General features: G+C 73.1%; 54 protein-coding genes (2 of these 54 running past the window's edge). 27 read left to right on the forward strand and 27 right to left on the reverse strand.

The features are described 5' to 3' along the window. Window positions 1–35, forward strand: partial view of a CU044_5270 family protein gene (locus C8E97_RS01395; protein WP_121000886.1) — the final stretch only. 1,126 nt of this gene lie to the left of the window's left edge; the window shows 35 of its 1,161 coding nt (coding positions 1,127–1,161); its start codon lies beyond the left edge, outside the window; its stop codon occupies window positions 33–35. A gap of 115 nt (window positions 36–150) precedes the next feature. Continuing rightward, window positions 151–1,020, forward strand: coding sequence for a LysR family transcriptional regulator (locus C8E97_RS01400; RefSeq protein ID WP_121000888.1), 870 nt, complete (start codon window positions 151–153; stop codon window positions 1,018–1,020). 134 nt (window positions 1,021–1,154) lie between these two features. Here the strand turns inward: C8E97_RS01400 and ptsP are convergent, their stop codons facing one another. The 8 genes from ptsP to C8E97_RS01440 all read right to left on the reverse strand — a co-directional run bounded on the left by ptsP (window position 1,155) and on the right by C8E97_RS01440 (window position 9,556). Continuing rightward, window positions 1,155–2,786: a phosphoenolpyruvate--protein phosphotransferase gene (ptsP, locus tag C8E97_RS01405; protein WP_121000890.1), complete on the reverse strand. Its 1,632-nt coding sequence runs from the start codon at window positions 2,784–2,786 to the stop codon at window positions 1,155–1,157. 305 nt (window positions 2,787–3,091) lie between these two features. Then, a complete protein-coding gene (locus C8E97_RS01410) occupies window positions 3,092–3,775 on the reverse strand; it encodes a cysteine hydrolase family protein (RefSeq protein ID WP_211346892.1) in 684 nt (227 codons plus the stop codon). Between the two features lie 219 nt (window positions 3,776–3,994). After that, entirely contained in the window at window positions 3,995–4,384 is a 390-nt protein-coding gene (gene rbsD, locus C8E97_RS01415) for a D-ribose pyranase (RefSeq protein ID WP_121000892.1), read from the reverse strand. Further along, on the reverse strand, window positions 4,381–5,238 hold the full coding sequence (locus tag C8E97_RS01420; RefSeq protein ID WP_170211570.1) for a ribokinase: 858 nt from the start codon (window positions 5,236–5,238) through the stop codon (window positions 4,381–4,383). Before C8E97_RS01420 ends, rbsD begins: the two co-directional genes overlap by 4 nt. Beyond that, window positions 5,235–6,155 (reverse strand): substrate-binding domain-containing protein, encoded by a 921-nt coding sequence (locus C8E97_RS01425; RefSeq protein ID WP_121000894.1) that lies wholly within the window; start codon window positions 6,153–6,155, stop codon window positions 5,235–5,237. Before C8E97_RS01425 ends, C8E97_RS01420 begins: the two co-directional genes overlap by 4 nt. 14 nt (window positions 6,156–6,169) lie before the next feature. Beyond that, entirely contained in the window at window positions 6,170–7,144 is a 975-nt protein-coding gene (locus tag C8E97_RS01430; RefSeq protein WP_121000896.1) for an ABC transporter permease, read from the reverse strand. Further along, complete coding sequence (locus tag C8E97_RS01435) at window positions 7,141–8,583, reverse strand: sugar ABC transporter ATP-binding protein (RefSeq protein ID WP_121000898.1); 1,443 nt, start codon at window positions 8,581–8,583, stop codon at window positions 7,141–7,143. Before C8E97_RS01435 ends, C8E97_RS01430 begins: the two co-directional genes overlap by 4 nt. Continuing rightward, window positions 8,573–9,556: a LacI family DNA-binding transcriptional regulator gene (locus C8E97_RS01440; RefSeq protein ID WP_121010549.1), complete on the reverse strand. Its 984-nt coding sequence runs from the start codon at window positions 9,554–9,556 to the stop codon at window positions 8,573–8,575. Before C8E97_RS01440 ends, C8E97_RS01435 begins: the two co-directional genes overlap by 11 nt. A gap of 165 nt (window positions 9,557–9,721) precedes the next feature. Here C8E97_RS01440 and C8E97_RS01445 point away from each other — a divergent pair, with 165 nt between their 5' ends. Then, window positions 9,722–11,791: a DUF2339 domain-containing protein gene (locus C8E97_RS01445; RefSeq protein ID WP_121000900.1), complete on the forward strand. Its 2,070-nt coding sequence runs from the start codon at window positions 9,722–9,724 to the stop codon at window positions 11,789–11,791. Window positions 11,792–12,104: 313 nt separating this feature from the next. Further along, window positions 12,105–13,106: a YncE family protein gene (locus C8E97_RS01450; protein ID WP_121000902.1), complete on the forward strand. Its 1,002-nt coding sequence runs from the start codon at window positions 12,105–12,107 to the stop codon at window positions 13,104–13,106. Here C8E97_RS01450 and C8E97_RS01455 read toward each other — a convergent pair whose 3' ends face one another. Then, window positions 13,107–15,215, reverse strand: coding sequence for an MMPL family transporter (locus C8E97_RS01455; protein ID WP_121000904.1), 2,109 nt, complete (start codon window positions 15,213–15,215; stop codon window positions 13,107–13,109). Window positions 15,216–15,338: 123 nt separating this feature from the next. On the opposite strand from C8E97_RS01455, the gene C8E97_RS01460 reads away from it, so the two are divergent. After that, entirely contained in the window at window positions 15,339–16,085 is a 747-nt protein-coding gene (locus C8E97_RS01460) for a TetR/AcrR family transcriptional regulator (protein ID WP_121000906.1), read from the forward strand. A 60-nt stretch (window positions 16,086–16,145) separates the two neighbouring features. Here C8E97_RS01460 and leuS read toward each other — a convergent pair whose 3' ends face one another. Then, window positions 16,146–18,938 (reverse strand): leucine--tRNA ligase, encoded by a 2,793-nt coding sequence (gene leuS, locus C8E97_RS01465; protein WP_121000908.1) that lies wholly within the window; start codon window positions 18,936–18,938, stop codon window positions 16,146–16,148. A gap of 105 nt (window positions 18,939–19,043) precedes the next feature. Then, the gene (locus tag C8E97_RS01470) at window positions 19,044–19,847 is read right to left on the reverse strand and encodes an esterase-like activity of phytase family protein (RefSeq protein WP_246018599.1); all 804 of its coding nucleotides are present in this window, start codon (window positions 19,845–19,847) and stop codon (window positions 19,044–19,046) included. A 177-nt stretch (window positions 19,848–20,024) separates the two neighbouring features. Here C8E97_RS01470 and C8E97_RS01475 point away from each other — a divergent pair, with 177 nt between their 5' ends. After that, the gene (locus C8E97_RS01475; RefSeq protein WP_246018600.1) at window positions 20,025–20,423 is read left to right on the forward strand and encodes an SdpI family protein; all 399 of its coding nucleotides are present in this window, start codon (window positions 20,025–20,027) and stop codon (window positions 20,421–20,423) included. 33 nt (window positions 20,424–20,456) lie between these two features. Here C8E97_RS01475 and C8E97_RS01480 read toward each other — a convergent pair whose 3' ends face one another. Then, a complete protein-coding gene (locus C8E97_RS01480; protein WP_121000910.1) occupies window positions 20,457–21,038 on the reverse strand; it encodes a YqgE/AlgH family protein in 582 nt (193 codons plus the stop codon). Window positions 21,039–21,317: 279 nt separating this feature from the next. Between C8E97_RS01480 and C8E97_RS01485 the strand changes: the two genes are divergently transcribed. Further along, a complete protein-coding gene (locus C8E97_RS01485; protein WP_121000912.1) occupies window positions 21,318–22,610 on the forward strand; it encodes an MFS transporter in 1,293 nt (430 codons plus the stop codon). Window positions 22,611–22,956: 346 nt separating this feature from the next. On the opposite strand, the gene C8E97_RS01490 is transcribed toward C8E97_RS01485, so the two are convergent. Together C8E97_RS01490 and C8E97_RS01495 are read right to left on the reverse strand one after the other, a co-directional pair. Next, window positions 22,957–23,259: a response regulator transcription factor gene (locus C8E97_RS01490; RefSeq protein ID WP_121000914.1), complete on the reverse strand. Its 303-nt coding sequence runs from the start codon at window positions 23,257–23,259 to the stop codon at window positions 22,957–22,959. 91 nt (window positions 23,260–23,350) lie between these two features. Beyond that, a complete protein-coding gene (locus tag C8E97_RS01495; protein WP_121000916.1) occupies window positions 23,351–24,781 on the reverse strand; it encodes a CCA tRNA nucleotidyltransferase in 1,431 nt (476 codons plus the stop codon). Window positions 24,782–24,922: 141 nt separating this feature from the next. Between C8E97_RS01495 and C8E97_RS01500 the strand changes: the two genes are divergently transcribed. The 9 genes from C8E97_RS01500 (at window position 24,923) to C8E97_RS01545 (ending at window position 35,631) form a co-directional block, all read left to right on the forward strand. Next, window positions 24,923–25,525, forward strand: coding sequence for an NUDIX hydrolase (locus C8E97_RS01500; RefSeq protein WP_246018601.1), 603 nt, complete (start codon window positions 24,923–24,925; stop codon window positions 25,523–25,525). Window positions 25,526–25,527: 2 nt separating this feature from the next. Then, on the forward strand, window positions 25,528–27,807 hold the full coding sequence (locus tag C8E97_RS01505; protein WP_121000917.1) for a DUF6049 family protein: 2,280 nt from the start codon (window positions 25,528–25,530) through the stop codon (window positions 27,805–27,807). 12 nt (window positions 27,808–27,819) lie between these two features. Continuing rightward, the gene (gene murJ / locus C8E97_RS01510) at window positions 27,820–29,433 is read left to right on the forward strand and encodes a murein biosynthesis integral membrane protein MurJ (RefSeq protein WP_246018602.1); all 1,614 of its coding nucleotides are present in this window, start codon (window positions 27,820–27,822) and stop codon (window positions 29,431–29,433) included. A 248-nt stretch (window positions 29,434–29,681) separates the two neighbouring features. Beyond that, on the forward strand, window positions 29,682–31,205 hold the full coding sequence (locus tag C8E97_RS01515; protein WP_121000919.1) for a protein kinase family protein: 1,524 nt from the start codon (window positions 29,682–29,684) through the stop codon (window positions 31,203–31,205). A gap of 263 nt (window positions 31,206–31,468) precedes the next feature. Further along, the gene (gene sigM, locus C8E97_RS01525) at window positions 31,469–32,086 is read left to right on the forward strand and encodes an RNA polymerase sigma factor SigM (RefSeq protein ID WP_121010561.1); all 618 of its coding nucleotides are present in this window, start codon (window positions 31,469–31,471) and stop codon (window positions 32,084–32,086) included. After that, on the forward strand, window positions 32,083–32,877 hold the full coding sequence (locus C8E97_RS01530) for an anti-sigma factor (protein ID WP_121000921.1): 795 nt from the start codon (window positions 32,083–32,085) through the stop codon (window positions 32,875–32,877). Before sigM ends, C8E97_RS01530 begins: the two co-directional genes overlap by 4 nt. Window positions 32,878–32,970: 93 nt before the next feature. Then, the gene (trxB, locus tag C8E97_RS01535) at window positions 32,971–33,963 is read left to right on the forward strand and encodes a thioredoxin-disulfide reductase (protein WP_121000923.1); all 993 of its coding nucleotides are present in this window, start codon (window positions 32,971–32,973) and stop codon (window positions 33,961–33,963) included. 26 nt (window positions 33,964–33,989) lie between these two features. Beyond that, complete coding sequence (trxA, locus tag C8E97_RS01540) at window positions 33,990–34,319, forward strand: thioredoxin (RefSeq protein WP_121000925.1); 330 nt, start codon at window positions 33,990–33,992, stop codon at window positions 34,317–34,319. A gap of 169 nt (window positions 34,320–34,488) precedes the next feature. Next, window positions 34,489–35,631 carry an N-acetylmuramoyl-L-alanine amidase gene (locus C8E97_RS01545; protein ID WP_121000928.1) on the forward strand — a complete coding sequence of 381 codons (1,143 nt, stop codon included), beginning with the start codon at window positions 34,489–34,491 and terminating at the stop codon, window positions 35,629–35,631. Window positions 35,632–35,822: 191 nt separating this feature from the next. On the opposite strand, the gene C8E97_RS35130 is transcribed toward C8E97_RS01545, so the two are convergent. Next, complete coding sequence (locus C8E97_RS35130; protein WP_121000930.1) at window positions 35,823–36,551, reverse strand: hypothetical protein; 729 nt, start codon at window positions 36,549–36,551, stop codon at window positions 35,823–35,825. Window positions 36,552–36,683: 132 nt separating this feature from the next. Between C8E97_RS35130 and C8E97_RS01555 the strand changes: the two genes are divergently transcribed. From C8E97_RS01555 to C8E97_RS01570, 4 genes are all read left to right on the forward strand, one after another. After that, entirely contained in the window at window positions 36,684–37,634 is a 951-nt protein-coding gene (locus C8E97_RS01555) for a helix-turn-helix domain-containing protein (protein ID WP_170211572.1), read from the forward strand. Next, complete coding sequence (locus C8E97_RS01560; RefSeq protein ID WP_121010564.1) at window positions 37,609–37,788, forward strand: DUF397 domain-containing protein; 180 nt, start codon at window positions 37,609–37,611, stop codon at window positions 37,786–37,788. The genes C8E97_RS01555 and C8E97_RS01560 overlap by 26 nt, the downstream gene beginning before the upstream one ends. 92 nt (window positions 37,789–37,880) lie before the next feature. Next, window positions 37,881–39,119, forward strand: coding sequence for an AAA family ATPase (locus C8E97_RS01565; protein WP_170211575.1), 1,239 nt, complete (start codon window positions 37,881–37,883; stop codon window positions 39,117–39,119). Further along, window positions 39,119–39,745 (forward strand): RloB family protein, encoded by a 627-nt coding sequence (locus C8E97_RS01570; protein WP_121000935.1) that lies wholly within the window; start codon window positions 39,119–39,121, stop codon window positions 39,743–39,745. Before C8E97_RS01565 ends, C8E97_RS01570 begins: the two co-directional genes overlap by 1 nt. On the opposite strand, the gene C8E97_RS01575 is transcribed toward C8E97_RS01570, so the two are convergent. The 3 genes from C8E97_RS01575 to C8E97_RS01585 all read right to left on the reverse strand — a co-directional run bounded on the left by C8E97_RS01575 (window position 39,738) and on the right by C8E97_RS01585 (window position 42,240). After that, entirely contained in the window at window positions 39,738–40,739 is a 1,002-nt protein-coding gene (locus C8E97_RS01575; RefSeq protein WP_121000937.1) for a YdcF family protein, read from the reverse strand. The two genes, C8E97_RS01570 and C8E97_RS01575, sit on opposite strands and share 8 nt — an antisense overlap. 36 nt (window positions 40,740–40,775) lie before the next feature. Further along, the gene (locus C8E97_RS01580; RefSeq protein WP_121010570.1) at window positions 40,776–41,525 is read right to left on the reverse strand and encodes an ArsR/SmtB family transcription factor; all 750 of its coding nucleotides are present in this window, start codon (window positions 41,523–41,525) and stop codon (window positions 40,776–40,778) included. Window positions 41,526–41,607: 82 nt separating this feature from the next. Next, window positions 41,608–42,240, reverse strand: a complete 633-nt coding sequence (locus tag C8E97_RS01585; protein WP_121000939.1) for a GNAT family N-acetyltransferase — start codon at window positions 42,238–42,240, stop codon at window positions 41,608–41,610. Window positions 42,241–42,388: 148 nt separating this feature from the next. Between C8E97_RS01585 and C8E97_RS01590 the strand changes: the two genes are divergently transcribed. Then, window positions 42,389–43,705, forward strand: a complete 1,317-nt coding sequence (locus C8E97_RS01590) for an aminotransferase-like domain-containing protein (protein ID WP_121000941.1) — start codon at window positions 42,389–42,391, stop codon at window positions 43,703–43,705. Window positions 43,706–43,720: 15 nt separating this feature from the next. Beyond that, window positions 43,721–44,665, forward strand: a complete 945-nt coding sequence (locus C8E97_RS01595) for a D-alanine--D-alanine ligase family protein (protein ID WP_121000943.1) — start codon at window positions 43,721–43,723, stop codon at window positions 44,663–44,665. A gap of 271 nt (window positions 44,666–44,936) precedes the next feature. Here C8E97_RS01595 and C8E97_RS01600 read toward each other — a convergent pair whose 3' ends face one another. The 9 genes from C8E97_RS01600 to rpmH form a co-directional block, all read right to left on the reverse strand. Further along, on the reverse strand, window positions 44,937–45,914 hold the full coding sequence (locus C8E97_RS01600; RefSeq protein WP_121000945.1) for a ParB/RepB/Spo0J family partition protein: 978 nt from the start codon (window positions 45,912–45,914) through the stop codon (window positions 44,937–44,939). Continuing rightward, window positions 45,911–46,783, reverse strand: coding sequence for a ParA family protein (locus C8E97_RS01605; protein WP_121010573.1), 873 nt, complete (start codon window positions 46,781–46,783; stop codon window positions 45,911–45,913). The genes C8E97_RS01600 and C8E97_RS01605 overlap by 4 nt, the downstream gene beginning before the upstream one ends. Window positions 46,784–47,004: 221 nt before the next feature. Continuing rightward, complete coding sequence (rsmG, locus tag C8E97_RS01610) at window positions 47,005–47,682, reverse strand: 16S rRNA (guanine(527)-N(7))-methyltransferase RsmG (RefSeq protein WP_121000947.1); 678 nt, start codon at window positions 47,680–47,682, stop codon at window positions 47,005–47,007. 159 nt (window positions 47,683–47,841) lie between these two features. Then, complete coding sequence (locus tag C8E97_RS01615) at window positions 47,842–48,300, reverse strand: NUDIX hydrolase (RefSeq protein ID WP_121000949.1); 459 nt, start codon at window positions 48,298–48,300, stop codon at window positions 47,842–47,844. 237 nt (window positions 48,301–48,537) lie between these two features. Continuing rightward, complete coding sequence (locus C8E97_RS01620) at window positions 48,538–49,080, reverse strand: Jag family protein (protein ID WP_121000951.1); 543 nt, start codon at window positions 49,078–49,080, stop codon at window positions 48,538–48,540. 18 nt (window positions 49,081–49,098) lie between these two features. After that, window positions 49,099–50,166: a membrane protein insertase YidC gene (gene yidC / locus C8E97_RS01625; protein WP_121000953.1), complete on the reverse strand. Its 1,068-nt coding sequence runs from the start codon at window positions 50,164–50,166 to the stop codon at window positions 49,099–49,101. 3 nt (window positions 50,167–50,169) lie between these two features. Continuing rightward, complete coding sequence (gene yidD, locus C8E97_RS01630; protein ID WP_121000955.1) at window positions 50,170–50,439, reverse strand: membrane protein insertion efficiency factor YidD; 270 nt, start codon at window positions 50,437–50,439, stop codon at window positions 50,170–50,172. Beyond that, a complete protein-coding gene (gene rnpA / locus C8E97_RS01635; protein ID WP_121000957.1) occupies window positions 50,436–50,822 on the reverse strand; it encodes a ribonuclease P protein component in 387 nt (128 codons plus the stop codon). Before rnpA ends, yidD begins: the two co-directional genes overlap by 4 nt. A 13-nt stretch (window positions 50,823–50,835) precedes the next feature. Further along, window positions 50,836–50,979, reverse strand: a complete 144-nt coding sequence (rpmH, locus tag C8E97_RS01640) for a 50S ribosomal protein L34 (RefSeq protein WP_033428178.1) — start codon at window positions 50,977–50,979, stop codon at window positions 50,836–50,838. Between the two features lie 443 nt (window positions 50,980–51,422). Here rpmH and dnaA point away from each other — a divergent pair, with 443 nt between their 5' ends. The 5 genes from dnaA to C8E97_RS01665 form a co-directional block, all read left to right on the forward strand. After that, the gene (gene dnaA / locus C8E97_RS01645) at window positions 51,423–52,976 is read left to right on the forward strand and encodes a chromosomal replication initiator protein DnaA (protein WP_121000959.1); all 1,554 of its coding nucleotides are present in this window, start codon (window positions 51,423–51,425) and stop codon (window positions 52,974–52,976) included. Between the two features lie 1,117 nt (window positions 52,977–54,093). Continuing rightward, window positions 54,094–55,230 (forward strand): DNA polymerase III subunit beta, encoded by a 1,137-nt coding sequence (gene dnaN, locus C8E97_RS01650; RefSeq protein ID WP_121000961.1) that lies wholly within the window; start codon window positions 54,094–54,096, stop codon window positions 55,228–55,230. A gap of 29 nt (window positions 55,231–55,259) precedes the next feature. Next, window positions 55,260–56,174, forward strand: a complete 915-nt coding sequence (gnd, locus tag C8E97_RS01655; protein ID WP_121000963.1) for a phosphogluconate dehydrogenase (NAD(+)-dependent, decarboxylating) — start codon at window positions 55,260–55,262, stop codon at window positions 56,172–56,174. A 6-nt stretch (window positions 56,175–56,180) separates the two neighbouring features. Next, window positions 56,181–57,296: a DNA replication/repair protein RecF gene (recF, locus tag C8E97_RS01660; protein ID WP_121000965.1), complete on the forward strand. Its 1,116-nt coding sequence runs from the start codon at window positions 56,181–56,183 to the stop codon at window positions 57,294–57,296. 118 nt (window positions 57,297–57,414) lie between these two features. Next, window positions 57,415–57,671, forward strand: partial view of a DciA family protein gene (locus C8E97_RS01665; RefSeq protein ID WP_342776168.1) — the 5' portion only. 244 nt of this gene lie beyond the right edge of the window; only the first 257 of its 501 coding nucleotides appear in the window; its start codon is at window positions 57,415–57,417; its stop codon lies off the right edge, out of view.

A 57,671-nucleotide genomic window follows, 5' to 3' on the forward strand; every position in this document is an offset into this window, starting at 1 on the left:
TCGCGGACGCGATCGGGCAGCAGCCCACCGCCTGACCGGGTGAACCCGGAGGGCCCGTGCGCCGTCGGGGGCGCACGGGCCCTCCGCTCGTCCGGGGTGCTCGCGCGCCGCCCCGCCGGCGGCGGGTGCGGGCGACCGGACAATGGGCGCGTGATCGATCCTCGACGGCTGCGCGTGCTGCGGGCCCTGGCCGACCACGGCACCGTGACGGCGGCGGCCCAGGCGCTGCACCTGACGCCGTCGGCGGTGTCGCAGCAGCTCGCGGCGCTGGAGTCCGAGGTCGGGCAGGAGCTGCTGCGCCGCCGGGGTCGGCGGGTCTCGCTGTCGTCCGCGGGCGAACTCCTAGTGCGGCACGCGAACGCGGTGGCCGCCGAGCTGGAGCGGGCGCAGGCCACGCTGACCGGGTTGGCGGCGGGCACCGCCGGTCGGGTCGAGGTGGGCAGCTTCGCGTCGGCGATCACGCAGGTCGTCGCGCCCGCGATCGCCGCGCTCCGGGCGTCCGCGCCGGACGTGATCGTGCGCGTGCGGGACGCGGAGGGGCACGCGAGCGTGCCGCTGCTGCTCGACGGCGAGATCGACCTGGCGATCACCGAGGAGTACCGGCCGCGCCGCGACGACGGCAGGCTCACCCGCTTCCCGCTCTACACCGAGCCGTTCGACGCGGTGCTGCCGCCGGGGCACCCGCAGGCCGGGTCGTCGGTGGACCTGCGGGCGCTGGCCGAGGACGACTGGGTGGCCACGCCGCCGGGCAACCCGGTCCGGGACGTGGTGGAGCTGGCGTGCGGCCAGGCCGGGTTCGCGCCGCGCATCACGCACACGTCCAACGACTTCCGGACGCTCGGCGCGCTGGTCGGCGCGGGCGCGGGCGTGGCGCTGGTGCCGCGCCACGCCCTGCCGGGCATCCCGGTCCGCGGCACCGCGCCGCTGCGCCGGGTGTTCGCGGCCGTGCGGAAGGGCAGCGAGGAGCACCCGCTGATCCGCCTGGTGCGCGAGGCGCTGGCGGTGGCCGCCCGACCCTGACCACCGAGCCCTGTTCCACCGAGCCCCGACCACCGGAGCCCCGAACGCCCGGCCCGATCGCCGAGCCCCGACCACCGCCGGCCGTGCCGGCGACCGCCGAGGTGCCGGCGACCGGCCGGAGAGCCGTGCCGGTGCTAGTGCGGGGCGCGGGCGGCGAGCTTCGCCGCCGCCGGGTCGGCCGCCGACAGCGCGCCGCGCGCCGCCAGCTGGCACAGGTCGAAGCTGGTGGACGCGAGCTTCGCGCCGACGCCGGCCAGCGCCGTGTGGTTCATGGACAGGCTGGTCACGCCCAGGCCGGTGAGCACGCACGCCAGCAGCGGGTCGGACGCCGCCTCGCCGCACACGCCGACCGGCTTGCCCAGCTCCGTGCCCGCGTCGCCGACGAGCTTGACCAGGCGGAGCAGCGCGGGCTGCCACGGGTCGTTCAGCGCGGCCACCGCGCCCACCTGCCGGTCGGCCGCGAACACGTACTGCGCCAGGTCGTTCGTGCCCAGCGACACGAAGTCCACGACCTGCAGGATCTCGCGCGCCACCAGCGCGGCGGCCGGGATCTCGACCATCACGCCGGCGCGCTCGACGCCCGCACCCCTGGCCCGCTCGACGAACCACGCCGCCTCGGCGGCCGTCGCCACCATCGGGGCCATGACGGACACCTCGGCCCCGCTGTCCCGCGCGGCCAGCGCGATCGCCTCAAGCTGGCGGTCGAGCACGTCCGGCCGGTCGAACGCCACGCGCAGGCCGCGCACGCCGAGCGCCGGGTTCGGCTCGGGGTCGGGTTCGAGGAACGCGAGCGGCTTGTCCGCGCCCGCGTCGAGGGTGCGGACGACGACGGGCTTGCCCGCGAACGGCGCGAGCACCGCCGCGTAGGCCGCGCGCTGCTCCTCCACGGTCGGTTCGCGGGTGGACGACAGGAAGCAGAACTCGGTCCGGAACAGCCCGACGCCCTCCGCGCCGGCTGCGGCCGCGGCGACCGCGTCGGCGGGCGAGCCGACGTTGCCGAGCACCTTCACCCGGTGGCCGTCCCGCAGCACGCCGACGCCGTTCCACTCGACCTTGCCGGCGAGGTGCGCGGCGAGCACCGTGCCGTCGGAGACCTCCACGGCACCCGTGTCACCGTCCACGAGCAGCGCGCCCGCCTCCAGCGCGAGCACGCCGCGGCACGCCACGACGGCCGGGATGCCGAGCGAGCGGGCGAGGATCGCGGTGTGCGAGGTGGGGCCGCCCTCCTCGGTGACCAGGGCCAGCACCTGCGCCGGGTCCAGGCCGGCGGTGTCGGCGGGCGCGAGGTCGCGGGCCACCAGCACGCTGGGCGAGGTCAGCTCCGGCACGCCGGGCGCGGGCACGCCGAGCAGTTCGGCGACCAGGCGGTCGCGGACGTCCTGCACGTCGCGGACGCGTTCGGCCAGGTACCCGCCGGCGGCTTCCAGGGCGGTGATGAACCCGGCGGCGGCCTGGTGGACGGCCCGCGCGGCGGGCAGCGACCGGTCGGCGACGAGCTTCTCGGCCTGCGCGAGCAGCGCGGGGTCGGCGGCCATCGCGGCGGTGGTCTCCAGCACGGCCTTCGCGTCGCCGGTGGCCTGCGCGGCACGCGCGAAGAGGCGTTCGGCGACGACGTCGGCGGCGGGGCGGATGCGCGCGGCCTCCTGCGCGACGTCGTCGGGCGCGGGTGTGGCGGGCGGTTCGCCCAACGGTTCGGCCACTCGCACCACCGGCCCGGAAGCCCGACCGGAACTGACACCGACACCGCTCAGTCGCGCGCTCGACATGGTCTAGACCATACCCTTCGGGTCGACGGCACGGGAACAGCCAACGCCACTACCCGCGAGTTCGCGACCGCAGGGGGAACGCGCTTTCCGCCGGTCCGGCGCGACACCGAGCCCGCCCGGCGACCACGCGCGGCGGTTCGGCACCCCGGACCGACGGACGCGCCCGGACCCGCCGCACAGCCCGACCCGCCGCGCACCGCCCACACCGGACCGCCGCGCACCTCGTGGCCACCGCACCGCCGCGCACCCCACCGCGCCGCACCGCCCACACCGGACCGCACCGCCCGTCCACAGCAGACCGCCGGTCACCCACCCCGCCCGATCAGCTCGACCACGTCGGCCGTGGGCCGCACGTCGCCGAACGACCGGTAGACGGTGTGCAGGGTCGCGTTGTGGTCGCGGTCGCGCCGGGCGGCGTTCGCGTCCGCCACCATGATCACCCGCAAGCCCAGCGTGGCCGCGTCGCGGGCGGAGGACTCGCAGCACACGTTCGTGACCGTGCCGGTGATCAGGACCGTGTCCACGGCGCGCCGCGCGAGCAGCTCGGGCAGCGGGCACCGGCCGGGGAAGAACGCGCTGGACGCGGACTTCTCCACGAAGAGGTCGTCGTCGTGGCGCGGCAGCCCCGGCCACAGCCGGCCGGCGGGCGGACCGACCCCGCCCGCGGTGCGGTAGGTCTCGGCCGTGACGGGTCCGTAGAACTCCTCGGCCCACGGGTCCGGCGGTCCCGCGGCGGGCACCACCCAGGCCACCGTGCCACCCGCCGCGCGGAGCGCCTCGGCGAGCAGGCCGACGTTGGGCACGATGCCCCGGCAGTACGGGTTGGACGACACGAAGAACGGCACCATGTCCACCACGACCAGCGCGGTCCGGGCAGGCGCCACCCGCTCGAACGCGAACCGCCTGCCGCGCCGCGCCTCGTGCCGGGCGTACTCGGACTCCTCGATCCGCCAGTCGTGCTGCCGCGGCACGTCGTGCGGTGTCGACACGGTCCACCCCTCGCCTGCTCGCCGCCGGTACCGGCCGCGCCGAGCGCGCACCGGACGTCCGGGCAGCCCCCGTCGATCCTCCCAGAGACGCGCGCCGGAGCGCCCCGTCCGGTCAGGCGACGCGGTCCGTCGGTCGGGTGGAACACCGGGTCGAGCGGTCCGGAACCGAGCGGTCCGGAACCGAGCGGTCCGGAACCGAGCGGTCCGGGGTCGAGCGGTCTAGAACGGCACGCCGCAGCGGAGCAGCACGTTCGCGTACGGCGTCGCCTCGCCCGTCCGCACGACCAGCCGCGCGCCGGCCACCCTCGCCTTGAGCTGCTCGTGACCGATCCGGTCGACCACCGGCAGCCGCGCGGCCAGCGCCGCCGCGCAGGACGGGTTGCGGTCGGCCAGCTCCAGCGCGACCACCGCGCGCTCCACCACCAGCTCGGCCAGCAGGCCGTCCAGCACCTGGAGGAACGTCGGCACGCCGAACGTGAACGCCAGGTCGACCACGGCCGGGCCGGGCGGGATCGGCAGGCCGCAGTCCGCGACCACCAGCTCGTCCGTGTGGCCCAGCCTGGCCAGCTCGGCGTTCAGCGCGGGGTGCAGGATGCCCGACCGCTTCACGACGGCACCTCGTCCGGCGTCGGGTACGACGGCTGCGCGCCCGGCCGGGTCACCGACACCGCCGCCACGCGCACCGCGTAGCCGGCGGCCTCGACCAGCGACTCGCCCGCCGCCAGGCGGGCGGCCAGCGCACCGGCGAAGGCGTCGCCCGCGCCGGTGGTGTCGACCGGCTCGACGGCGGGCGCGGGCACCTCGACCACGCCGGACGCCGTCACCACCGCCGCGCCGCGCGAACCCAGCGTCACCACGGCGGACCGCGGGCCCAGGTCGAGCAGCCCCTCGAAGGACCCCGCCAGCGACGACGCCTCGTGCTCGTTGACGATCAGCGGGTCCAGCAGCGCCAGGGTCGACGCGGGCACCGGCGTCACCGGGGACAGGTTCAGCACCGGCCTCGCCCCACGAGAGGCCGCTGCGCCGATGGCGTGCACGACGGTGTCCAAGGGGACCTCCAGCGAGCACACCAGGACCGTCACGCCGTCCCACTCCAGCCGGTCCACGTCGGACGGCGACACGTCCGCGTTCGCGCCCGGCGCGACGACGATCGAGTTCTCCCCGTCCGGCGTCACCGTGATGTACGCGAGGCCGGTCGGCCGGTCCGAGGTGCGCACGAACGACGTGCCCACCCCGGACGCGGCCAACGACTCGCGCAACAGCGTCCCGTACTGGTCCGAGCCCACCGCGCCCACCAGCGCGACCTCGCACCCGAGGCGGCCGGCGGCGACGGCGGTGTTCGCGCCCTTGCCGCCGGGCATCACCACCGTGTCACCGCCCAGCACCGTCTCGCCGCCGCCGGGGCGGCGGGGCACCGCCACGACGAGGTCCGCGTTGGCCGAGCCCAGCACCAGTACCGTCACTTCTTGAACTCTGCCAGGTTCTTCTTGGTCACGACCTTGACCTCGACGTCGACGACCTCCTGGACGGACTCGCCGCGCGCGGCCTTCACGGCCTGCTCGACGGCCTTGCGGCCGAGCACGTCGGGCTGCTGCGCGATGGTCGCGGCCATCGTGCCGTCCGCGATGGCCTGGAGGCCGTCCGGCGTGCCGTCGAACCCGACCACCTGGACGTCCTTGCCCGCGCGGTCGCCCAGCGCCTTGATCGCGCCCAGCGCCATCTCGTCGTTGTCGGCGAACACGCCCTTGATGCCGGGGTTGGCCTGGAGCAGGTTGGTCATGACGTCCAGGCCCTTGGCGCGGTTGAAGTCCGCCGGCTGGCTCGCCACGACCTTGATGCCGCCCGAGTTCAGGCCCTCCTCGAAGCCGCGACCGCGGTCGCGCGAGGCGGAGGCGCCGGGGATGCCCTGGAGGTGCACGACCTCGCCGCTGACCGCGCGGCCGAGCTCGATCGCGGCCAGGGTGCCGCCCTGCACGTTGTCCGACGCCACCTCGGAGGCGACCTTGCCCTCGTCCACCGAGCGGTCGACCGCCACCAGCGGGATCGAGGCGTTCTCGGCGGCCTTCGCGGCCGGCGACGCCTGCTTGGAGTCGACGGGGTTGATGACGATCGCCTTGACGCCCTGCGTGGTGAACGTCTGCACCTGGTTGACCTGGTTGGTCGCGTCGTTCTGCGCGTCCACCACGGTGAGCTTCACGCCCAGCTCGGCGGCGGCCTTCTCGGCGCCCTCCTTCAGAGCCACGAAGTACGGGTTGTCCAGGGTCGAGATCGCCAGGCCGATGGTGATGTCGCCACCACCACCGCCGCCTGTCGCCCCCGAACCGCACGCGGTCAGCGCCAGGGTGAGGGCTGACAGCGCGGCGACACCGCGGAACTTCATCAGAGTGCTTCCTTTCATCGGGTACGGCGGCGAAGGGTGTCGAGCAGGACGGCCAGCGCGATCACCGAGCCGATCACGACCTGCTGCCAGAAGGGGGACACCTGCAACTGGTTGAGGCCGTTGCGGAGGACGGCCAGGACGAGCGCGCCGACCAGCGTGCCGGTGGCGCGGCCGACACCGCCCGACAGCGACGCGCCGCCGATGACGACGGCGGCGATCGCGTCGAGCTCGTAGCCGACGGCGGCCTGCGGGCCCGCCGACGACAGGCGGCCCGCGAGCAGCATCCCGGCGACGGCCGCGAACAGGCCCGAGAGCGCGTAGACGACGAGCTTCTGCCTGCGCACGTCGATACCGGACAGCCGCGCGGCCTCCTCGTTGCCGCCGATCGCGTACATCGCCCGCCCGGAGTAGGTGCGGGACAGCACGAACCCGGTGACGCCGAAGAACACCAGCATCACCAGCAGCGGCATCGGCAGGTACGGCGCGAGGTTGGAGCCGAGGAAGCCGACGACGTCCGGCGTGGTGGTCGGGCTGCCCTGCGACACCACGAGGGTCAGGCCGCGGGCGACGCTGAGCATGGCGAGCGTCGCGATGAACGCGGGCAGCCTGCCGTAGGCGACGAGCGCGCCGTTGACCAGGCCCGCGAGGACGCCGGTCAGCAGGCCGAGCAGCAGCGCGACCGGTCCGGGCAGGCCCGCCTCGGCGGACGACCACGCGCCCACCATCGCGGACAGCGCGGCCACGCTGCCCACCGACAGGTCGATGCCGCCGGACACGATGACGAACGTCGACCCGAACGCCAGCACCGCCACGACGGCGGCCTGCACGCCGACGTTGAGCAGGTTCTGGGTGCTCAGGAAGGTCGGCGCGAGCACCGACAGCGCGACCACCAGCACCAGCAGCCCGGCCAGCGCGCCGTTGTCCGCCAAGACCCTGCGCACCGACACCTGCCGACCGCCCGCCGTGGTCGTCGTACCGGGTGAACTCATGCCGGGAACTCCTGAACTGCCAACGCCATCACCTTGTCCTGGGTCGTGCCGGCGGGCAGTTCGCCCGCCACCCGGCCGTGTGCCATCACGACGATCCGGTCGCTCATCCCGATGACCTCGGGCAGGTCGGACGACACCAGCAGCACGGCGCGGCCGGCCGCCGTCATCCGGTTGACCAACTCGTAGATCTCGACCTTCGCGCCGACGTCCACGCCGCGCGTCGGCTCGTCGAGCACCAGCACCTTCGGGTCGGCGAGGAGCCACTTGCCGATGACGACCTTCTGCTGGTTGCCGCCGGACAGCTCGCGGACCTCCTGGCCGAGGCCGGAGGTCTTGACCCGCAGCCGCTCCGCCATGTCCGCGGCGCGCCCGCGCTGGCCCTTCCGGTCGACCAGGCCGGCCCTGGCCGTCGAGCGGAGGGTGACCAGGCCGAGGTTGTCGCCGACGGTCGAGGTCAGCACCAGGCCCTGGCCCTTGCGGTCCTCCGGCACGAGCCCGAGGCCGGCGCGCATCGCCGCCCGCACGTCGTGGCCGGGCAGGGTCCGGCCGCCGACCTCGACCCGGCCCGAGTCGTAGCGGTCCACGCCGAACGCCGCGCGCACGACCTCCGTGCGGCCCGCGCCGACGAGCCCCGCCACGCCGACCACCTCGCCCGCCCGGACGTGGAAGGACACGTCGTGGAACGCGCCGGCGCGGGTCAGGCCCTCGACCCTCAGCAGCACCTCGCCGGGCGCCTGGCGGCGGCGCGGGTACTGCTCGGAGATGGTGCGGCCGACCATCAGCTCGATCATCCGGTCGACGCTCGCGCCCCTCGGCAGCACGCCGACGCTGCGGCCGTCGCGCAGGACCGTGACGCGGTCGGCGATCCGGCGGATCTCGTCCAGGTGGTGGGTGATGAACACCAGGCCGACGCCCTGCTCGCGCAGGTCGGCCATGATCGCCAGCAGCCGGTCGGTCTCGGTGTCGGTGAGCACGGCGGTCGGCTCGTCCAGCACCAGCACCTGCGCGTCGAGGTCCAGGGCGCGGGCGATCTCGACCATCTGCTGCTGCGCGATGCCCAGCTCGGCGACCGGCGTGCCGGGGTCCACCCGGAGGCCGACGCGGTCCAGGAGGCGGGTGGCGTCCTGTCGCATTCTCGCTTTGTCGACAATTCCGAACCGGCGGGGCGGGCGGCCCAGGAACAGGTTCTCGGCGACCGACAGGCCGGGCACCAGCGTCAGCTCCTGGTAGATCACCGCCAGGCGGGCGCCCTCGGCCCGCTCGACCGTGCCCCGGTCCGGCGCGTGCACGCCGGCCAGCACCTTGACCAGGGTCGACTTGCCCGCGCCGTTCTCGCCGAGCAGGACGTGCACCTCACCGGGCCGGACGTCGAAGTCCACGCCGTCCAGGGCCTTGACCCCGGTGAAGCTCTTGGTGATGTTCCGGGCCTCAAGCAGCACCGGTCGCCTCCCCGCAGGAGCCGCGCACCACCAGGCGCGCGGCGAGCTGGACGTCGGCCGGCTGCTCGCCCGCGACCAGCGCGAGCAGGCTGCGCGCGGCCTCCCGGCCCATCTCCACGGTGGGCTGGGCGATCACCGTGATCGGCGGGTCGAGCAGCGGGAACCACGGCTGGTCGTCGTAGACCGCGAGGCCCACGTCGGCGGGCACCCGGAGCCCGCGCCGGCGGAGCTCCTCCAGCGCGCCGAGGCCCATCAGGTTGTCCATCGCGACCAGGGCGGTGGGCCGGTCGGCGCGGGTCAGCAGGTCGGCGGCGGCGCGGGCGCCGCTCTCCCGGCGGAAGTCGCCGTGGACCACCACCAGCTCCAGGCCGCCGCGGGCGAACTGCTCCAGGCGCTCCCGGCCGGTGCTGGTGTGGGCGGGGCCCGCGATCACGCCCACCCGGCGGTGGCCGGCGGAGCGGAGCGCGTCCGCGAGGTCGGCCAGGGCCTGCGCGCCGTCCGCGCGGACCACCGGGCAGGTCGCCTGCGGGACGGTGCGGTCGAGCAGGACCAGCGGGACGTCCCGCGCCTCCACCTCGGCGATCCACGCCGGGTCGTCGGTGGCGGGGCAGACCAGGAGGCCGTCGACGCGGCGGTCCAGCAGGGTGCGCACGTAGGTGGCCTGTTGGTCGGCGCTCTCGTCGGCGTTGGCGACGATCACGCAGTAGCCGTGGTCGCGCGCCTCCTCCTCCACCGCGCGGGCGATCTCCGCGAAGAACGGGTTCACCAGGTCGCTGATCACCAGGCCGAGGGTCTGGGTGGAGGTGGTGCGCAGGGAGCGGGCCAGGGCGTTGGGGCGGTAGCCCAGCTCGTCGACCGCGGCGAGGACGCGCGTGCGGGTCTCCGGGGTGGGCGCGGCGTGGCCGTTGAGGACGCGGGAGACGGTCGCGGTCGAGACCCCGGCGTGCTGCGCGACGTCCTTGATCGTGGTCACGCTGCGCACCCCCTCGGTCACGTGGTATCGATTACAGGCGCAAGTTAATCGGTTACACGGGGGTTCCTGTCAAGTTGCTCGATTCAGGACCCGTGACCAGTTCGGTACGCGGCTTTGAGTAGAGGTACGGATTCGCGCACGCGGGCGGGGCGCGACGCTCCTGGCATGACTGGACAGGACCCCCTGGTACGGCTGGCGGACGAACTCGGTTTGCTGGGTCGCCGCCTGGAGGCGGTCGGGCTGGAGCTGCGGAACGTCGGCGGGGCCGGCGGCGGGGCGAGCGGCGGGGCCACTGAGGGCGCGGACGCCCCGGCCACGCCGTCCGCCGCGCCCGACCCGGCCACCGGGCGACCCGTCGCCGCGACCACGGGGTCCGGCTCTCCCGACGTGCCCGAGCCACGTGCGGCACAGCCGGTCCCGACGCCACCGCGCACGCCGCCGGGGCCCACCGAACCGCCGCACGCGCAGCCCGATCCCGTCGCCCCGCCGCAGGTGCCACCCGGTGCGACCACCCCGCCGCACGCCCAGCCCCATCCCGCCGCCCCGCCGCGGGTCCTACCCGGTCCGACCACCCCGCCGCACGCCCGGCAGGCCGCGTTCGCCCAGCCGCTCCCCGCGTGGCAGGGCTGGAGCGCGTACCCGCCGCCGGGCGCACCCGCTCCCCACCTCCCGCCGGTCCCACCACCGCCGCCGCCCGGCCCCTCGCTGTTCGACCGCCTCAGCCGGCCCGGCGCGGGCAGCAGGCTGTTGGCCTGGGTCGGCGGCGCGGTCACGCTGCTCGGCGTCGTCCTGCTGCTAATCCTCGCCGTGCAGCGCGGCTACCTCGGCCCGCTGCCCCGCGTGGTCGGCGGCGCGGTGCTCGGCGCGGCGCTGATCGCCGTCGCGCTGCGCCTGCACCGCGCCGAAGCGGGCCGCACGGGCGCGTTCGCCGTGGCCGCCACCGGGTTCGCCGTGCTCTACCTGGACGTCGTCGCCGCGACCTCGATCTACGCCTACCTGCCCGAGGGCGGCGGGTTGGCGGCCGGGCTCGCGGTCGCCTCCGGCGGCCTGCTCCTCGCCCTGCGCTGGGACTCGGCCGCGTTCGCGGTCGGCGTCGTGGGCGCGTGCGCGGTGTGCGCGCCGGTCCTGACCGACGGCTTCACGCCGCTGCTGGTGGCGTTCCTGCTGGTGCTCAAGATCGCCGCGAGCCCCGTCCACCTCCGGCGGGACTGGCCGTCGCTCGCCGTGACGGCAGGCGTGCCGCCGCTGATCGCCACGATCGCCACCCTCGACCGGACCGACGACCCGCGCGCGCTGGCCGGCATCGCGCTCCTCGCCGCGGTGGTCGGCGTGGCGGCGGCCGTGCTGACCGCGCGCGTCCGGCCCGGCGACCTCACCGCACCGGGCCTCGCGATCGGCTCGCCGATGCCCGCCCTGCTGGCCACCGCCGTGCTCGACCGGCACTGGGCCGCCGGCCTCGCCGGGGTGATCGCGGCCCTGATGCTCGTCCTGTGGGCCGTCGGCCGGCGCGGCCTGCCGAGGCCGTTCACCGCGGGCGTCGGCGGCGTCGGCGTGTTCGCGCTGTTCCTGGCCACGGCGATCGCCCTGGACGGCACCACGCGGGCCGCGGTCGTGCTGGCGGAGGCGCTCGTGCTGACCGTCCTGGCCCGGCGGTCCCGCTCCAGAGGACCGCTCCTCGGCGCGGCGGTGTTCGGGGTGATCGGGCTGGGCATGGCGCTCGCCGACGCCGTGCCGCCCCGCCTGCTGCTGGACGGGCCGTGGCGGCCGGTCACCGACGGCGCGCTGGTGGCCGGCCTGCTCACCGCGCAGGTCCTCGTGCTGCTGGGCATCGCGCTCCCGTGGGCGGCGGTGCGGCTCGGCGTCCTCCGGCGGCACCCGCTGCCGTGGGTCGTGGTCGGCCTGGTCGTGCTCTACGCCGAGGCGGGCGTGGTGCTGTGCGGGGCGCTGCTCGTGTCACCGGGCGTGAGCGGTTTCGTGTTCGGTCACTCGGTCGTGACCGTGTCGTGGGCGGTCGCCGCCCTGGTGCTGCTGGTGCGGGGCATCGACGTCCGCTCGCTGCGGGTGGCGGGGTTGGTGCTGGTCGCGGCGGCGGTGGCCAAGCTGCTGCTGTTCGACCTGGCCGCGCTGGACGGCATCGCGCGGGTCCTCGCGTTCATCGGCGCGGGCCTGGTGCTGCTGACCGCGGGCACGCGTTACGCCAAGCTGGTGGCAACACGTCGAATTTCGGCCAATTAGTCGCTCTCGGGAGCCAAACCGGTCCGGCTTGCGTCAATCTGGTGGTAGTTCTCCGTCGTCGGGGCGAAGACCACCGGTGCAGCGCACCGGCAGGGGTCCGGCGTCGGTCGTTTCGCCCCCCGAGCGACCGGCGCCGGGCAGACCAGGCGCGTCTGCCGCCCGTCCCACCGTCGCGGGCGGCAGTCCACCGCGGGCGGTGTTCCGCGCTCGACGCCCGCCACCCCGAGCCCGCGCTCACCCGGTCCGGCGAAGAACGCACCCCGACCGTGGTAACGGGGTGGAACGCCCCACCGGGAAGTGCTCCGATGCGCCCATGTCCCCTCGACGAGCGGCCCTCGGCACCGCGGCCCTGCTCGTCTGCGCGCTGGTCGCCACGCTGGCGCCGGCGCCGGTCGTCGTCACCGCGGCGAGCACCACCGCGCCCCGCGCCTACGTGATCGCGCGCAGCGGCCGGGTGCAGGTGCTCGACACCTCCGACGGCACGGTCCTCGCGCAGGACGACACCAGGGCGTTCGCCACCGGCGCGGCCGTCGCGCCGGACGGCAGGCGGGTCTACGTGGTCAACGGCTGGTCGGGCACGATCACCGCCGTCGACCCCGGCGCGGGCGTGGTGGACCGCATCCAGACCCGGGCGCGGCTCGCGCAGGCCGTGCTGCGGCCGGACGGCAAGCGCCTGTACGTGACGGGCGGCAACGCGGTCGCGGTCATCGACCCGGTGCGGTTCCGGATGGTCGCCACGGTCGAGGTGGGCAGCCAGCCGCAGGGCATCGCGGTCACCCCGGACGGCCGGGAGCTGTACGTCGCGAACACCCAGGACGGCACGGTCAGCGTCGTGGACACCAAGTCCGCCACCGCGATCACGACGATCCGGGTCGGCGGCCTGCCGCAGCAGGTCGCGGTGAGCCGGGACGGCAGGCACGCCTACGTCAGCTCCCTGGAGCTGCCCGACAAGCAGGGCACGCTGTCCGCGATCGACACCGCGACGCGGCAGGTCCGCTGGACCGCGCCGGTCGGCAAGGGCGCGGGCAGCGTCGCCGTCACCCCGGACGGCGGGCGCGTCTACGTGGCGCTGGACCGGGGGATCTCCGTGGTCGACACCACCACCCGCGCCGCCAAGCAGCTCAAGATCCGGGTGAAGGGCCTCGCGGTCGCGCCGGGCGACCGGCGGGTGTTCCTCGCCGCCGGCCGCAAGACGGTCGTGCTCGACAGCGCCGACGACTCGGTCCTGGCGACGTTCCACCTCAGCGGCCTGAACGACGACGACCGCGCCTTCGAGGCCGCGGCCATCGCGTTCGAGCAGCCGCCCACCGCCTAGCTAGACGCGGGCGGGGACCTTCTCGTCCTCGGCCGGCACGTCCTCGTGGATCGCCATGCGCTCCTGGATGCGTCGCAGCGGTCCCGGCGCCCACCACGCCGCGTTGCCGAGCAGCTTCAGCACGGCGGGCACGAGCAGCATCCGCACCACGGTGGCGTCCAGCGCGAGCGCCAGGATCATGCCGACGCCCACGAACCGCATCATGGTGATCTGCGAGAACGCGAACGCGCCGGTCACCACGATCAGCAGCAGCGCCGCCGCCGTGATCACCCGGCCGGTCTTCGCCAGCCCCGCCGACACCGCCTCCTCGGTGGTGGCACCGCGACCGCGCGCCTCCACCATGCGGGACATCAGGAACACCTCGTAGTCGGTGGACAGGCCGAACACCATCGCGGCCATCAGCACGACGATCCCGGACTCCAGCGGCGCGGGCGTCACGCCCAGCAGGTCCGCGCCGTGCCCCTCCTGGAACACCCACACCAGCACGCCGAACGTGGCCGACAGCGACAGCGCGCTGACCACGACCGCCTTGATCGGCAGCAGGATCGACCCGAACGCCAGGAACATCAGCGCGAACGTCGCGCCGACCAGCAGCAGCACCATCCACGGCAGCTTGTCGCGGATCGCGTCGAGGCTGTCCGACACCACCGCCGTGCTGCCGCCGACCAGCACCTCCGACGTCCCCGGCCCGGCCAGCGCCCGGACGTCGCGCAGCGCCTGCTTGGACTCGTCGCTGAGCTGGTCGTGCTCCAGGTCGGCGGTGAGCAGCCACACGCCGTCCTTCGGCTCGGCCGCGATCCGGGTCTCGCCGACACCGGCCACGTCGCCGACCCCGGTGGCGAACGCCTGCACGTCGGCGGGCGACGGGTCGCCCGTGACCACGATCTTCAGGCCGCCGGAGGCGAGCGCCGGGAAGTCCCGGTCGATGGTCTCGGCCGCCACCCGCGCGGAGTTGCCCTCCGGCAGCACCTTCTCGGTGACCTCGCCGAACTTCACGCCCAGGAACGGCGCGCCGAGCGCCAGCAGCACGGCCACGATGGGCAGCACGAACAGCACCGGGCGCTTCATCACCCGGCTGGCCAGCCGCCGCCAGCCCGCCTCGGACGGACCGCCCCGGTCCTTGCGCCACGGCACGGCGAGCTTGTCGACGCGGTGCCCGAGGACGCCGAGCAGCGCGGGCAGCAGGGTGACCGACACCAGCGCCGCGATCGCGACCGCCGACATGCCGCCGTAGCTGAGAGACTTCAGGAAGCCGTGCGGGAACAGCAGGAGGCCGGACAGCGCGATCACCAGCAGGGTCGCCGAGAACACGACGGTGCGGCCCGCGGACATGACGGTGCGCCGCACCGCGTCCTCCGTGCCGCGCCCGGCGGCGAGTTCCTCGCGGAACCGACCGACCATGAACAGCCCGTAGTCGATCGCCATCCCGAGGCCGAGCAGGCTGGCCACGTTGACGGCGAACGAGTTCACCTCAGCGCCGAGGGAGATCGCGTGGAGGACGCCGAGCGAGCCCATGATCGCGAGACCGCCGACCACGACCGGCAGCGACGCCGCGACCAGGCCACCGAAGATGATCACCAGCAGCACCAGCACGATCGGCAGCGACACCGCCTCGGCCTTGGCCAGGTCGGACGACGACATGTCGTTGATGGCCTGCTGCGTGGGCACGAGGCCGCCGACCTGCTGCGTGACGCCGTCGACCGCCAGCCGGTCGGCGATCTGCTCGTACTGCTTGACGTGCGTGTTGGAGTCCGAGCCGCGCAGGGTGATCGCGACCAGCGACTTGCCCGCCTCCGGCGAGGGGATCGGCGGCTGCACCCGCAGCACGGCGTCCTCGGGCAGCTCGGCGAGCTTGCCGGCGATCTGCTGGAGCCGGGCCGGGTCGACGGTGTCGTAGACCACGACGACGTCGCCGCCCTGGCGGCCGAACGCGTCCTCCGCGACCTGGTTCGCCCGCGCCGACTCGCTGGCGGGCGCGTCGTAGCCGCCCTGGCTGAGCCGGTCGAAGACGCCGAGGCCCCAGATGCCGCCGGCCACCGCCAGCACCACCGTCGCGATCAACACCACCCACCGACGGCGGTACGCCAGCGATCCCCAGTTCGCGAACACGCGTCCTCCCAGGCAGGTGCGTTACGGTGGCGTGAATGGCGTCAACTCCGTAAACACCGTTCACTGAATCCTTGGCCGACCGTACGCGTGGTGAACACCGTTTACAACCCGATGGGGTGACATATGACCGAGGCCACCCGCCGAGAACGGCTCCGTGCCGAGACGGAGCGTGACATCCGTCGGCAGGCGCGCGCCCTGCTCGTGGCACATGGCCGGGACGCCGTCACCCTGCGTGCCATCGCTCGGGAACTCGGCATCACCGCGCCGGCCCTCTACCGGTACTACGACTCGCGGGAGGACCTGCTCCACCAGCTCGCCGACGACATCTGCACCGACCTCGCCGCCGAGCTGGACGCCGGGCTGGCCGCCATCCCGCCCGACGACGTGACGGCGCAGGTCTACTCCGTGTGCCGGGGCTTCCGCCGCTGGGCGCTCGCGCACCCGCAGGAGTTCGTGCTGGTGTTCGCGTCCACAGAGGACGCCATCGGCCGGTGCCACCCGGACGAGCGGCACCAGGTCGGCGACCAGTTCGGCCGGGTGTTCCTGGAGGTCGCGGGACGGCTCATCGCAAGCCACCCGGCACCCGAGGCGGGTCCGCCGGAGGTGCCCGCGAGCCTGCACGCGGACCTGGAGGTCTTCCAGCGCGTCCTGATCGACACGGTCACCGCGCGGGGCGTGCCCGCGGACCCGGACCTGCTGCCGCTGGGCGCGGTCTACCACATCACGCAGTCGTGGGTCCGGCTCTACGGGCACGTGGCGCTGGAGGTGTTCGGCCGCTTCCCGTTCGCGATGTCCAACCCCGAGCCGATGTTCGACTCGATGCTGGCCGAGATCCTGAGCGAGATGGGCTTCACCGGCTCACCTCGGTGAACCGGGCAGTGCGGGAGTCGCCCCCCGCGGGGGGCGACTCCCGGCACGCGAGCGACCCCGCTACAGCACCACGTTCACCAGGCGGCCCGGCACGACGATGACCTTGCGCGGCTCGCCGCCGCCCACCAGCTCGGCCACCTTCGCGTCCGCCAGCGCGACCGCCTTCACCTCGTCCGCCGACGCCGACGCGGGCACCACCACGCGGGCCTTCACCTTGCCGTTGACCTGGATCGGGTACTCGACCGTGTCCTCGACCAGGTACCGCTCCTCGGCCCGCGGGAACGGCCCGTGCGCCAGCGACCCGTCGTGGCCCAGCCGGGCCCACAGCTCCTCCGCCACGTGCGGGCACAGCGGGGCCAGCAGCAGCACCAGCGGCTCGGCCAGCGCGCGGGGCGCGCCGCCGGTGTAGTGCTTGGTGATGAAGTTGTTCAGCTCGATCAGCTTCGCGCCCGCCGTGTTGTAGCGCAGGTTGCCGTAGTCGTCGTGCACGCCCGCGATCGTCTTGTGCAGCAGGCGCAGCGCCTCCTCCGACGGCTCCTCGTCCGTCACCCGCAGCGCGCCGGTCTCCTCGTCGACCAGGTTGCGCCACAGGCGTTGCAGGAACCGGTGCGCGCCGACGACGTCCTTCGTCGCCCACGGGCGGGACACGTCCATCGGGCCCATCGACATCTCGTACAGGCGGAACGTGTCCGCGCCGTACCGGGCGCACATCTCGTCCGGGGTGACGACGTTCTTCAGGCTCTTGCCCATCTTGCCGTACTCGCGCCGCACCTCCTCGCCCTCGAAGAAGTACCGGCCGTCGCGCTCCTCGACCTGCTCGGCGGGCACGGGCGTCCCGCGGCCGTCCCGGTACGCGTACGCCTCGATGTAGCCCTGGTTGAACAGCCGCCGGTACGGCTCGTCCCCGGACACGTGGCCCAGGTCGAACAGCACCTTCTGCCAGAACCGCGCGTACAGCAGGTGCAGCACGGCGTGCTCGACGCCGCCGATGTACAGGTCGACGCCGCCGGGGTCGTCCGCGCCGTGCTCCGCGGTGCGCGGGCCCAGCCAGTAGCGCTCGTTCTCGGCGTTGACGAACCGCTCGGTCTCCGTCGGGTCGACGTACCGCAGCTGGTACCAGCACGAACCCGCCCAGTTGGGCATGGTGTTGGTCTCGCGGCGGTACCGCTTCGGTCCGTCGCCCAGGTCCAGCTCCACCTCGACCCAGTCGGTGGCGCGGGACAGCGGCGGCGACGGCTCCGAGTTCGCGTCCTCCGGGTCGAAGGTGCGCGGCGAGTAGTCGTCCACGTCGGGCAGCTCGACGGGCAGCATCGACTCGGGCACGGCGATCGGCGTGCCCTCCTCGTCGTAGACCACCGGGAACGGCTCGCCCCAGTACCGCTGGCGGGAGAACAGCCAGTCGCGCAGCTTGAACTGCACGGTGCCCTCGCCGTGGCCGTGCTCCTCCAGCCACGCGACGACCGCCTTCTTGGCCTCGTCGACGGCCAGGCCGTCCAGGCTGATCCCGCGGTCGCCGTGGCTGTTGATCGCCGGGCCCGCGCCGGTGTACGCCTCGCCGTCGAAGTCCGCCGGCGGCTGCACGGTCCGGATGATCGGCAGGTCGAACGCCCGCGCGAAGTCCCAGTCCCGCTGGTCCTGGCCGGGCACCGCCATGATCGCGCCCGTGCCGTAGCCCATCAGCACGTAGTCGGCGACGTAGACCGGGATCTCCGCGCCGTTGACCGGGTTCACCGCGTGCGCGCCGGTGAAGACGCCGGTCTTCTCCTTGTTCTCCTGGCGGTCCAGCTCGGACTTGCGGGACGCCTCGCGGCGGTACCGGGCGATCGCCTCCGCCTGCTCCGGGGTGGCGATCTCGTCCACCAGCGGGTGCTCGGGCGCCAGCACCAGGTAGGTCGCGCCGAACAACGTGTCCGGGCGGGTGGTGAACACCTCGACCTCGTGCGCGCCGACGGGGAACCGGACCCGCGCGCCGTGCGACCGGCCGATCCAGTTGCGCTGCATCGACTTGACCTTCTCCGGCCAGTCCAGGCGGTCCAGGTCGTCCAGCAGGCGGTCCGAGTACGCGGTGATGCGCATCATCCACTGGCGCAGCGACCGGCGGAACACCGGGAAGTTGCCGCGCTCGCTGCGGCCGTCGGCGGTGACCTCCTCGTTCGCCAGCACCGTGCCCAGGCCGGGGCACCAGTTCACCGGCGCCTCCGACAGGTACGCCAGCCGGTGGCCGCCCAGCACCTTCTGCCGCTCCGCGCCGGTCAGCTCGGCCCAGGCGCGGCCGTCCGGCGTGGCGCGCTCACCGCGCTCGTACTGGGCCTCCAGCTCGGCGATCGGCCGGGCCCGGCCCGCCTCCGCGTCGTACCAGGAGTTGAAGATCTGTAGGAAGATCCACTGGGTCCACTTGTAGTAGCCGGGGTCGATGGTGGAGATCCGGCGGCGCTCGTCGTGGCCCAGGCCGACCCGGCGGATCTGCCGCAGGTAGGTCCGGATGTTGTCCTCGGTGGTCTCGCGCGGGTGCCTGCCGGTCTGCACGGCGTACTGCTCGGCGGGCAGCCCGAACGCGTCGAACCCCATCGTGTGGAGCACGTTGCGGCCGGTCATCCGGTGGTACCGGGCGAACACGTCGGTGCCGATGAAGCCCAGCGGGTGGCCCACGTGCAGGCCCGCGCCCGACGGGTAGGGGAACATGTCCTGCACGAACAGCTTGTCCTCGGGCACGTCGCCCCGGAGCGGGCCGACCGGGTTGGGCGCGTGGAACGTGCCGCGCTCCTCCCACTCCCGTTGCCACCGCTGCTCGATCTCGCCCGCCAGCTCGGCGGTGTAGCGGAAGGCGGGCGTCTCCGCCGCGTCGGTGCTCATGGTGGCGTTTCCCTTCGGTTGCCGGCCCCTGACATGACGAAACCCCCCAGCCCGTGGAGGGCATGAGGGGTTGCCGCGCCGACCCTGGGTGGTGGGTCCGCGCGGCTAGCTAAGGAGCAGGCGGGCCGTGCTCATGCCGTCCACGGTATCAGCGCACGGCAAGCACGATGAACTGGGTGACCGGGTCGCGGCGAAGTTGTCGTCCGAGACCAGGACCAGCGTGCGGTCCGGGCCCCACGCCATGCCCTCGACGTTGCCCACCCGGCTGAGCGGGAAGTCGGCGAGGTCGGCGAGCAGGCGCTTGGGCATCGGCCCGGCGCGGTCGAGCGACCTGCCCGCGACGTCGGTCGCGCCGTGCGTGGTGGCCTCGAACAGGCGGACCTTGTTGCCGACGCCCGGCGCGAACGAGCGCTCCAGCACGAGGAACCGGCCGCCGCGCGGGTCGGGCAGGATCGCCGTGACGCCCGTGCTGCCGCCCTCGGCGAACACGGGCTCCTGGCGGTAGGCGTACTGGGCGCGCACCCGGTCGGGCGTCTGGGTGGTGATCCGCGAGACCGCGCCCCTGGTGCGGTCGGCGGGCGGGCCGTCCCGGAGCAGCGGGCCCTCGACGGCGGTGACCACCCGGCCGCGGGCCAGGGCCGGCCCCTCCAGGGCCTCGTTGCGCCGGGGCCCCTGGTCGGGGCGCATCCGGAGGTTGTCGGCGAGCCGGTACTCGCGGACGAACGCGCCGTCCCGCGCGGCCTCGCGGACCGACGGGTCGATCGGGGTCGCGCCCCGGTCGCCCTCCTGGCTCCACACGTAGTGGCCGGTGCGCGGGTCGACGCGGATGTCCTCGGGGTCGACGGTGTTCGCCGGGTACGGCGCGCCCGTCGCGTCGCGCAGGCGGTGCACGGCGGTGAAGGTGGGCACGCCCCGCGGGGAGATCCGCGCCGAGCACGAGCCGCGACATGCGGGCAGCTCACCGGATCGCGGTGGCCACGAGTTGACGACGAGGTGACCGCGAGCCGACCCCGCGCGGGGTGGGGCGCGCCACCTTCCGCCGACCTGGTTCGGTCCCGCCCGGGGGACGCGCCTACCCTCGATGGCGTGAACATCGTGCTGCTCGTGGTGCTGGGGCTGGTGGGCGTCGCATTCGTGGCCGTCGGCGTCCTGGGGATGCGCGGCCGACTCCACCGCAACCGGTTCTTCGGCGTGCGGACCAAGGCCACGCTGCGCGACGACGAGGCGTTCACGCTGGCCAACCGGATCGCCGCCGTGCCGACGCTGGTCGCGGGCGCGATCGCGCTGGCCACGGGCGTCGCGGTGGCGCTGAACGCGGAGACCGCGCTGGTCGTGGGCGCGCTCGGGCTGGTCGGCTCGCTGGTGATCGCGTCCGCGGGCGGCGTGCTGGGCCACCGCGCGGCCGAGGCCATGCCCTCGCCGGAACCCGCCGGCTGCGGCGGCTGCGCCTGTGCCGGCGCGTGCGGCGTCCTCCAGCGCGCCTGACGACCCGGCGCGCGGCCGTCGGACCGTCCCCCGCTAGTTGCGCCGCACGTCCACCGGGAACGTGGCCAGCAGCGCGGTCGGCATGCCCTGCCTGCGCAGCACCCGGCCCCAGAGGTCGGTGTTGGGCGGTGTGAGGACGTCGTCGGGCAGGCCGGGCACGACGATCCAGTCACCGCGCTCGATCTCGCCCGCCAACTGGTCCTCGCCCCAGCCCGAGTAGCCCGCGAACACCCGCAGGCCGCGCACCTTCGCGACCAGGGCGTCCGGGTCGGAGTCCAGGTCGATCAGGGCGACCGGGCCGTGGACGTTCACCACGCCCTCGATCGAACCCGCGTCCTCGCCCGTGCGCAGCGCGGCCAGGCACAGCGCGGTCTTCTGCTCCACCGGGCCGCCGATGTACACGGCCTGCGGCCGGCTCACGTGCGGGCCCCACGAGGGCAGGACGTCGTGCACGGCGACCTCGCTGGGGCGGTTCAGCACCACACCGAGGGTGCCCTCGCCCCGGTGGTCGATGACGTAGACCACCGTGCGGCGGAAGTTCGAGTCGGTCAGGCTCGGTGCCGCGACCAGCAGGGAACCCGGTTCGACTTCGGCATCAGGTCGCACGGGGACCATGATCCCAGACGACGCGGATCACACCCGTCGTGGAACATCCGGGCTACCGTGGTCGTTGTACGAACCGTCAGGCGCCATCGAGTCCCCCGGGCCCAACCAAAACCGCCTTCGCGGAATACCGTCCGGCTGGAGCCGCGTAGCGCAACCCGCCGAGAGGCGACCGGGCGTCTGACCCCGGGAGGCCGGACCCGTCACGGGTCCGGCCTTCGCGGTTCGCCGGGTCGGCCCCCGGCGCACGGCGGGTCCGGCCACCGCGATCGCAAGGCATAGGCTCGTCGGGTGACCAGTGCCGGGACGACCACGGCGAAGCACCACCTTGGTGTCCGGCGACTCCTCGCCACGGCGGACTTCCGCAGGCTGTTCGCCTCGCGGCTCGCGTCCCAGTGGGGCGACGGGCTGTTCCAGGCCGGGCTCGCCGGCGCGGTGCTGTTCAACCCGGAGCGCCACGCCGACCCGCTCGCCGTCGCGGCCGGGTTCGCCGTGCTGCTCCTGCCGTACTCCGTGGTGGGCCCGTTCGCGGGCGCGCTGCTCGACCGGTGGGACCGCCGCCGGGTGCTGGTCGTGGCGAACCTCGTGCGCGGCGTGTTCGTCCTGCTCACCGCCGCCGCCGTCGGGCTCGGCCTGGACGGCGTGCCGCTGTACGCGGCGGCGCTGTTCGTCACGGGCGTGAGCCGGTTCGCGGGCTCGGGCCTGTCCGCGTCCCTGCCGCACGTCGTCGCGGAGGAGCACCTCGTGGAGGCGAACGCGTTCGTCACCACCCTCGGCGCGCTCATGGCGGTGTTCGGTGCGGGTTGCGCGGTGGCGCTGCGGCAGGTGTTCGGCGCGGGCGACGGCGGCTCGGCGTGGACCACGGCGGTCGCCGTCCTCGGCTCGCTGGCCGCGGGGTACCTGGCGTCCCGGTTCGCGCGTGGCGCGCTCGGGCCGGACGAGGTCGACGAGCCGAGGCGCACGGCCACCGCCGTGGCGCGCGGCCTGCTGGACGGCGGGCGGGCGGCGTGGCGGACGCCCAGCGTGGCCGCCGCGCTGCTGGCGCTGCTCGCGCACCGGGCCGCGTTCGGGGTGTCCCTGCTGCTCACGCTGCTGCTGATGCGCCACGCGTTCACCGACGTGGGCCCGCTGAAGGCGGGCATGGCCGGTCTCGGCGAGATCGCCGTCGCGGGCGGCGCGGGCATCCTGCTGGCGGGCCTGATCACGGACCGGATCGTGGACGTGCTCGGCCGCCGGGGGACGGTGTGCGGTGCGCTCGGCCTGGCCGCCGCGAGCCAGCTCGGGCTCGGCCTGCCGATGCTGCTGCCGACGACGCTGGCCGCGTCGTTCGTGCTGACGTTCGCGGGCCAGGTGATCAAGCTGTGCGTGGACGCGGCCGTGCAGAGCGACATCGGCGACGAGGTGCGCGGTCGGGTGTTCGCCCTCTACGACACGCTGTTCAACGCGACCCAGGTGGGCGCGGTGGCGGTGGCGGCGATGGTGGTCCCGCTGGACGGCCGCTCCCCGGCCCTGATCGTGGCGGCGACGGCGTCCTACGTGGTGGGCATCGTGGTGTTCGTGAACTGGCACCGGATCAGCAGGTAGTAGGCACCGATCAAAGTATCCTGGCACCGGAAAAGAAGGTTGACGCGGTCACACCCGGTCGCGCTGTGTTTAATTGGCCTCGGCTTCGCCTCGGCGGCTCGGCCGCCTTTTAGTCGGCAGGTCGCGCCTGATTTTCCTGCGATCGAAAAGCGTGATCGCAGGAAAATGAGGCACGACCTGCCGACGCGGCCTCGCGGTGCGGGAGCGGTGATGGCGTGAAGTGCCATGCGACCTGGTATCGGCTGGCCTACCTGCTCCCGCGCCGCGAGGCCGCGTCGGCCTGTCCCGCCTGATTTCTCGCCGATCACGCTTTTCGATCGGCGAGAAATCAGGCGGGATGGGCCGACTAAAAGGCGGCCGAGCCGCCGTCTGCGGAGCAGCGGCCATTAGACACAGGCACCGGCAGTCGGATCAGGCCCGTCTCGTGCGCGAACACCACCGCCGCCATCCGGTCGCGCAGGTTCAGCGTGCGCAGGATCTCGTCCACCACGGCGCCGACCTGGCGTTGGCTCACCGCGAGCACGCGCGCGATCTCGTGGTCCGCCAGGCCCCTCGCCAGGCACCGCAGCACGGCCCGCTGGTGGTCCGACAGCGCGGACAGGTCCTGCGCACGGGCGCTTCCCTCCGCGGACAATCCCCAAGCGTTCATGCACCACCACCCCCAGTGTGCGTACGACGCACACAGTCATGGTGTCGCAACTGCCTGTCACTTGGCTAACGGAAAGCGGGTGATTCCGCCGTCACACGGGCGGCTCGATGCCCTCCGACCGCGCCCACGCGTACAGCTCCGCGACCGCCTCGTCGTGGTCGAGCGGCCCGCGGTCCAAGCGCAGCTCCTTGAGGAACTTCCACGCCCGGCCCACCTGCGGGCCCGGCGGGAGGCCGAGCAGCCGCATGATCTCGTTCCCGTCCAGGTCGGGCCGCACGCGCCGCAGGTCCTCCTCGGCGGCGATCCGCTCGATGCGCCGTTCGAGGTCGTCGTACGTGCGCTGCAACGCGTTGGCCTTGCGCTTGTTGCGCGTGGTGCAGTCGGCGCGCACGAGCTTGTGCAGCCGGGGGAGCAGGGGACCCGCGTCGGTCACGTACCGGCGGACCGCCGAGTCCGTCCACTCCCCGGTGCCGTAGCCGTGGAACCGCAGGTGGAGGTACACGAGCTGGGCGACGTCCTCGACGACGTCCTTCGCGTACCGCAATGCCCGCAAGCGTTTGCGGACCATCTTGGCGCCGACCACCTCGTGGTGGTGGAACGACACGCCGCCGCCCTCCTCGAACCGCCGGGTGTCCGGCTTGCCGATGTCGTGCAGCAGCGCGGCCAGCCGCAGCACCAGGTCCGGCTCCGGCGAGTCCTCCAGGTCGATCGCCTGGTCGAGCACCACCAGCGAGTGGTGGAACACGTCCTTGTGCTGGTGGTGCTCGTCGATCTCCAGCTTCATCGCGGGCAGCTCGGGCAGCACGACGTCCGCCAGCCCCGTCGACACCATCAGCTCGACGCCCGCGCGCGGGTGCGCCCCGGTGAGCAGCTTGGACAGCTCCACCTGCACCCGCTCGGGGGTGATCCGGGACAGCTCGTCCGCCATCGAGGTCATCGCCTCGACCACGCGCGGGGCGGGGGTGAAGCCCAGCTGCGAGACGAACCTGGTCGCGCGCAGCATCCGCAGCGGGTCGTCGGAGAACGACTCGCGCGGCGTCGCCGGTGTGTCCAGCACCTTCGCGGCGAGCGCAGCCCGCCCGCCGGTCGGGTCCACCAGCACGCGCCCCACCAGGTCGAACGCCATCGCGTTGACGGTGAAGTCACGGCGCGCGAGGTCGCCCTCGACGGTGTCGCCGAAGGTGACCTCGGGGTTGCGGGTCACGCCGTCGTAGGCGTCGGCGCGGAACGTGGTGATCTCCACCGTCTGCCCGCGCTTGGCCGCGCCGACCGTGCCGAACGCGATGCCGGTGTCCCAGATCGCGTCCGCCCAGCCGGCCAGCAGCTTCTGCACGGCGGGCGGGCGGGCGTCGGTGGTGAAGTCGAGGTCGCCGGACAGCCGTCCCAGCAGGGCGTCGCGGACACTGCCCCCGACCAGGTAGAGCCGGTGGCCGGCGGCGGCGAACCGCTCCGCCAGCTCGTCGGCCACGGGGAAGGCGCTCAGCAGCTCCACCACGTCGGTGGACACGTTCGATCCGGACACGAAGAGCCAGCGTACTGGTCGCGGTCGCCGGCCCACCCGGTCGTGCGACGATCACCGCGGCGCGCACCTCCACCCGATCGGTCACCACCGGCAACGGGGCTGCCACGTCCCGTAATTGCTGGTCGGCACTACCATCAGGACATGCCCCACTCGTCCGGTCGCTCCGGCGGTCCCAAGCCGAGGCGCCGGAGCCGACGCCGAGGCCGCCGCCTGAAGACGGTGGACGAGACCTCGGCGGGCGGGCTGGTGCTGGACGCGCCGCACCGGGCCGCCGCGATCATCGGGCGGCTGGACCGGCGTGGCAGGCTGCTCTGGTCACTGCCCAAGGGCCACATCGAGGCCGGCGAGACCGCGGAACAGACCGCGGTGCGCGAGGTCGCGGAGGAGACCGGTATTCATAGCAGGGTGCTCCGGCCCCTCGGCTCGATCGACTACTGGTTCGTCGCCGAGGACCGCCGGGTGCACAAGACCGTCCACCACTTCCTCCTCGAAGCGCTGGGCGGCGAGCTTTCCGACGAAGACGTGGAGGTCACCGAGGTGGCGTGGGTGCCCCTTGGCGAACTGGACGAGCGGCTCGCCTACGCGGACGAGCGGCGTCTGGTGCGCCGTGCCGTCGAACTGCTCGCCGGGCCGGGCCCGGTCGGCCCGGTCCGGGCGGGCGCGAACCGGGCCGGTGCGCGCCGGACGGCGTCGGACCCGGCCGGGCTCGACCTGGCCGACGCGGGTGTGGACGGAGCGGAGTAGGCGTGAAACGGCTGCTGTCCGCGCTCGCGGCGGCTGGACTCCTGCTGGTGGGCACGCCGGCCTCGGCGGCTCCCGCCGACGGCGGGCGCATCCCGGTGAAGCCCGCGCCCGCGACCCAGGTGTGGGCGACCCGCCCGGCCTCCTACCAACCGGGCGGCACGGTCCAGCAGCGGCTGCGGCTGGACATCGAGAACCTGTCGCCCAGGGTGGTCACGGCGGGCGCGGACTCGGTCACCATCTCCGGCAAGGTCGTCAACGTCGGTGACCGCGACATCTTCGACCTCGAACTGCGCCTGGAGCGCGGCGACCCGCTGACCGGCGAGGAGGACGTCCGCCACGCGCTGCGCGAGCCGGCGGGCGCCGAGTCCGTCCAGCCGTGGTTCACGCCGATCGCGGGCGAGTTGCGGCGCGGCGAGAGCAAGCCGTTCAGCCTGACCGTGCCGGTGAACGGGCCGGGCAACACGTCGCTGCGCATCGACCAGCCGGGCGTCTACCCGATCCTGGCCAACATCAACGGCCGCCCCGACTACGGCGACCGCGCCCGCCTGGCCGCGCTGAGCACCCTGCTCCCGGTGCTCGCGGTGCCCGGCGGCGCGACCCTCGGCGCGCCGCCGAACCCGGCGAAGATCACCCTGCTGTGGCCGCTGGCCGACCGGCCCCGGATGGTGTCCGGCGGGCTGGAGCCCGTGCTCACCGACGACGACCTGGCGACCTCGCTGGCGCTGGGCGGACGCCTGCACAGCCTGCTCAAGGCGTACGAGTCGGCGCTGGACGGCCCGCTGGGCTCCGCCGTGTGCCTGGCCGTCGACCCGGACCTGCTGCGCACCGTCCAGGCGATGAGCCGGGGCTACCAGGTCCGCGACCAGGGCGCGGGCAAGGGCCGCAACGACGCCGAGCTGTGGCTCGCGCAGGTCAAGCTGCTGGCCGGCGGCCGGTGCGTGGTGGCGCTGCCCGACGCGGACGCCGACCTGGTCGCGCTGTCCCGCGCCAAGCTCGCCGACCTGTCGGCGCTCGCGAACAAGGGCGCGGACACGGTCCGGGAGGTGCTCCAGGTGCAGGCGCTGCCCGGCCTCGCGTGGCCCGAGGACGGCGTGATCGACCAGCAGACGCTCAGCGACCTCGTCGCGCAGGGCATCACGTCGCTGGTGGTCGACCAGTCCGCCGTCGCGGGCACGCCCGGCACCGGCCCGGTGCGCCTGGACGCGGGCGCGGGCAAGCCCGTCACGGCGGTCCGGGTGGACGGGATGGTGTCCGACGCGCTGCGCGGCCCGGTCGTCGCCCGGCCGGTGGCCGGCATCACCACGCCGTCCGAGACCCTGCCGGTGTCCGTGCAGAACGCGCTGGCCGCGCTCGCCTTCCGGACCGGTTTCCAGGGCGACGGGCGGAACGTCGTGATCAGCCCGCCCCGCCGCTGGAACGCGCCGACGGGCGAGGTCAACACGTTCCTCCAGATCACGAAGTCGCTGGTGGCCGGCGGGTTCGCCACGCCGCTCGGGCTCGACGCCCTGCTCGGCGCGCCGCCCGAGCGGACCGCGGCGCTGAGCTACCCGGTCGAGGCGGGCGCGCAGGAGGTGCCGCCCGCGGTCACCGCCGACGTGGCCGCGTCCTGGCACGAGCTCCAGCGGCTGCACGGCGCCATGAACCAGCAGGACGCGGAGTCCACCAAGCCGGGCGCGCTGGTCGACCCGCTGCGGCAGGGCCTGCTCCGGTCGGTGTCCGGCGCGTGGCGCGGCAACGAGGCGGGCGCGCGGGCCGCGCTGGCCATCGCCGACGACCAGCTCGGCGCGCTGCGCGGCCGGGTCACGGTGAGCGAGCCGAACAGCCCGATCCTGCTCGCGTCCGCCGACAGCCCCATCCCGGTGACCATCCGGAACCGCCTGGACGTCCGGATCACCGTGCGGATCGTGGTCGAGGACACGCCGGGCATCATCGCCCAGCAGCTGCCCGACCAAGTGCTGCCCGCGCGCGGCGACCGGCAGCTCACCGTGCCGGTGGAGGTCCTGCGGTCCGGGCGGTTCCCGGTGCACATCCGCCTGACCACCCCCGACGGCGTCGAGCTGGGCGAGCGGGCCCGCCTGGAGGTGTCCTCCTCGGCCTACGGCACGATCACCATCGTCATCACCGTGCTCGCCGGCGCGCTGCTGGTGCTGCTGTCCGCCCGGCGCATCTTCCGGCGGGCACGCGCGTCGCGGTCGGCGGCGGCCGCTCCGCCCGCTCCGGCGCGGGGGGCGCCCGCCGACGCGGGCGGCGCCGTCACGCCGGAGAAGTCGAGCACGAGCTGAGCGGGGCCCGCGGTGGTCGACCAGCCGAAACCCCCGTCGGTGGCCAGGGCCTCCGGGTCGATGGCCGTCGCCACCGTCGTCAGCCGGGCGACCGGGCTGCTGTCGAAGCTGCTGCTGCTCGCCGTGCTCGGCTCGACCACGCTCAACGACTCCTACCAGGCGGCCACGGCGCTGCCGACGATGATCAACGAACTGCTCCTCGGCGGCGTCCTGACCAGCGTGGCCGTCCCGCTGCTGGTGCGGGCCGAGCGGGACGACGGTGACGGCGGCGAGTCGTACGCGCAGTGGCTCATCACCATGTCGGCGGTGCTGCTCGGCGTCGGCACGCTGGTCGCGATCGCGTGCGCGCCGCTGCTGACGTCGCTGTTCGTCGCCGAGCGCTCCGAGGCCGATCCGGAGCTGGTCACCGCGTTCGCCTACCTGGTGCTGCCGGGCATCGTGTTCTACGGCATGTCGGCGCTGCTGGGCGCGATCTTGAACACCAAGCACGTGTTCGGGCTGCCCACGTGGGCGCCGGTGCTGAACAACGTCGTGGTGGTCCTGACGCTCGGCGCGTACTGGCTCGTGCCGGGCGCGATCAGCGTCGACCCGGTGCGCATGGGCGAGCCGAAGCTGCTGGTGCTGGGCCTGGGCACGATGCTGGGCGTGGCGGTGCAGGCGCTCGTGCTGGTGCCCGCGCTGCGGCGGGCGGGCATCCGGTTCCGGTGGCGGTGGGGCTGGGACCGCAGGCTCGGCGAGTTCGGCGGCCTCGCGGGCTGGGTCCTGCTGTACGTGGCCCTGGGCTTCGTCAGCATGATCGTGTTGACGCGGGTCGCGTTCCACGACACCGGCGCGCTGGTCGCGTACAACCTCCAGTGGCTGATCGCCCAGGTGCCCTACGGCGTGCTGGGCGTGTCGCTGCTGACCGCGCTGATGCCCCGGATGTCGCGCTCGGCGGCGGCGGGCGACACCGCCGCGCTGGTCGGCGACCTGTCGTTCGGCAACCGCATGTCGGCGGTCCTGCTGATGCCGTTCAGCGCGCTGATGACGGTCGGCGGCGTGTCCATCGGCGTGGCGCTGTTCTCGTACGGCGAGTCGACCGCCGAGGAGGGTGCGCGGATCGGCACGGCGCTGGCGCTGTCGGCGTTCGGCCTCGTGCCCTACGCGATCACGCTGCTCCAGCTGCGGGTGTTCTACGCGTTGAAGGACGCGCGGACGCCGACGCTGATCCAGGCGATCATGGTGGCCGTCCGGATCGCGCTGCTGTACGCGTTCCTGGCCTGGACGCCGACCGACAAGCTCGCGGTCGGGGTGTCGGTCGCCATGTCGCTGAGCTTCGTCGTCGGCTGCCTCGTCGGGCAGGTGTGGCTGCGCGTCCGGCTGGGGCGGCTGCGCACCGGTTACACGGTGTGGACGATCTGCCTGACGGTGGTCGCGTCGGCGATCGGGTTCGCGGTGGCGGCCGGCCTGGCGTGGCTGCTGATCCGGGTGACGGGCGTGGCGGACGAGGTGGTCCGGGCGTGGGTGCGGGTCGTGGTGCTCACCGCGGTGGGGCTGCCGCTGACCTTCCTGGCGCTGGCGGTGCTCCGCGTGCCCGAGGTCCGGCCGGCGGTGGCCGGCGCGCTGCGCGCCGTGCGGAGGCGGTGAGCCGTGCCCGCGTCCGGGCCGCCGGTGATGCCGGGCACGCCGACCGGACCGCCGGTGGTCCGGTTGGGCCGCCCGCCGACCGGGTACCACCGTCACGGGCGGCGGCGGGAGTCCCCGGTCGCCGCGGGTTCCCGTTCCCCTGGTCGCGTTCCGCTTACCCGAGGTGAAGCCGGTGGTGCACAAGATCAGTCGACTGGCGGGGTGGCGATGAGCGCGCCGCCCGAGCCGATTCCCGTACCCTCGGGCGCGTGAGCAGCGGCCCGATCCAGAACACCTCGCTGGTGCCCGGCGGGGTGATCGGCGACGGACGCTACCGGCTGCTGGCGCGGTCCGGCGTCGACCGGCGCTGCGACGCGCACCTGTGGCGCGCGCGGGACGGCCAGCTCAACCGCGACGTGGCGCTGACCGTCCTGGTCGGCAACCCGGCGGACCGCGCGGCGCTGGCGAGGGCCAAGCGCACCGCCGAGCGCGCGATGCACGCGGCCAGCTTCACGCACCCCGGCGTGGCGAGGGTGATCGACGTGCTCACGCCGGGCGCGGGGATCAGGTTCGAGGAGGGCATCCTCGGCATGGTCGTGGCCGAGTGGACGCAGGGCACCGACCTGATGGACCTGATCGCCGAGGGCCCGCTGCCCGCGGGCGCGGCGACCCGGCTGCTGGAACCGCTGGGCGCGGCCATCGAGGGCGCCCACCACGCGGGCCTGGTGCTCGGCGCGGACCACCCGCAGCGCATCCGCGTCACGGCCGACGGGCGGCTGCGGCTGGCGTTCCCCGGCCCCCGGCCGGAGGCGATCGCGCGGGACGACGTCAAGGGCCTGGGCGCGATCCTCTACCTGCTGCTGACCGGCCGGTGGGCGCTGCCCGGCGGACCGGAGGGCGTGCCGGTCGCGCCGACGGGCCCGGACGGCGCGGTGGTCGCGCCGAGCGCGTTGCACCCGTACGTGCCGCACGAGCTGTCGTCGGTCGCGGTGCGCTCGCTGGAGGACACGAGCGTCGGCGGCATCCGGACGTCGGCGGCGATCCTCCAGGTGCTGGACCAGATCGCGGAGTCCGAGGCGCAGACGGCGCTGATCAAACCGGTGCCCGACGCCTCGGACGACGGCGCGGTGTGGACGACGCAGCGGCCGGAGCGCGGCAAGGACCACCGGCGCAAGCTGCTGATCAGCGTGGGCGTGCTGGCAATCGCGACGCTGGCCGTGCTGGTGTGGCTGGGCGTGCAGATCGTGAGCTTCTTCAGCGACGAGCCGACCAAGGGCGGCGGTCCGACGGTCGTCATCGGCCAGACCGGCCAGCCCGCCTCGGGCCAGCCCGCGCCACCCGCGCCGAACCCGGCGGGTCCGGTGCAGCCCGCGTCGGTCGGCGTCTACGACGTGACCAACCAGCCGGACAACGCGAGCCGGGCGGGCCGGGCGGCCGACAACGACCCGACCACGGTCTGGCAGACGGAGAACTACTTCCAGCCGTTCCCGTCGCTGAAGCCGGGCATCGGCCTGATGGCGTCGTTCGCCGAACCGGTGAAGCTGGCGTCGGTGACGATCACCTCGCCGAGCGAGGGCACGGTGGTGGAGGTGCGGGTGGCGGCGTCGGAGGGCGCGCCGCTGGAGGAGACGAAGGTCGTCGCGACGGCGACCCTGTCGGCGGGGCAGACCCAGGTCCAGCTCGACGAGCACGACGCGAGCCGGCACGTCCTGGTGTGGGTGACGAAGCTGGCGGGCAGCGGGCGGAACAACAAGTCGGAGATCGCCGAACTGGTCTACACGCGGGCGCAGTAGCCCCCGTCCGGAACCGCACCGGACCGGGCCGGGTCCACCCCGCCCGGCTCGGCCACCCGCCCCAACCGACCACCACCACCGGACCGACCACCACCACCGGACCGGCCACCACCACCGGACCGACCACCGCCGCGCCCGGGGCAGCCCGCCCCGGTCGGCCGCCACCGCCGCCCGCCACCGGTCACCGTGCTGACAGCGGGTTGCGACGATCATCCGAACGGGTGATCTAGGTGTCACTGGTGTGGGCCGATACGCTCTGCCGCGTGACCGCCGCAGCCAGCTCGGACGCAGACCTCATCGCGGCCCACGCCGCGGGCGACCCGCACGCGTTCTCGGAACTGGTGAAACGGCACCGAGATCGGATGTGGGCGGTCGCCCTCCGCACGCTGCGCGACCCCGAAGAGGCGGCGGACGCGCTGCAGGAGGCGTTCATCTCCGCCTTCCGCGCCGCCGCGAGCTTCCGGGCCGAGTCGCAGGTCACCACCTGGCTGCACCGAATAGTGGTGAACGCCTGCCTCGACCGGATGCGCCGCAGGCAGACGCGGCCGACCGTGCCGCTGCCCGAGGCCGGGCCGGGCGAGCCCGCCGCGCCGCGCGACGCGATGGCCGAGCGGGAGACGCGGCTGGTCGTGCAGGAGGCGCTGGCCGAGCTGCCGGAGGAGCAGCGCGCCCCGATCGTGCTGGTCGACGTGGAGGGATACTCCGTGGCCGAGACGGCGCAGCTCCTCGGCATCGCCGAGGGCACCGTGAAGTCGCGGTGCGCGCGGGGTCGCGCGAAGCTGGCCAAAGTTCTGGGGCACCTCCGGAACCAGAGTGCAGATGCGAACGTCCCAGTGACCGATGTGCAGGTGCAACAGGGACGTCAGTTGGAGGAACGATGACCGGCAATGCGCGGCGCTCCGGGCCGCCGTGGTCCGTCGACCTGCTGGCCGATCTGCACGCAGGCGTCCTTGACCCGCGGACCGAGGCCGAGCTGCGGCAGGCCGTCGCGAACGACCCCGAGGCCCAGGGCGTCCTGGCCGCGCTGGACGCCACGGTGGCCGACCTGCGCGCACTGCCGCCGATACCCGTGCCGCGCGAGGTCGCGGACCGGCTCGACGCGGCGCTCGCGGCGGAGGCCCGCGCGGCGACCGCGCCGCGGGCCGGGCGGCAGGCACCCGCGCAGGCCCCGTCGGGCGACGCCGGTGCGGGCGTGGCGCCGGTGGTCGACCTCGCCGCCCGGCGGCGCAGGAAGCAGCTCGGCTGGGGCGCGGGCCTGCTCGCCGCGGCGGCCGTCGCGGTCGGCGTGGTCGTCGTGTCGACGCAGGGCAACACGGCCGCGCCGCCCGCCGACCACCAGGCGCAGCCCGGCACGTCGAACACGCCGGTGACGCAGCGCCTCGCGGTCAAGGGCAACGACTTCGGGCCGGTCTTCGGCGACGTGCTGAAGGCGCAGAACTACGGCCCCCTGGAGAACCAGGACAAGCTGGCGGGCTGCCTGCGCGGCGGCGACATCGTCGGCTCGAAGCCGCTGGGCGTCAGCCCCATCGCCCTGGACGGCCGGGACGCCGTGATGGCGATCCTGCCCGGCGGGAAACCCGGAGCGTTCCAAATCGTGGTGCTCGACCCCGAGACGTGTGGTCCCGACAACCCGAACGGGGTGCTCGCCAAGAGCAACATCACCCCTGAGTAGCCCACCTCACCCGATCGGCGAGGAATCACCGCACCCTACGATCCGTTGAACGCAGTGCAGGCCAACGCCTGTCACGACTAACGGAGGTCGAGGGTGTCGGACGTTCGGAACCTGATCGTCGTGGGATCGGGGCCCGCCGGGTACACCGCGGCGGTCTACGCGGCGCGCGCGCAGCTCGAACCGCTGGTGTTCGAGGGCTCGCAGTACGGCGGCGCGCTGATGACCACGACCGAAGTCGAGAACTACCCCGGCTTCCGCGACGGCATCATGGGCCCCGACCTCATGGAGCAGATGCGCGAGCAGGCCAAGCGGTTCGGCGCGGAGCTGCGCGCCGAGGACGTGGAGTCGGTCGAGCTGGAGGGCGACGTCAAGTACGTCACCGCCAACGGCACCCGCTACGCGGCCAAGGCCGTGGTCCTCGCGATGGGCGCGGCGGCCCGCTACCTGCACGTGCCCGGTGAGCAGGAGCTGCTGGGCCGGGGCGTGTCGGCGTGCGCGACCTGCGACGGCTTCTTCTTCCGCGACCACGACATCGCCGTGGTCGGCGGCGGCGACTCGGCGATGGAGGAGGCGACCTTCCTGACGAAGTTCGCCCGATCGGTGACGATCATCCACCGCCGCGAGGAGTTCCGCGCCTCCCGCATCATGCTGGAGCGGGCCCGCGCCAACGAGAAGATCAAGTGGCTGCTCAACGCCGAGGTCACCGAGGTCGTCGGCGAGGGCTCCGTGTCCGCCGTGAAGACTCGGGACACCCGCACCGGCGAGGTCACCGAGCACGCGTTCACCGGCTTCTTCGTCGCCATCGGCCACGACCCGCGCAGCGAGCTGGTGCGCGGCCAGGTCGACGTGGACGACGAGGGCTACGTCAAGGTCCAGGGGCAGAGCACTTACACGAACGTGGCCGGCGTCTTCGCCGCGGGCGACCTGGTCGACCACACCTACCGGCAGGCGATCACCGCGGCCGGCTCGGGCTGCGCCGCCGCGATCGACGCGGAGCGCTGGCTCGCCGAGCACGGGACCGCGGCGGCCGCGGTCACCGCCGAGCACGTGGGCGGCGGTTACAGCGAGCCCGTCACCACCAGCTGAAGCACTTCCCGACAGAGGAGAACAACATGGCAGGCTCCACCGTGCCGGTGACCAAGGACACGTTCACCGAGGACGTGCTCCAGAGCAGCAAGCCGGTCCTGGTCGACTTCTGGGCCACCTGGTGCGGCCCCTGCAAGATGGTCGCGCCCGTCCTGGAGGAGATCGCGGCCGAGCACGCCGAGAAGATCACCGTCGCCAAGCTGGACATCGACGCCAACCCGTCGATCGCCCGCGACTACCAGATCATGTCGGTGCCGACCATGATCCTCTTCCAGGGCGGCAAGCCGGTGAAGCAGATCGTGGGCGCCAAGCCCAAGGCCGCGCTGCTCAGCGACCTGTCGGAAGTCCTCGCCTGAGGCAACCCGCCACGTGGCCCGTCCGTCAAACCAAAGACGGACGGGTCACACTTTTGTTGGTGGGTAACCACTCGTTGTAGCCCTCCGAGGGCCGCCCGCACGAGCAAGGCACAATAGGTCGTCAGGTTGAGCGTCGGCGAAGGTCGGCGCCTTAGCGAACGAGGGGTACATGCCGCTTCTCCGCCGCGGGGACTTCGGTCCGGACGTCGCCGAGGTCAGGGCCACGCTGACGCGTCTCGGGCTGCTGTCCGACCCGCAGCCGTCGCAGGTGTTCGACCTGCCGGTCGAGCACGCAGTGCGCGCGTTCCAGCAGCAGCGGGGTCTCATCACCGACGGCATCGTCGGCCCGGCCACCTACCGCGCGCTGCGGGACGCGACGTTCCGGCTGGGTGACCGCCCACTGGCGTACCTGATGTCCCAGCCGGTGACGGGTGACGACGTCTTCGCGCTCCAGGAGCGCCTGCTGGAGCTCGGCTACGACGCCGGGCGGCCCAACGGCGAGTTCGGCAGGCAGACCGAGCAGGCCCTGCGCAGCTTCCAGCGCGACTACGGCCTGATCGTGGACGGCATGTGCGGCCCCGACACGGTGCGCGCCCTGCGCCAGCTCCAGCCCAAGGTGCGCGGCGGCAGACCGGTGTTCCTGCGCGAGCAGGAGCGGGTCCGCCGGGCCGGGCCGAGGCTGTCCGGCAAGCGCATCATCATCGACCCCGGCCACGGCGGCGCGGACCGCGGCGTGGTGGTGGACGGCGTCTCCGAGGCCGACGTGATGCTCGACCTCGCCCGGCTGCTCGAGGGCAAGATGGCCGCGACGGGGATGGAAGCGCTGCTCACCAGGGGTCCGAACCACTGCCCGGACGAGGGGGAGCGCGCCGCGTTCGCCAACGAGGCGGGCGCGGACCTGATCCTGTCCCTGCACAGCGACGCCAACCCGTCGCCGCTGGCGGCGGGGGTGGCGAGCTTCCACTTCGGCACCGGCAACGGCACGTCGTCCACGGTCGGGGAGGCCCTGGCGGGCTACATCCAGCGGGAGCTGGTCGCCCGGACGGGGATGCTGGACTGCGGTACGCACCCCAAGACGTGGGACATGCTCCGCATGACGCGCTGCACGGCGGTCCGCGTGGAGGTCGGCTACCTGACCAACGCGGGCGACCGGGCCCGCCTGGCGAACCCGTCGTTCCGCGACGTCGTGGCCGAGGGCATCCTGGTGGCCGTCAAGCGCCTGTACCTGCTGGGGCAGAACGACCAGCCGACCGGCACGTTCACCCTCGACGACCTCATGCGCCACGAGCTGACCACCGGCCAGGCCCGGTAGCGGGCCACCGGCTCCGGCCGGGTGCCCGCCGACCAGGCACTTCCCGCCCGGCCACGGACCGCGCACGCGAGCGGGCCGGTCAACGCGCGGGCCGGTCAACGCGCGGGCCGGTCAGCGGGCAGGTCGGTCGACGGGCGGAGCAGTCAGCGGGCAGAGCAGTCAGCAGGCGGACCGGTCAGCGAACGGGGCAGTCAGGGGCGGGGCAGGTGGGCGGCGACCTCGGCGATCGCGTCGAGTGACTCGTGGTCGAACCGCCCACCGGGCCCGTTCTCGGCCTCGGCGACCGCGACGCCCGCGCCGTCGCGGTCGCTGCCGTAGCGCAGCCCGGTGAAGGTGACGTCGTCCAGCTCCAGCACCCGCGCGCCCAACGGGGTGATGTCGCCGCTGCCCTGCACGTCCACCAGGTCTTGGAACCGGCGCGCGTCCGCCGAGCCGGCCAGACCGACCCAGGCCACCGACACCACGGCGGTGTTGCCCGCCTCGTCGGCGACCGCGAACAGCACGCGGTCGAGGTAGGCGCAGCGGTGGGTGGCGACGAACTCCCGTACCTGGCCGAACGTGACCGCGACGCACTCGGCCTGCTGCTTGGCGGTGCGCTTGACCTGCCGCAACCCCATCCGCTGCCAGGCGCCCTCCGGCTCACCACGCCGCGCGGCCCGCTGCCCCTCGCTCTTGCGGGCGCGTAACTGCCCCGCCGAGCCACCCAGCCGCACCGACCCGACCCCGGCCTGTGCCACCCCGGCCTCCGCCACCGCACCCGCGCCGGCACCCACCGCACCGGTGCCCGCACCCGCACCGGCGGAGAGGACGCCCAACGCGGCCACACCAGCCACCACCACACCCGCGCCACCCTTGCCCTTGCCCTTGCCCTTGCCCTCGATCGGACGGAACCGTCCCTGTTCATCGGTGTATCCCTGCATATTCCACCCCTTGTGTATTAGGCTGATCGGCCTAATGACCGATCACGCGCAGGGTAGCGGCAGGGTCCGACAAAACCGGGTGGCCGGCTGCCCGGCTTGCCCACCGGTCAAGTCGGGTGGCGGGCTGATCCCTTGGGGTGGATTCCACCCCTGATCGGGTCGTTTGCGCTGGTCGAGCCGCTAGCGTCCACCGCCGTGAAAACCGAACGCCTCACCACCGTCCGCAGTCGGGAGCTGGGCGCGGAGCTGCGCGAAGCCCGCACTCGGATCAACCTCAACGCCGACAAGCTGTCCAAGTCGCTCGGCTGGTCGGCCAGCAAGGTCAGCAGGCTCGAACACGGCCAGCGCGGGGCAGACGAGTTCGACCTGGGCGCCCTCCTGGGCCGCCTGGAGGTCGACGCGGCCAGCCGCGCCCGCATCCGCCGCCTGATACGGGAGCAGGACCTGGGCTATTTCCTCCGTGCACACGCCGGACGGGTCGCGGACAGCCTCACCTGCCTGATCATCCACGAACGGGCGGCTATCACGATGTGCAAGTACGAGCCGATGCTCATCCCCGGCCTGCTCCAGACCGAGTCCTACGCCCGCACGGTCCTCGAACTGAACGGGCACTCGCCCGACGTCGTGGCGGAGCAGGTGCCGGCCCGCATGGCACGGCAGTCGGTGCTGACCGGTCCCAACTCGCCCGCGGCGGAGTTCTTCATCCACGAGACGACGCTGGGTGCCAGGATCGGTTCCAACCGGATCATGCAGGACCAACTGATGCGACTGTCCTTCATGAGCGAGTGGGCCCGCATCCGCCCACGCGTGATCCCCGCGTCGGTGGGCGGTCACCCGGCCATGTCCCACTCCTTCAACCTGATGACCTTCACCCCACCGGTCGGGCCGGTCGCGTACGTCGAGTCCGACGTCGCCACCGTGTTCGTCGAAGACCCCGACGCCATCCGGGCCTACCAACGCAAACGTCAAGTCCTCGCGGGGCTTGCGCTCGATGCGGAACAATCGCGGTCGGCGTTCGCCCGCTGGGCGGACTTCTACGACCGTCGAGAGGACCGCGATGCCCCAGGCCCTGACGTGGCGTAAGAGCAGCCACAGCGGTGGCGCGAACACCGACTGCGTCGAGATCGCCCAAGCCGGCCGCTCAGTGGCCGTCCGGGACTCCAAGAACCCCACCGGTCCGGTGATCGCGTTCCCGTTGGTCAAGTGGCAGGCGTTCCTGGACGCACGACGCGCCTGACCGTCGTCCAACCGTCGACAACTGCCCGATCTCGTCCATACTTGACGAAATCGAGGCGGTAAGCGCTGCCTGACCGACCGAGAGGGACCACCGTGCTGATCCGCTTCGAGGTGGCGAACTTCCGGTCGATCCTGGAGCCCGTCGAACTCTCGATGGTCGCCGTCGACCGCGACCGCCCCGAGGCGCGCCCGGCGCCCGGCCTGAACGAGAGCCTGCTGCCGGTGGCGGCGATCTACGGCCCCAACGCGTCCGGCAAGTCGAACGTCATCGCCGCGCTGGACTGGCTCTGCTCGGCGGTGCACGAGTCGTTGCGCGAGTGGGACGACCTGATCCCCGTCGAGCCGTTCGCCTTCGGCGACGGACCCAGCCGTCCTTCCGAGTTCACCGTCGAGGCGGTCGTCGCCGGTGTTCGGTTCGAGTACGTGGTCGAACTCGACCAGCAACGCATCCACTACGAAGGCTTGTTCCACTACCCGGAGAAGAAGCGCCGCCGCGTGTTCGAGCGCGACGGCGACGACCTCAAGCTCCAGCGCGGCCTCGGCAACCTGTCGGGCACGCGCGAGCTGCTGACGCCACGCGCACTGGCCCTGTCGATCACCCGGCGGTTCGATGAACCACTCGTCGTGGACTTCACCGACGCACTGCTCGCGACACAGGTGTTCGGGTTCGAAGCACGGAATGTTCGCCAGTTCAAGCGTCTCTTCAGGGAAAACCCCGGTCAATCGCCGTGGGCGGACACCAACTCCAGTGCGGATGACCGGGCACGAGCCCTGGGCATGCTGAGGATGGCCGACCTCGGCATCGAGGACGTCGTGGTCACCGACGAGAAGGTGACTTACCCCGGGGACAGCGAGAGCTTCACATTCCGCAGGGTTCGGCTCGTACACCGATCGGCCGACGAGCGCATCCCGTTCGACCTGCACAGGGAATCCGCGGGCACCCGCACCTGGTACAACCTCATCGGCCCGGTGCTGGCGGCCCTCCGCACCGGCTCGCTGCTGCTGTTCGACGAGCTGGACGCCAGCCTGCACCCGACGCTGTCCGCCCAGCTCATCCGCCTCTTCCACGACCCCACGACGAACCCGAAAGGCGCGCAGTTGGTGTTCACCTCGCACGACACCAGCCTGCTCAACCGCCTGAACCGCGACGAAGTCTGGCTGACCGAGAAAACCGAGCACGGCACCACTCGCCTGGGGTCGCTGGCCGAATTCGCCGGAGAACGCGTGCGGAAATCGCAGAACCTCGAAAACGCCTACCTGCACGGCCGCTTCGGCGCGCTGCCGGACGTGGACCGGGCGGAACTGCTGCGCGCCCTCGGGCTGATCGGCTGATGACCCGGAGGAGGACCGGCGGCAAGGGCCTGCGCCGCAAGACCGCCACGCGGCCGGAACGCAAGACGATCGTCGTGTTCTGCGAGGGCGTCGCATCCGAACCCGACTACATCAACGCGTTGAAGAGGCTGCCCGAGATTCGCGGGAACACCGCGATCAGCATCGAGATCGACCCCGGGCAGGGCGTGCCGCTCACCCTCGTGCAGCTCGCCATCGCCCGTGCCGCCGACGAGGAGGTGGACGAGTGCTGGTGCGTGTTCGACGTGGAATGGCCCAAGCACCACCCGAACCTCCAGCAGGCCATCCGCCTCGCGGGCGAACACGGCATCCGGCTGGCCGTCTCGAACCCGTGCTTCGAGCTGTGGCTCGCGCTGCACTTCGAGGACTGCACCGCCCACCTGCACACCGCGGAGGCCGAGCGGCGCAGCCGTCACCTCGAAGGGCGCACCGGCAAGCGCATCGACGCCGCCCGGTACATGCCCCTGCGCGCCACGGCCGCACGGCGCGCGTCCGCCCTGGCACGCCGGCACGCCCGGAACCGGGCCGAGTCGCCGCACGACAACCCGTCGTCCTCGATGTACGAGTTCCTGGCCGCCGTCGAACCGCCCGCGCCGACCGCTACGTGATCACCATCAGCAGCGCCAGGTAGCCCGCCACCAGCGCGCCGCACACCAGCGCGTGCACGATCGGGTGGCGTACCAGCAGGGCCACGAACTCCCGCAGGAACGCGCTCGGCAGGAAGTACCACGCCGTGTGCGCCCCGATCACCTCCAGCCGCATCCGCAGCCGCCGCGCCAGCACGGCAGTCCGGAACACGTGGTAGTTGTTGGTGACCGCCACGGTCCGGCCGGTGTGCCCGTGCGAGGTCAACAGCCGCCTGCTGTAGACCAGGTTCTCCTCCGTGGTGGTGGCCCGGTCCTCCAGCACGATCCGGTCGTCCGGCACGTCCCGGTCGAGCAGGTAGCGCCGCATCGCCACCGCCTCCGACACGTCCTCGTCCGCCCCCTGCCCGCCGGAGACGACCACCAGGGGCGCGTGCCCGGCGGCCCGCTCGCGGCGGAAGACGGCCGCGGCCCGGTCCAGCCGGCTGGCCAGCAGGGGTGGCACGCGGGCGCCGTCGAGGCCCGACCCGAGCACGATCACGGCGTCGAAGCCCGTCCGGCGGCCCGTCTTGCCGTACAGGACCGAGTACAGCAGCAGGCTGACGAACAGGAACGCCACGTAGGCCGCCACGATCACCAGCGCGCCGACCACCGCGTGCACCCAGGTCCGGTCGTCGGCCAGCGCCAGCACGAACACCGCCACCAGCGCGATGATCGCCACCCCGGTGAGCAGGGACAACAGGTTCGGCAGGCGGCGGCCCTCGCGGCGGAGCATCACCACGCCGTTGACGATCAGCGCCACGGGCAGCACCGAGACCGCGAGGAGCAGCGCCGCCACGACGGCGTACCCGATGACGTCGTTGAGCCACACCGGCAGGTCGTCGCGCGACACCACCCAGAGGAAGCTGAACACGAGCGTCAGGCCGAGCCAGACCGCGTTGGCCATCCGACGCCGGTCGCGACGAACGCCCAGGATGAGGAACGTGGCCGCCACCAGGGCGATGATCGCGTAGAGCACGACGTCAAGGTAATCCGAACGGGAACCGCCCGCCGGTCACCCGACCGGCATCTCCCACGGCGGCATCGGCAGCGCCCCACCCGTCTCCAGCAGCGACTTCAGGTTGGACAGCACCGCGGGCCAGCCGTGGGCGACCTGCGCCCGCGCGGGCGCGTCCAGGCCCTCGTGGGTCACGGTGAGCCGCACGGTCCCGCCGTAGGACTGGACGAGGTAGGTGACGGTGGACGTCCAGCTGTCGTCCGCCGGGTCGCGCCACGTGGTCACGAGCTTGTTCGGCGGGTCGCTCACCAGCACCTCGCCCACCACGTCGTCGACGTCGGAGCCGTCCGCGCGGCGGTGCGCCCAGGCGGACCCGACCTGCCAGTCCGAGACGTTGCGGTGCGCCCAGTAGGTCGCGGTGAGGTCGGCGTCGGTCAGCGCCTCCCAGACCTTCTCCGGGGTGCTCCGGATGTAGGTGACGTACACGAAGTCGGGTTTCATCGCGGCCTCCGCCTGTCGTTTGATCGCATCCAGGCCCCGCAGCCGGGGCTGTTCGAACCGCTCGATCCACCGTTGTTGGACCTCGTGCAGCGGCACCGGGTTGAGGTAGTGCAGCTTCTCCCGCCCCCGGCGGACGGTGGTGATCAGGTTCGCGGCCTCCAGCACGGCCAGGTGCTGGGTCGCGGACTGGCGGGTCATGCCCAGCCGCGCGCACAGCTCGCCTAGCGTCTGCCCGTTCTCCTCGCGCAGCCGGTCCAGCAGGTAGCGCCTGGTCTCGTCGGCCAACGCCTTGAACACCTTGTCCACACCCACAGTAATGCAGTCGTTTACCTGCATGTCAAGCCGGGCAAAAGGAACCGCAGGTCAACGCAGGGATGAACCGGAACTGTCAGCCGGGTCGGAAGCTCGGCTCGGCCGTCGACACGGTCACGGAGTCGAGCAGGCGCTCCAGCGCCGCCTCGACGTCCTCCTTCCACGACGACGCGCTGCGCAGCTCCAGCCGCAGCCGCGGCCACCGCGGGTGCGGCCGGACGGTCTTGAAGCCCACCTGGAGCAGGAAGTCGGCCGGCGTCACGCACGACCGGCCGTCGTCGGGCGGCTGGTTGTCGCCGAACGCCTCGATGGCCTTCACGCCGCGCCGGGTCAGGTCCTTCGCCACCGTCTGCACCAGCACGCGCCCGAGACCGCCGCCGCGGAACTCCGGCAGCACCTCCAGGCCCGTCATCAGCACGGCGTCCGGGCTGGCGGGGGAGGTGGGGAACGCCAGGGACCTCGGCACGGCGGCCGGCGGCGCGTAGAACACGGAACCGGCCGGAATGCCGTCGCAGTGGATGATGCGACCGCACGAGCCCCATTCGAGCAGGACGCTGGAAACCCAGGCTTCCTTCTCGAACTCGGTGTCGCCGAACTCCTCGGCCTGCTCCTTCAGGTGGGGCGCCAGCTCCCAGAACACGCAGGTCCGGCTGTGCTTGGAGAGGTGCTCCAGGTTGTCCAGAGTGACGCCCACAACGCGTCGCGACACCCCGACCTCCCAACCCCCGGAATCCGACCCCCTACGAAGGATAGGCGGATGTGACCCCCGTCTGGAAGGCAGATGCCCCGAACGGGACGGCGGTTACACTCAGCCGGGAACGAACCCGCCGGTAACCGCTACGACGTCGGAGTTCCCCGTGAACACACCCGGTCAGCCCGCCCAGCAGGGCGCCCGAAGCCTCGACCCCCACCTGCGCCGGTACGCGGCGCGCACGGCGGGCATGACGGCATCGGAGATCCGGGCGCTGTTCGCGGTGGCGAGCCGACCCGAGGTGGTGTCCCTGGCGGGAGGGATGCCCCACCTCGCGGCGCTGCCCCTCGACTCCCTCTCGGCGGAGGTCGGCGAGCTGATCGCGGCGGACGGCCTCGTGGCGCTCCAGTACGGCTCCGCGCACGGCGTGCCCGAGCTGCGCGAGCAGATCTGCGACGTGATGGCGCTGGAGGGCATCACCGCCCACCCGGACGACGTCGTGGTGACCGTCGGCTCGCAGATGGGCCTGGACATGGTCACCCGGATCTTCTGCGATCCCGGTGACGTCGTGCTGGCCGAGGGCCCCTCGTACGTGGGCGCGCTCGGCTCGTTCGCGGCGTACCAGGCGGAGGTCGTGCACGTCGCGATGGACGCCGACGGCCTGGAGCCCACCGCCCTGCGCGAGGCGATCGCGGCCGTCGAGAAGGCCGGTCGCCGGGTCAAGTTCCTCTACACGATCCCGAACTTCCACAACCCGGCCGGCGTGACGCTGGCCGTGCGGCGGCGGGCCGAGGTGCTGGAGGTCTGCCGGGCGCACGGCATCCTCGTCGTGGAGGACAACCCGTACGGGTTGCTCGGCTTCGACGGCGTGACGTACCCGGCGCTGCGGTCCACCGACCCGGACAACGTCGTCTACCTGGGCTCGTTCTCCAAGACGTTCGCGGCGGGCCTGCGCGTGGGCTGGGTGCTCGCGCCGCACGCCGTGCGGGAGAAGCTCGTGCTGGCCGCCGAGTCGGCCACGCTGTGCCCGCCGACGTTGAACCAGCTCATCGTGTCCCGCTACCTGTCGACGCACGACTGGCAGGGCCAGGTCAAGACCTACCGCGAGGCGTACCGCGAGCGCCGGGACGCGGCGATCTCGGCGCTGGAGCAGCACATGCCGGCCGGTTCCACGTGGAACAAGCCGAACGGCGGGTTCTACGTGTGGCTGACCGTGCCCGAGGGCATCGACACCAAGGCCATGCTGCCGCGCGCCATCACGCAGCGCGTGGCGTACGCGTCCGGCACCGGGTTCTACGCGGACGGGCTGGGCAGCAGGCAGCTCCGCATCTCGTACTGCTACCCGACGCCGGAGCGAATCCGCGAAGGCGTGCGCCGCCTCGCGAACGTCATCAAGGACGAGCTGGAGCTGCACGAGACGTTCGGACCCGGCGCGCCGCGCGCGGTGTCCGGCCCGCAGGCGCCCTCGCCCGACACCGCCTGATCAGGAGAAGAGAAGTTGTCTGACCGCTGGGTCGCAGTGCTGTCCGGTGGCCTGTCGCACGAGCGGGAGGTGAGCCTGCGGTCCGGCCGCAGGCTCTCCGCCGCGCTGCGCTCGACGGGCCTGGTCGTGGAGGAGTGGGACGCCGACGCCCGGCTCCTGACCCGGCTGCGCGAGCACCGGCCCGACGCCGTCGTGGTGGCGCTGCACGGGGGAGAGGGCGAGAACGGGTCGGTGCAGACGATCCTGGAACTCGCCGGGGTGCCGTTCGTCGGCGCGGACTCGCGGGCGTGCCGCCGGGCGTGGGACAAGCCGACCGCGAAGGGCGAGCTGGCGCGGGCCGGCCTGGCGACGCCGGAGTGGACCGTGCTGCCGCACGCGACGTTCCGCGAGCTGGGCGCGCAGCCCGTGCTGGACGCGATGGTGGCCAAGCTCGGGCTGCCGCTGATGCTGAAGCCGGACCAGGGCGGGTCGGCGCTGGGCGCGCGGGTCGTGCGGGACGCGGCGGACCTGCCGGCCGCGATGGTCGGGTGCCTGGCGTACGGGGACACCGTGCTCGCCGAGCGGTACGTCGAGGGCGTCGAGGTGGCCGTGGCGGTCGTCGACGGGCCGGACGGGCCGCGGGCGTTGCCGCCGGTCGAGATCGTGCCGGAGAACGGCGTCTACGACTACACCGCCCGCTACACGGCGGGGCTGACCGACTTCCACGCGCCGGCGCGGTTGGACGCGAAGGCGGCGGAGGCGGTCGGCGACCTCGCGGTGGCGGCGCACCGGCTGCTGGGCCTGCGGGACGTGTCGCGCACGGACGCCGTCGTGGCGGCGGACGGCACGGTGCACTTCCTGGAGGTGAACGTGTCGCCGGGGCTGACCGAGACCTCGCTGCTGCCGATGGCGGTGGAGGCGGCCGGCCAGTCACTGGGCGACATCTACGCCGGCCTGATCGAACGCGCCGTAACCCGCTGACACGCCGCCCCCTCCCGCCCTCGCCCTCGCCCTCGCCCCCGCCCCCGCACCCGCGAGGTCGCGTCGGCCGTCCGGTGCCCCGCTCTGCCGTCGATCACGCTTTTCGATCGACGGCAGAGCGGCGCGGCGGACGGCCGACTCCCAGGCGACCGAGCCGACCCGCCGAAGGCGGGTCAATCCGACACAGCGACCGAGCCGACCCGCCGGAGGCGGGTCAATCCAACACAGTGACACCCCGTAATCGTCACCGTGACATAAGGCCCGTGGGTGATCACACGTCCATCGAACGTGTCCGATTTGTCCCTTCCGGCGACATCATCCGGACGATGCGCTCCAGGTCGTCCACCGACCCGAACTCGACCACGATCCGGCCCTTCCGCTGACCCAGCTCGACCTTCACGCGGGTGTCGAAGTTGTCCGACAGGCGCTCGGCCAGCTCCTGCAACCCCGGCGCCTGGATCTGCTTTCGCCGCACCTGCTTGGCCTTCGCCGGTTCGGCCGACTTCGCCAGCGTCACCGCTTCCTCGGTCGCCCGTACCGACATGCCCTCGGCCACGATCCGGGTCGCCAGCTCCTCCTGCACACCGGGGTCGTCCACCCCCAGCAACGCCCGCGCGTGACCCGCCGTCAGCACGCCCGCCGCCACCCGCCGCTGCACGGGGAGGGGCAGCTTCAGCAGCCGGATCGTGTTCGTCACGACCGGGCGGCTGCGGCCGATGCGGTCGGCCAGCTCCTCGTGGGTGACGCCGAACTCCTGGAGCAGCTGCTGGTACGCCGCCGCCTCCTCCAGCGGGTTGAGCTGGACGCGGTGGATGTTCTCCAGCAGGGCGTCCCGGAGCATCACGTCGTCGGCGGTCTGCCGGACGATCGCCGGGATCGTCTTCAGCCCCGCGAGCTGGGTGGCGCGCCAGCGCCGCTCACCCATCACCAGCTCGTACGCGCCCGGTCCGACCTCGCGCACCACGATCGGCTGCATCAGGCCGAACTCGCGGATCGAGTGCTCCAGCTCGCGCAGCGCCTCTTCGTCGAACACCTGCCGCGGCTGCTTGGGGTTCGTGCGGATCGCGGTGACCGGCAGCTCCTGGTACACCGCGCCGGCCACCTCGCCCGACGGCGACGCGTCGGGGGAGGGCGCAGGGGTGGCGCCGTTCGGGACGACCCGGATCGGGGTCGGCGCACCCACCGGCGGGCCGCTCGGGATCAGGGCCGCGAGCCCGCGGCCGAGGCCACCCTTGCGCTGCTCCGTCATGCCGTCCCCATCTCCGCGCCGTGTTCGGCGATCTCGCGTGCCGCGTCGAGGTAGCTCATCGCGCCCCGTGAGCCGGGGTCGTAGGTGAGCACCGTCTGACCGAATCCTGGTGCCTCGGAGACCTTCACGCTGCGCGGGATCACCGTTCGGAGGACCGTGTCGCCGAAGTGGCCGCGCACCTCGCTGGTCACCTGGTCGGCCAGCTTGGTGCGGCCGTCGTACATGGTGAGCAGGATCGTGGACACGCTCAGCGTCGGGTTGAGGTGCGCCTGGACCAGCTCGATGTTCCGCAGCAGCTGCCCCAGCCCCTCCAGCGCGTAGTACTCGCACTGGATCGGGATCAGCACCTCCTGGGCCGCGACCATCGCGTTGACGGTCAGCAGGCCCAGCGACGGCGGGCAGTCGATGAACACGTAGTCCGGGCGGATCGGGTCCAGCGCCTCGGGGCTGAGCGCCTCCTTGAGCCTGGACTCGCGGGCGACCATCGAGACGAGTTCGATCTCGGCGCCCGCGAGGTCGATCGTGGCGGGCACGCAGTACAGGTTGGGGGACTGGTTGCTCACCTGGGCCGCCTCGGCGACGGACAGCTCGCCGATCAGCACCTCGTACACCGACGGCGTGCCGGAGCGGTGCTCGACGGCCAGCGCGGTGCTCGCGTTGCCCTGCGGGTCGAGGTCGATCACGAGCACCTTGAGCCCGTGGATGGCGAGCGCGGCGGCCAGGTTCACCGTGCTGGTGGTCTTGCCGACGCCGCCCTTCTGGTTCGCCACGGTGAGGACGCGGCGGCGGGCCGGCCGGGGGAGTTGGGAGGAGTCGGGGTGCAGCACACGGGTAGCGCGCGCTGCTTCCTCCGCGATGGGGGTCCACACGGTGCTGTCTCCTGCGTTGTCGTCCGAGCCGTGGGCGGTCGAGCCGTAGGTCGAGCCGTTGACCGAGCCTCCGGTGATCGGTCCGTCGGGGGACGGCCGGTCGCTGGACGGTCCGCGGTCGGGGCGGAGCACTTCCCCCGCACCCACTGTCCCGGTCGGCCCGGTTTCACGTGAAACGCCGGCCGACTGGAACACCGGCTGCAAGGGGTCGGGGTACACGGTCACCGATCCTTCCTTCTGCGACGCGCGCCGTCACGGCCGCTCGCCTGCTCGTCGCGCTCCACGAGCACGACCGTCGTCGGCAGTTCGAGTACATCGCCGCCACAGGTGGTGACGCGGGACCGGGTGCCCCCGGCCCGGCGCACCGCCAGGGCGTCACGTTCCAGTTCCTCCGCGGCGCTCTCGCCCTTGAGGGCGACCAGCCGGCCACCGGGTCGGAGGAGCGGCAGGCACCACCCGGCGAGCCGTTCCAGCGGTGCGACGGCACGCGCCGTCACGACGTCGCTCCCGGACAGCCGCTCCCGCACCGCCGCCTCCTCGGCCCGTCCCCGGACCACCTCGACCCGGAGCCCGAGCGTGTCGACCACCTCGGTCAGCCACGCCACCCGACGGGCCATCGGCTCCAGGAGCGTCAGGTCGAGGTCGGGTCGGGCGATCGCCAGGGGGATGCCCGGCAAGCCCGCGCCCGAGCCTACGTCCACGACGCGGCAATTCCGGGGAAGCAACTCCGCGACGACGGCCGAATTCAGGATGTGCCGCTCCCAGAGGCGGTCGACCTCGCGCGGTCCGATGAGCCCGCGTTCGACGCCGTGCTCGACGAGCAGGTCGGTGAAAGCGACCGCCTCGGGGTAGTGGTCACCGAACACCCGCTTGGCGCGGTCCTCCAGAGCTGCGGCCATGTCTCCGTCGTTTCACGTGAAACCACACGGCGGTGCTGCGCGCCGGTGGAGTGGTGGGGGCGTCCAGGGGGGCGTCCAGCGGCCCGCCACTGTGCCGACGCCCACTATGACGGATCACCCCGGCGACACGCCAAATCGCGTGACGAGATCGACTGCGTTTCACGTGAAACGGGGGATGCGGCCGTCGAGCGGGCGGGTCCGGTACATCTCCAGGCCGACGTCGACGGACTCGACGTGGTCGAGCGCGGGGACCTCCTCCAGCGGGAACCACGCCGCCTGATCGGTGGTGCCGTCGACCTCGTAGGTCAGCTCCCCGCCGACGACCGCCGCTTCGTACAGGATGCGAAGGCGGTGGTAGTCGAGGTCCTCGCCGTCCCGGTTGAGGGGTCCGCGCACGTTCTGGATGCCGAGCAACCGCCGCACCTCGGCGTGGTAGCCGGTCTCCTCGAACACCTCGCGCACCACCGCGTCGTACGGGTCCTCCCCGTGGTCTATGCCCCCGCCGGGGAGGATCCACCTCGGCCGCTCCGGCCCCAGCCACCGCGACAGCAGGATGCGCCCGTCGTCGATGATCACCGCGTACGCGGCGACGCGCAGCTTCCGGATGATCTCACTCATCCTCGGACCGTTTCACGTGGAACGTGCGGGAGGGAAGACCCCTGCGGGAAGCCGATCACCGAGCCGGTCACACCGGCGGTCCGACCACCCACCGGACCGTGTGATGACCACCCACCGAAGCGCCTGCTTCCGAGTCCGCACGCCCCTCGGCACAACCGCGGCGAGCGGGCGCCGGCCTCGCACGACAAAGCGGCCCCCGGTTTCACGTGAAACCGGGGGCCGCTCGTCAGGTCCCGCTCAGGGCTTGGGCAGCACCACGACCCGGCGCTGCGGCTCCTCGCCCTCGCTCTCGCTGTGCACGCCGGCCACCGCCGCGACGGCGTCGTGCACGACCTTCCGCTCGAACGGGGTCATCGGGTGCAGCCGCACCTTCTCACCGGTCGCCGCGACCTTCTCCGCCGTGGTCTTGCCCAGCTCCGCCAGCTCGGCGCGCCGACCGGCCCGCCACCCGGCGATGTCGAGCATGAGCCGGCTGCGCACGCCCGTCTCCTGCTGCACCGCCAGCCGGGTCAGCTCCTGTAGCGACTCCAGCACGGTGCCGCGAGCGCCGACCAGCTTCTCCAGGTCGTCACCGCCGTCGATGCTCACGATCGCCCGACCCGCCTCGACGTCGAGGTCGATGTCACCGTCGTAGTCGAGCAGGTCGAGCAGCCGTTCGAGGTAGTCGCCCGCGATGTCGCCCTCTTGGACGAGCAGGTCCTCCGAACTCCCCGACCGCGCCGGCGGGGCCTCCTCAGCCTCCGGTGCGTCCACGTCGCTCGCCTGCAACGTCTCCGACACGATGTCTCCTCTCCAGGGTCAACGACGCCTCTTGTTGCCCTGCTTCTTGCCCGGGGATCGGTCTGGGCTCAGACCGGGGATCTCGGTGGACGGCTTGCCGTTCGCGGCGGGCTCGTCCGAGGGCGGCGTGTCCTTCCCGGCCGCGGGCTTGCCGGCCGGCTTCGCACCGCCGGCGGGCTTCGCGCCGGCCGAGGGCTTCGCGCCGGCGGCGGACTTGGCGCCCGGCGCGGGCTTGGCGCCCGGCCTCGGCTTCACGCCCGGCCGGGGCGCGAGCGCCTGGCGCTGCTGCGTCGCCGCTTCCTTCTTCTGCGCTTCCTCGCGGTCGATGCGGTGGTACACGAAGTGCTGCTGCGCGAGCGTCCACGCGTTGTTGCTCAGCCAGTAGAGCAGGATGGCGATGGGGAAGAAGAGGCCACCGACCAGGACGCCCAGCGGGAAGATGTAGAGCGTCAGCTTGTTCATGATGGCGGTCTGCGGGTTGTCCGCCGCCGCCTGCGTCTGCCGCGCCACCGAGTGCCGCGCGGTGAAGTGCGTGGCGATCGACGCGACGATCATCATCGGGATCGCGACCAGCAGCACCGCGTTCCGGTCGGTCGCGAACTGGGCCAGCTCGCGCTCCGGCATCGTGATGAACGTCGACAGGTTCGCGCCGAACAGCTTCGCCTCGACGAACGACTTCACGCCCGCGGCGTCGAAGAAGTACACCTCGCCCCAGCCGGGCTTGAACGAGCGCAGCACGTGGAACAGGCCGATGAACACCGGGATCTGCACCAGCATCGGCAGGCAGCCGCCGAGCGGGTTCACCCCGTGCTCGGACTGGAGCTTCTGCATCTCCTGCGCCTGGCGCTGGCGGTCGTTCGCGTACTTCTTCTTGATCTTCTGGAGCTCGGGCGCGAACTCCTGCATCTTCCGCATCGACCGCACCTGGCCGACGAACGGCTTGAAGAGCAGGGCGCGCAGCGTGAAGACGAGGAACACCACGGACAGTGCCCACGCGAACCCGCTCGACTCGCCGAAGATGTGGCCGAACACCCAGTGCCAACACCACAGGATGAAGGACACCGGGTAGTAGATGAAGTTGAGCACTGGCTACTCCTCGGCAGGAAGGTCGGGGACCGTGGTCCGCCTCGGCGGAACGGGGTCCAGGCCACCAGGGTGCCAGGGTCCGCAGCGCCCCAGCCGGCGGATGGCCAGCCAGGAGCCGCGCAGCGGACCGTGGACGGTCAGCGCCTCCACCGCGTACGTGCTGCAACTCGGGTGGAAACGACAGGTCGGGGGCAGCGCGGGGGAGATGAACCGCTGGTAGAACCGGATCGGCAGCACCAACACCCGCGTCACGGGGTTCACCCGGTCGGTCATCGGAGCACCTTGCGCAGCGCCGCGTCGAGGTCCTCGCCCAGCTCGGCGCTGGACGCCTCGGCCGCGGGGGCGAGGGCGCGCACGACCAGGCACGTCCCGGCGGGCAACTCGGCCAGCCTGCCGCGCACCAGGTGCCGCAGCCGGCGGCTCACCCGGTGGCGCACCACGGAGTTGCCCACCGCCTTGCTCACGACGAAGCCCACCTTGGACGGGTCCAAGGTGGGCTGCGCCGACGGAGGTGGCCCGTCGTCGGCCCGGCGGGGCCGCGCCGACGAGGGCAGCAGGACGTGCACGACCAGCCGGGGCCGGCCGGCCCGGCGGCCTCGGCGGACCACCAGGCCGAAGTCCTGGCTGCGGGTCAGCCGGTTGGCCGCCGGGAGCACGGCGCTGCGGCGATCAGGCGGACAGCTGCTTGCGGCCCTTGCTGCGGCGCGCGGCCAGGATGGCGCGACCGGCACGGGTGCGCATACGCAGCCGGAAGCCGTGCGTCTTCGCGCGGCGGCGGTTGTTGGGCTGGAAGGTGCGCTTACCCTTGCTCACGGTCGGACTCCCGTTGTCAACGTCTGTGGTTGTCCCCAGCGGGTCCTTGGGCGCGCCAAGAGCACGCCTCGCAAGCGGAGACCGGTCCAGGGTACGCAGCCCCGGGTGCGCGACTCAAATCGGGGGTGGGTGCGGCGTGTCGCACGCCACGGCCGATCGGCGCGCGCCGGGCCGGGAAAACGCTTGCGGCGGCCCTCCGCCTTGTGGCACGGCCCGCGCCTTGTTAGCGTGCTGCCTTCGCGGGTCGCCGTGGGCCGACGCCAGGTCGCCACACGCCACCGCCGGGTGATCGGAAGCGACGGGGGCGCCGCTCCCCTCCGACCCCCGTTCGTGCACAGTTGTGGATAACTCTGTGGATGCCTCTATTCTCCGTGTCCACGTCGTGGCAATCCCCCGTCGGGATTGACCGCCGGGGAGTCACACCGAGGGGAGGGGACGCGGAGGTGTCCGACCACCAGGCCGACCTGGGTCGAGTGTGGGAGCAGGTCGTGCAGGAGCTGGCCGCCAGCACCCTGTCGCCGCAGCAGCGCGCGTGGATGCGCGTGACCCGTCCCATCGGTCTGCTCGACGGCACCGCGCTGTTGGCCGCGCCGTCCGACTTCGCCAAGGAGGCGATCGAGCGGGCGCTGCGCGAGCCCATCACGGCCGCGCTGTCCCGCCGGCTCGGGCGGGCCGTGTCGCTGGCGGTGAAGGTCGACTCGCCGGAGCCGGTCAACGGACCGCCGACCACGCCCATCCCGGTGGCCGCCGGCGCGCCCGTCCCGGTGCCCGGCATCGGCAACGGCGTCCTGCCGCCGCCCGAGCTGCCCGTCGTGGTGGGCGACGAGGCGGACAACGACGACGAGGTCGACGAGGAGGGCGACGCGCTCGCCGCCGTCACCGAGATCTGGCCGACGTTCAGCGGCGGCGCGCCGAGCGGCACGCCGTTCACCCGGCCCGCGAACCCGGCGTCGTCGCAGACCAGGCTCAACGAGAAGTACAACTTCGACACGTTCGTCATCGGCGCGTCCAACCGGTTCGCCCACGCGGCGGCGGTGGCGGTGGCCGAGGCGCCCGCCCGCGCCTACAACCCCCTGTTCATCTGGGGCGAGTCGGGCCTGGGCAAGACGCACCTGCTGCACGCCGTCGGGCACTACGCGCAGCGGCTGTTCCCCGGCATGCGCGTCCGGTACGTGTCGACCGAGGAGTTCACGAACGACTTCATCAACTCGCTGCGCGACGACCGCAAGGTGGCGTTCCAGCGGCGCTACCGCGACATCGACGTGCTGCTGGTGGACGACATCCAGTTCCTGGAGGGCAAGGAAGGCACCCAGGAGGAGTTCTTCCACACGTTCAACACCCTCCACAACTCCAACAAGCAGATCGTCGTGTCCTCCGACCGGCCGCCCAAGCGGCTGGAGACGCTGGAGGACCGGCTGCGCACGCGGTTCGAGTGGGGCCTGATCACCGACATCCAGCCGCCCGAGTTGGAGACGCGGATCGCGATCCTCCGCAAGAAGGCCGCCCAGGACCGCCTGGCCGCGCCCGCCGAGGTGCTGGAGTTCATCGCGGCCCGGATCGAGCGCAACATCCGGGAGCTGGAGGGCGCGCTCATCCGGGTGACGGCGTTCGCGTCGCTCAACCGCCAGCCGGTGGACGTGCAGCTCGCGGAGATAGTGCTGCGCGACCTGATCCCGGACTCGCACGCGCCGGAGATCACCGCGCCGACCATCATGGCCGTGACGGCGGAGTTCTTCAGCGTGTCCATCGACGACCTGTGCGGTCCGGGCAAGACGAAGGTGCTGGCCCAGGCGCGGCAGATCTCCATGTACCTGTGCCGGGAGCTGACGGACCTGTCGCTGCCGAAGATCGGGCAGACGTTCGGCGGCCGGGACCACACGACGGTCATGCACGCGGACAAGAAGATCCGCAAGGAGATGGCCGAGCGCCGCCGGGTGTACGAGCAGGTCCAGGAGCTGACCTCGCGCATCAAGCAGCGGGCGCGCCACACCCCCTGAGCGGCCTCCGCCGCACGGCGCCCTCCCTGCACGGCCGCCTGCACGGTCGCCCTCTGCACGGCCGCCCCCCTGGAGCGGCCGCCGCCAGGACCGCCGCGCTCGAACCGCCGTCCCTGAGCGGTTGCCCCGAGCGACCCCCGAGCGATCCCCGGGCAGTGCCCCCGGCACCGCCCTTCGGGCTGCCACCCAGCCGACACCCCGCCCGCTCCCGTGCCCCGGCTCGCCCCGCCCGCGCCCGGGGCCCTCGCGCGCCCCCGGGTCCCCGCGCCCACGCGACGCCGGCCCGACACCCGGGTACCCGGTCCACCCCCGGGGGGACGCCCGGCGCACCCGGGTGTCGGGCCGGCACCCGGGTGTCGGCCGGACCGCGCCCGGCCCGCGTGGCGGACACCCCGGCGGCGCGCCCCGCGCGGGCCCGCCGGCACCGCCGGATTCCACCCGCGCCGGACCGGTGATCAGCCGCCGCGGACCGCTCCGCGCGCCCCCGGGCACCACCTCGGCGGACGCCGCCGACCCCGCCCGCGGCACCCCTCGGGACGGCTCGCGACCCGGGTGGCCGCACCGGGATTCCAGGTGAACCGGGGGCGACGAGCCGTCCACAGGGCCCCGCGAAGTCGCCGATCGGGGGAGATCCAGGCCACGATCACCCTGTGCAGCACCCGGGTACAACTCGACCCACACCCGGGGATGCACCCGGGGACAACTCGGGCGATCTGTGGACCGAACGGAGCAGGCCCGTGGTTCTCCCCGGGTGCCCCGACTTGTCCCCGGGTGACACCCCGTACCTGTCCACACCTCCGGACGGGCGACGAGCTGCGAGGACAGCGGTTGTCCACACTGTCCACAGCCCTTACTGCTGTTGCTGTTCTCTCCCTTGAGGAGATGAACAAAGAAAAAACAGGCGGGGGTCGATCCCGGGGACAGGGCTCCGCTCCCGGGGGAACCCGGGCGTGGCCCCGAGGTGACGAACCGCTCCCCGACGCTCTACGGTGGGAGCCTCCGCGCCGAGGGTCGGAACGGTCGACAGCGATCCGGCGAGGGACGCGGCTCCCCAACCCCACCGCAACGCCTGCTGTTGTGGGTCATGCCGACTTGAGGAATCGAGAGAGGACGCCTCATGAAGATCCGCGTCGAGCGCGACGGCCTGGCCGACGCCGTCGCCTGGGTCGCGCGCAGCCTGCCGTCCCGGCCACCGGTGCCGGTGCTCGGTGGTGTGCTGCTCGATGCCGGTGCGGAGGACGGGTCCGGTGAGGCGCTGACCGTCTCCGGGTTCGACTACGAGGTGTCCGCCCAGTGCGGTGTCCCGGCCACCATCGCGGACGGTGGCAAGGCGCTCGTCTCCGGGCGGCTGCTGGCCGACATCACCAAGGCGCTGCCGAACCACCCGGTGGAGATCGCGGTGGACGGCGCGCGCATGACGATCAGCTGCGGCTCCGCGCGCTTCTCCCTGCCGACCATGCCGGTGGAGGACTACCCGCAGCTGCCGTCCATGCCCCAGCTCGCGGGCGAGCTGCCCGGCGAGGTGTTCGGCGAGGCCGTCGCGCAGGTCGCCGTCGCGGCGGGCAAGGACGACACGCTCCCGATGCTGACCGGCGTCCGCCTGGAGATCGGCGAGGGCAAGCTGACGCTCGTCGCGACCGACCGGTTCCGGCTGGCGATGCGCGAGTTCCCGTGGGAGCCGGACGAGTCGCTCGGCGAGGTCGCCGTCCTCGTCCCGGCCAAGACGCTCAACGACTCCGCGAAGACGCTCGGCGCGTCCGGCGCGAAGGTCGAGCTGTCGCTCGCCGCGAACGACGGGCTGCTCGGCCTGTCCGGCACCGGGCGGCGCACCACCACCCGGCTGCTCGACGCGGACTTCCCCAAGTACCGCCAGCTGCTGCCGACCGAGCACTCGGCCGCCGCCGTGATCGAGGTCGACTCGCTGGTGCAGGCGATCAAGCGCGTGTCGCTGGTCGCCGAGCGCGGCACGCAGGTCCGGCTGGAGTTCGTCGACTCGGTGCTGCGGCTGTCCGCCGGCGGCGACGACGAGGGCAGCGCCGAGGAGGAGATCCAGGTCGACTACACGGGCGACGCCGTCACCATCGCGTTCAACCCGACGTACCTGCTGGAGGGCCTCCAGGCCGTGCGCACGCCCAGGGCGCACCTGTCCTTCACCACCCCGAGCCGCCCGGCGCTGCTGAAGCCGGTGGACGAGGATGGGAACGTGGCGCCGGGCTACCTCTACCTGCTCATGCCCGTGCGCCTGCCCGGCTGACCAACCACGAACCAGGGGAGACAACGACCGTGCAGCTCGGACTCGTCGGCCTCGGCAAGATGGGCTTCAACATGCGCGAGCGGATCCGCCGCGCCGGTCACGAGGTGGTCGGCTACGACCGCAACCCGGACGTGACCGACGCCGGGTCGCTCGCCGACCTGGTGGCCAGGCTCGACGCACCGCGCGTGGTGTGGGTGATGGTCCCCGCGGGCGAGGTCACCCGGCGGACCGTCGCCGAGCTGGGCGAGCTGCTCAGCGCGGGCGACCTGGTGATCGACGGCGGCAACTCGCGGTTCACCGACGACGCGAAGAACGCGGAGCTGCTGGGCGCGAAGGGGATCTCGTACCTCGACGCCGGCGTGTCCGGTGGCGTGTGGGGCCTGGAGAACGGCTACGGCCTCATGGTCGGCGGCGAGCCCGAGGACGTCGAGCGGGCGATGCCGATCTTCGACGCGCTGCGGCCCGAGGGCCCGCGCGCCGAGGGGTTCGCGCACGCGGGCAAGGTCGGCGCGGGCCACTTCGCGAAGATGGTCCACAACGGCATCGAGTACGGCCTGATGCAGGCGTACGCCGAGGGCTTCGAGCTGCTGGACGCCTCCGAGCTGGTCAAGGACGTGCCGGCGACGATCAAGGCGTGGCAGCGCGGCACCGTCGTCCGGTCCTGGCTGCTCGACCTGCTGGTCCGCGCGCTGGAGTCGGACCCGGAGCTGGACGACCTGCGCGGCCACGTGGAGGACTCGGGCGAGGGCCGGTGGACCGTCGAGGAGGCGATCAACCACGCGGTGCCCGTGCCGGTGATCTCCGCCGCGCTGTTCGCCCGGTTCGCCTCGCGCCAGGAGGACTCGCCCGCGATGCGCGCGGTCGCCGCGCTGCGCAACCAGTTCGGCGGCCACGCCGTGCAGGCGGCCGGCCCCTCCTCCGGTTCCGGCACCACGCAGAGCTGAGCGCCGTTGTACGTCCGGCACCTACAGGTCGCGGACTTCAGGTCGTGGGAGCAGGCCGACCTGGCGTTCGAGCCGGGGGTGAGCGTGCTGGTCGGGCGCAACGGCCAGGGCAAGACGAACCTGGTCGAGGCGCTGGGCTACGTGGCCACCCTCGGCTCGCACCGCGTGGCCACGGACGCGCCGCTGATCCGGCACGGCGCGGTGCGCGCGGTGGTGCGCGCGGCCGTGGTCAACGAGGGCCGCGAGCTGCTGGTCGAACTGGAGATCACGGCGGGGAAGGCGAACCGCGCGCGGGTCAACCGCGGTCCGGTGCCGCGCCCGCGCGACGTGCTGGGCATCCTGCGCACCGTGCTGTTCGCGCCCGAGGACCTGGCGCTGGTGCGGGGCGACCCCGGTGAGCGGCGGCGGTTCCTGGACGAGCTGCTGACCAGCCGGTCGCCCCGGTACGCGGGGGTGCGCGCCGACTACGACCGGGTGCTCCGGCAGCGCGGCGCGCTGTTGAAGAGCATCCGGTCGGTGCGGTCGGCCGACCTGGGCACGCTCGACGTGTGGGACGGGCACCTGGCCCGGCACGGCGCGGAGCTGTTGGCCGGCCGGCTGGACCTGGTGGCGGGCATCGCGCCGCACGTGGGCCGGTCGTACGCGGACGTGGCGCCCGAGTCGAGGCCCGCCCGGATCGCGTACCGGTCGAGCCTGGGCGACGCCTTCCCGGACGCGCACGACCCGGAGGCGCTGGAGGCGGCGTTGCTGGCGGAGTTGCAGCGGGTGCGGGCGCAGGAGATCGAGCGCGGCGTGTGCCTGGTCGGACCGCACCGCGACGACCTCGACCTGGTGCTCGGCGACCTGCCCGCGAAGGGGTACGCCAGTCACGGTGAGTCATGGTCGTTCGCCTTGGCGCTGCGGCTCGGTGGGTACGAGATGCTGCGCGCCGAGGGGTCGGAACCGGTGCTCGTGCTGGACGACGTGTTCGCCGAGCTGGACCGCGGCCGGCGGCGGCAACTGGCGAAGGTGGCCGCGGCGGCGGAGCAGGTGCTGATCACCGCGGCGGTCGCCGAGGACGTGCCGGAGGAACTGGAAGGCGTGCGGTTCGAGGTCCGCGACGGGGAGGTCCGCCGTGCCTGATGATGCCCCCCGAATGGGTGTGATGGGCAGCACAACTGGGGACAACCCTGTGGATGGTGTGGATAACTCACCCCCCGCAGGGGACATATCCACACCCGAGACCGCTCCGGCGGGCGGGTTGAAGGGCTCGGACCTCGCCCGCGCCGCCCTGGAGGCCGCTCGCGCGTCGGCCAAGGAACGCGGCTCGCGGGTCGTCCGCGGGACCGGCCAGGGCGCCGTCGCCCGCCGCCGTCGCCGGCGGTGGTCCGGTCCCGGCCCCGACGACCGCGACCCCCAGCCGCTGGGTCGCCTGGCCTCGCGCATCGCCGCGGAGCGCGGCTGGGCCGAGCGGCTGGCGGGCGGTCAGGTCTTCGCGCGGTGGGGCGCGCTGGTCGG

The sequence above is a fragment of the Saccharothrix australiensis genome, assembly GCF_003634935.1.
Taxonomy (GTDB): domain Bacteria; phylum Actinomycetota; class Actinomycetes; order Mycobacteriales; family Pseudonocardiaceae; genus Actinosynnema; species Actinosynnema australiense.

Bases quoted from the DNA above. Each gene is read 5' to 3' on its own strand.
- ptsP (WP_121000890.1), bottom strand. From the start codon at position 2,786: ATGTCGAGCGCGCGACTGAGCGGTGTCGGTGTCAGTTCCGGTCGGGCT.
- C8E97_RS01425 (WP_121000894.1), bottom strand. From the start codon at position 6,155: ATGAAGTTCCGCGGTGTCGCCGCGCTGTCAGCCCTCACCCTGGCGCTG.
- C8E97_RS01430 (WP_121000896.1), bottom strand. From the start codon at position 7,144: ATGAGTTCACCCGGTACGACGACCACGGCGGGCGGTCGGCAGGTGTCG.
- C8E97_RS01445 (WP_121000900.1), top strand. From the start codon at position 9,722: ATGACTGGACAGGACCCCCTGGTACGGCTGGCGGACGAACTCGGTTTG.
- C8E97_RS01450 (WP_121000902.1), top strand. From the start codon at position 12,105: ATGTCCCCTCGACGAGCGGCCCTCGGCACCGCGGCCCTGCTCGTCTGC.
- C8E97_RS01460 (WP_121000906.1), top strand. From the start codon at position 15,339: ATGACCGAGGCCACCCGCCGAGAACGGCTCCGTGCCGAGACGGAGCGT.
- leuS (WP_121000908.1), bottom strand. From the start codon at position 18,938: ATGAGCACCGACGCGGCGGAGACGCCCGCCTTCCGCTACACCGCCGAG.
- C8E97_RS01480 (WP_121000910.1), bottom strand. From the start codon at position 21,038: ATGGTCCCCGTGCGACCTGATGCCGAAGTCGAACCGGGTTCCCTGCTG.
- C8E97_RS01490 (WP_121000914.1), bottom strand. From the start codon at position 23,259: ATGAACGCTTGGGGATTGTCCGCGGAGGGAAGCGCCCGTGCGCAGGAC.
- C8E97_RS01500 (WP_246018601.1), top strand. From the start codon at position 24,923: ATGCCCCACTCGTCCGGTCGCTCCGGCGGTCCCAAGCCGAGGCGCCGG.
- C8E97_RS01530 (WP_121000921.1), top strand. From the start codon at position 32,083: ATGACCGGCAATGCGCGGCGCTCCGGGCCGCCGTGGTCCGTCGACCTG.
- trxA (WP_121000925.1), top strand. From the start codon at position 33,990: ATGGCAGGCTCCACCGTGCCGGTGACCAAGGACACGTTCACCGAGGAC.
- C8E97_RS01545 (WP_121000928.1), top strand. From the start codon at position 34,489: ATGCCGCTTCTCCGCCGCGGGGACTTCGGTCCGGACGTCGCCGAGGTC.
- C8E97_RS35130 (WP_121000930.1), bottom strand. From the start codon at position 36,551: ATGCAGGGATACACCGATGAACAGGGACGGTTCCGTCCGATCGAGGGC.
- C8E97_RS01560 (WP_121010564.1), top strand. From the start codon at position 37,609: ATGCCCCAGGCCCTGACGTGGCGTAAGAGCAGCCACAGCGGTGGCGCG.
- C8E97_RS01570 (WP_121000935.1), top strand. From the start codon at position 39,119: ATGACCCGGAGGAGGACCGGCGGCAAGGGCCTGCGCCGCAAGACCGCC.
- C8E97_RS01600 (WP_121000945.1), bottom strand. From the start codon at position 45,914: ATGACGGAGCAGCGCAAGGGTGGCCTCGGCCGCGGGCTCGCGGCCCTG.
- rsmG (WP_121000947.1), bottom strand. From the start codon at position 47,682: ATGGCCGCAGCTCTGGAGGACCGCGCCAAGCGGGTGTTCGGTGACCAC.
- C8E97_RS01615 (WP_121000949.1), bottom strand. From the start codon at position 48,300: ATGAGTGAGATCATCCGGAAGCTGCGCGTCGCCGCGTACGCGGTGATC.
- yidD (WP_121000955.1), bottom strand. From the start codon at position 50,439: ATGACCGACCGGGTGAACCCCGTGACGCGGGTGTTGGTGCTGCCGATC.
- dnaN (WP_121000961.1), top strand. From the start codon at position 54,094: ATGAAGATCCGCGTCGAGCGCGACGGCCTGGCCGACGCCGTCGCCTGG.